Origin of the sequence: Variovorax brevis (assembly GCF_030317105.1) — a bacterium.
GTDB classification, from domain to species: domain Bacteria; phylum Pseudomonadota; class Gammaproteobacteria; order Burkholderiales; family Burkholderiaceae_C; genus Variovorax; species Variovorax brevis.
Map to the genome: position 1 here is coordinate 226,128 of NZ_JASZYG010000007.1, position 54,312 is coordinate 280,439.

At 66.0% G+C, this 54,312-nt stretch carries 58 protein-coding genes and 1 pseudogene (2 of these 59 running past the window's edge); 28 read left to right on the forward strand and 31 right to left on the reverse strand.

Going from position 1 to position 54,312, the window contains the following annotated elements; all coding sequences use genetic code 11:
• From QTI66_RS22880 to QTI66_RS22900, 5 genes are all read left to right on the forward strand, one after another.
• Positions 1-365 carry the 3' portion of an ABC transporter ATP-binding protein gene (locus QTI66_RS22880; RefSeq protein ID WP_286562230.1) on the forward strand. Its footprint begins 328 nt before the window's first position, so only the last 365 of its 693 coding nucleotides appear in the window; its start codon lies beyond the left edge, outside the window; it ends in the stop codon at positions 363-365.
• Between the two features lie 21 nt (positions 366-386).
• Positions 387-1,247 (forward strand): branched-chain amino acid ABC transporter permease, encoded by an 861-nt coding sequence (locus QTI66_RS22885; protein WP_286562231.1) that lies wholly within the window; start codon positions 387-389, stop codon positions 1,245-1,247.
• Between the two features lie 16 nt (positions 1,248-1,263).
• Positions 1,264-2,340, forward strand: coding sequence for a branched-chain amino acid ABC transporter permease (locus tag QTI66_RS22890; protein ID WP_286562233.1), 1,077 nt, complete (start codon positions 1,264-1,266; stop codon positions 2,338-2,340).
• Positions 2,324-3,199 carry an intradiol ring-cleavage dioxygenase gene (locus tag QTI66_RS22895; protein ID WP_286562234.1) on the forward strand — a complete coding sequence of 292 codons (876 nt, stop codon included), beginning with the start codon at positions 2,324-2,326 and terminating at the stop codon, positions 3,197-3,199. The genes QTI66_RS22890 and QTI66_RS22895 overlap by 17 nt, the downstream gene beginning before the upstream one ends.
• A gap of 130 nt (positions 3,200-3,329) precedes the next feature.
• Positions 3,330-4,109, forward strand: coding sequence for a hypothetical protein (locus QTI66_RS22900; protein ID WP_286562235.1), 780 nt, complete (start codon positions 3,330-3,332; stop codon positions 4,107-4,109).
• Between the two features lie 25 nt (positions 4,110-4,134).
• Here the strand turns inward: QTI66_RS22900 and QTI66_RS22905 are convergent, their stop codons facing one another.
• On the reverse strand, positions 4,135-5,856 hold the full coding sequence (locus tag QTI66_RS22905; RefSeq protein WP_286562236.1) for a serine hydrolase: 1,722 nt from the start codon (positions 5,854-5,856) through the stop codon (positions 4,135-4,137).
• A 60-nt stretch (positions 5,857-5,916) separates the two neighbouring features.
• Positions 5,917-6,846 (reverse strand): dihydrodipicolinate synthase family protein, encoded by a 930-nt coding sequence (locus tag QTI66_RS22910; RefSeq protein WP_286562237.1) that lies wholly within the window; start codon positions 6,844-6,846, stop codon positions 5,917-5,919.
• A gap of 186 nt (positions 6,847-7,032) precedes the next feature.
• Here QTI66_RS22910 and QTI66_RS22915 point away from each other — a divergent pair, with 186 nt between their 5' ends.
• From QTI66_RS22915 to QTI66_RS22925, 3 genes are read left to right on the forward strand one after another with little or no spacing between them, the layout of a single operon-like run.
• Complete coding sequence (locus QTI66_RS22915; protein WP_286562238.1) at positions 7,033-8,775, forward strand: IlvD/Edd family dehydratase; 1,743 nt, start codon at positions 7,033-7,035, stop codon at positions 8,773-8,775.
• A gap of 25 nt (positions 8,776-8,800) precedes the next feature.
• On the forward strand, positions 8,801-8,980 hold the full coding sequence (locus QTI66_RS22920; RefSeq protein ID WP_286562239.1) for a hypothetical protein: 180 nt from the start codon (positions 8,801-8,803) through the stop codon (positions 8,978-8,980).
• Between the two features lie 35 nt (positions 8,981-9,015).
• Positions 9,016-9,762: a FadR/GntR family transcriptional regulator gene (locus tag QTI66_RS22925; RefSeq protein ID WP_286562240.1), complete on the forward strand. Its 747-nt coding sequence runs from the start codon at positions 9,016-9,018 to the stop codon at positions 9,760-9,762.
• A 7-nt stretch (positions 9,763-9,769) separates the two neighbouring features.
• On the opposite strand, the gene QTI66_RS22930 is transcribed toward QTI66_RS22925, so the two are convergent.
• The 9 genes from QTI66_RS22930 to QTI66_RS22970 all read right to left on the reverse strand — a co-directional run bounded on the left by QTI66_RS22930 (position 9,770) and on the right by QTI66_RS22970 (position 18,719).
• Positions 9,770-10,660: an ABC transporter permease gene (locus QTI66_RS22930; RefSeq protein ID WP_286562242.1), complete on the reverse strand. Its 891-nt coding sequence runs from the start codon at positions 10,658-10,660 to the stop codon at positions 9,770-9,772.
• A complete protein-coding gene (locus tag QTI66_RS22935) occupies positions 10,660-11,601 on the reverse strand; it encodes an ABC transporter permease (protein WP_286562243.1) in 942 nt (313 codons plus the stop codon). The genes QTI66_RS22930 and QTI66_RS22935 overlap by 1 nt, the downstream gene beginning before the upstream one ends.
• 12 nt (positions 11,602-11,613) lie before the next feature.
• A complete protein-coding gene (locus tag QTI66_RS22940) occupies positions 11,614-13,128 on the reverse strand; it encodes an ABC transporter substrate-binding protein (protein WP_286562244.1) in 1,515 nt (504 codons plus the stop codon).
• A gap of 43 nt (positions 13,129-13,171) precedes the next feature.
• On the reverse strand, positions 13,172-14,257 hold the full coding sequence (locus tag QTI66_RS22945; RefSeq protein WP_286562245.1) for an ABC transporter ATP-binding protein: 1,086 nt from the start codon (positions 14,255-14,257) through the stop codon (positions 13,172-13,174).
• Positions 14,254-15,267 carry an ABC transporter ATP-binding protein gene (locus QTI66_RS22950; protein ID WP_286562247.1) on the reverse strand — a complete coding sequence of 338 codons (1,014 nt, stop codon included), beginning with the start codon at positions 15,265-15,267 and terminating at the stop codon, positions 14,254-14,256. Before QTI66_RS22950 ends, QTI66_RS22945 begins: the two co-directional genes overlap by 4 nt.
• Positions 15,264-15,983 carry a DUF1028 domain-containing protein gene (locus QTI66_RS22955; RefSeq protein WP_286562248.1) on the reverse strand — a complete coding sequence of 240 codons (720 nt, stop codon included), beginning with the start codon at positions 15,981-15,983 and terminating at the stop codon, positions 15,264-15,266. Before QTI66_RS22955 ends, QTI66_RS22950 begins: the two co-directional genes overlap by 4 nt.
• Positions 15,984-16,213: 230 nt before the next feature.
• Positions 16,214-16,402: a hypothetical protein gene (locus tag QTI66_RS22960; RefSeq protein WP_286562249.1), complete on the reverse strand. Its 189-nt coding sequence runs from the start codon at positions 16,400-16,402 to the stop codon at positions 16,214-16,216.
• A gap of 203 nt (positions 16,403-16,605) precedes the next feature.
• Positions 16,606-17,412 carry a 2-keto-4-pentenoate hydratase gene (locus QTI66_RS22965; RefSeq protein ID WP_286562251.1) on the reverse strand — a complete coding sequence of 269 codons (807 nt, stop codon included), beginning with the start codon at positions 17,410-17,412 and terminating at the stop codon, positions 16,606-16,608.
• Positions 17,413-17,486: 74 nt separating this feature from the next.
• Complete coding sequence (locus QTI66_RS22970; protein ID WP_286562252.1) at positions 17,487-18,719, reverse strand: CynX/NimT family MFS transporter; 1,233 nt, start codon at positions 18,717-18,719, stop codon at positions 17,487-17,489.
• Positions 18,720-18,825: 106 nt separating this feature from the next.
• Here QTI66_RS22970 and QTI66_RS22975 point away from each other — a divergent pair, with 106 nt between their 5' ends.
• Positions 18,826-19,428 carry a YdeI/OmpD-associated family protein gene (locus tag QTI66_RS22975; RefSeq protein WP_286562253.1) on the forward strand — a complete coding sequence of 201 codons (603 nt, stop codon included), beginning with the start codon at positions 18,826-18,828 and terminating at the stop codon, positions 19,426-19,428.
• Here QTI66_RS22975 and QTI66_RS22980 read toward each other — a convergent pair.
• The gene (locus tag QTI66_RS22980; protein ID WP_286562254.1) at positions 19,414-20,199 is read right to left on the reverse strand and encodes an IclR family transcriptional regulator; all 786 of its coding nucleotides are present in this window, start codon (positions 20,197-20,199) and stop codon (positions 19,414-19,416) included. The two genes, QTI66_RS22975 and QTI66_RS22980, sit on opposite strands and share 15 nt — an antisense overlap.
• Before the next feature lie 83 nt (positions 20,200-20,282).
• Between QTI66_RS22980 and QTI66_RS22985 the strand changes: the two genes are divergently transcribed.
• From QTI66_RS22985 to pcaF, 3 genes are read left to right on the forward strand one after another with little or no spacing between them, the layout of a single operon-like run.
• Positions 20,283-20,984, forward strand: coding sequence for a 3-oxoacid CoA-transferase subunit A (locus QTI66_RS22985; protein WP_286562255.1), 702 nt, complete (start codon positions 20,283-20,285; stop codon positions 20,982-20,984).
• Positions 20,984-21,625, forward strand: coding sequence for a 3-oxoacid CoA-transferase subunit B (locus QTI66_RS22990; RefSeq protein ID WP_286562487.1), 642 nt, complete (start codon positions 20,984-20,986; stop codon positions 21,623-21,625). Before QTI66_RS22985 ends, QTI66_RS22990 begins: the two co-directional genes overlap by 1 nt.
• A 34-nt stretch (positions 21,626-21,659) precedes the next feature.
• Positions 21,660-22,865 (forward strand): 3-oxoadipyl-CoA thiolase, encoded by a 1,206-nt coding sequence (gene pcaF / locus QTI66_RS22995; RefSeq protein WP_286562256.1) that lies wholly within the window; start codon positions 21,660-21,662, stop codon positions 22,863-22,865.
• A gap of 106 nt (positions 22,866-22,971) precedes the next feature.
• Here the strand turns inward: pcaF and QTI66_RS39595 are convergent, their stop codons facing one another.
• A complete protein-coding gene (locus tag QTI66_RS39595; protein WP_353506213.1) occupies positions 22,972-23,106 on the reverse strand; it encodes an amino acid permease C-terminal domain-containing protein in 135 nt (44 codons plus the stop codon).
• 54 nt (positions 23,107-23,160) lie between these two features.
• Positions 23,161-24,428: pseudogene (locus tag QTI66_RS39600) on the reverse strand (amino acid permease); the annotation flags it as partial.
• Positions 24,429-24,711: 283 nt separating this feature from the next.
• Here QTI66_RS39600 and QTI66_RS23010 point away from each other — a divergent pair.
• Positions 24,712-25,476: an SDR family NAD(P)-dependent oxidoreductase gene (locus tag QTI66_RS23010; protein ID WP_286562258.1), complete on the forward strand. Its 765-nt coding sequence runs from the start codon at positions 24,712-24,714 to the stop codon at positions 25,474-25,476.
• A gap of 3 nt (positions 25,477-25,479) precedes the next feature.
• Here the strand turns inward: QTI66_RS23010 and QTI66_RS23015 are convergent, their stop codons facing one another.
• The 12 genes from QTI66_RS23015 to QTI66_RS23070 all read right to left on the reverse strand — a co-directional run bounded on the left by QTI66_RS23015 (position 25,480) and on the right by QTI66_RS23070 (position 38,880).
• Entirely contained in the window at positions 25,480-26,115 is a 636-nt protein-coding gene (locus QTI66_RS23015; protein WP_286562259.1) for an SOS response-associated peptidase family protein, read from the reverse strand.
• An 81-nt stretch (positions 26,116-26,196) separates the two neighbouring features.
• On the reverse strand, positions 26,197-26,682 hold the full coding sequence (locus QTI66_RS23020) for a MarR family winged helix-turn-helix transcriptional regulator (protein WP_286562260.1): 486 nt from the start codon (positions 26,680-26,682) through the stop codon (positions 26,197-26,199).
• A 30-nt stretch (positions 26,683-26,712) separates the two neighbouring features.
• Complete coding sequence (locus QTI66_RS23025; protein WP_286562261.1) at positions 26,713-28,449, reverse strand: acyl-CoA dehydrogenase family protein; 1,737 nt, start codon at positions 28,447-28,449, stop codon at positions 26,713-26,715.
• Between the two features lie 2 nt (positions 28,450-28,451).
• Positions 28,452-30,191, reverse strand: a complete 1,740-nt coding sequence (locus QTI66_RS23030) for a tannase/feruloyl esterase family alpha/beta hydrolase (protein ID WP_286562263.1) — start codon at positions 30,189-30,191, stop codon at positions 28,452-28,454.
• Positions 30,192-30,223: 32 nt separating this feature from the next.
• Positions 30,224-30,958 carry an ABC transporter ATP-binding protein gene (locus QTI66_RS23035; protein WP_286562264.1) on the reverse strand — a complete coding sequence of 245 codons (735 nt, stop codon included), beginning with the start codon at positions 30,956-30,958 and terminating at the stop codon, positions 30,224-30,226.
• Positions 30,959-30,971: 13 nt separating this feature from the next.
• On the reverse strand, positions 30,972-32,783 hold the full coding sequence (locus tag QTI66_RS23040; protein WP_286562265.1) for a branched-chain amino acid ABC transporter ATP-binding protein/permease: 1,812 nt from the start codon (positions 32,781-32,783) through the stop codon (positions 30,972-30,974).
• Complete coding sequence (locus tag QTI66_RS23045; RefSeq protein WP_286562266.1) at positions 32,784-33,824, reverse strand: branched-chain amino acid ABC transporter permease; 1,041 nt, start codon at positions 33,822-33,824, stop codon at positions 32,784-32,786. It lies immediately after the preceding gene.
• 27 nt (positions 33,825-33,851) lie between these two features.
• Positions 33,852-34,988, reverse strand: a complete 1,137-nt coding sequence (locus QTI66_RS23050; RefSeq protein ID WP_286562267.1) for an ABC transporter substrate-binding protein — start codon at positions 34,986-34,988, stop codon at positions 33,852-33,854.
• Positions 34,989-35,032: 44 nt separating this feature from the next.
• On the reverse strand, positions 35,033-35,797 hold the full coding sequence (locus QTI66_RS23055; RefSeq protein ID WP_286562268.1) for an SDR family NAD(P)-dependent oxidoreductase: 765 nt from the start codon (positions 35,795-35,797) through the stop codon (positions 35,033-35,035).
• Between the two features lie 46 nt (positions 35,798-35,843).
• Positions 35,844-36,242 carry a nuclear transport factor 2 family protein gene (locus QTI66_RS23060; protein WP_286562269.1) on the reverse strand — a complete coding sequence of 133 codons (399 nt, stop codon included), beginning with the start codon at positions 36,240-36,242 and terminating at the stop codon, positions 35,844-35,846.
• Positions 36,239-38,110: a feruloyl-CoA synthase gene (locus QTI66_RS23065; RefSeq protein WP_286562270.1), complete on the reverse strand. Its 1,872-nt coding sequence runs from the start codon at positions 38,108-38,110 to the stop codon at positions 36,239-36,241. The genes QTI66_RS23060 and QTI66_RS23065 overlap by 4 nt, the downstream gene beginning before the upstream one ends.
• Complete coding sequence (locus QTI66_RS23070; RefSeq protein WP_286562271.1) at positions 38,107-38,880, reverse strand: crotonase/enoyl-CoA hydratase family protein; 774 nt, start codon at positions 38,878-38,880, stop codon at positions 38,107-38,109. Before QTI66_RS23070 ends, QTI66_RS23065 begins: the two co-directional genes overlap by 4 nt.
• A gap of 103 nt (positions 38,881-38,983) precedes the next feature.
• Here QTI66_RS23070 and QTI66_RS23075 point away from each other — a divergent pair, with 103 nt between their 5' ends.
• A complete protein-coding gene (locus QTI66_RS23075; protein ID WP_286562272.1) occupies positions 38,984-39,847 on the forward strand; it encodes an amidohydrolase family protein in 864 nt (287 codons plus the stop codon).
• Between the two features lie 62 nt (positions 39,848-39,909).
• Positions 39,910-40,266, forward strand: coding sequence for a DUF1161 domain-containing protein (locus QTI66_RS23080; RefSeq protein WP_286562274.1), 357 nt, complete (start codon positions 39,910-39,912; stop codon positions 40,264-40,266).
• A gap of 12 nt (positions 40,267-40,278) precedes the next feature.
• Here QTI66_RS23080 and kefC read toward each other — a convergent pair whose 3' ends face one another.
• Both kefC and kefF read right to left on the reverse strand, forming a co-directional pair.
• Complete coding sequence (kefC, locus tag QTI66_RS23085) at positions 40,279-42,123, reverse strand: glutathione-regulated potassium-efflux system protein KefC (RefSeq protein ID WP_286562275.1); 1,845 nt, start codon at positions 42,121-42,123, stop codon at positions 40,279-40,281.
• A gap of 2 nt (positions 42,124-42,125) precedes the next feature.
• A complete protein-coding gene (gene kefF / locus QTI66_RS23090) occupies positions 42,126-42,767 on the reverse strand; it encodes a glutathione-regulated potassium-efflux system oxidoreductase KefF (protein WP_286562276.1) in 642 nt (213 codons plus the stop codon).
• A gap of 153 nt (positions 42,768-42,920) precedes the next feature.
• Between kefF and QTI66_RS23095 the strand changes: the two genes are divergently transcribed.
• Together QTI66_RS23095 and QTI66_RS23100 are read left to right on the forward strand one after the other, a co-directional pair.
• Positions 42,921-43,541 (forward strand): ParA family protein, encoded by a 621-nt coding sequence (locus QTI66_RS23095; protein WP_286562277.1) that lies wholly within the window; start codon positions 42,921-42,923, stop codon positions 43,539-43,541.
• A gap of 68 nt (positions 43,542-43,609) precedes the next feature.
• Positions 43,610-44,077, forward strand: coding sequence for a MaoC family dehydratase (locus QTI66_RS23100; RefSeq protein ID WP_286562278.1), 468 nt, complete (start codon positions 43,610-43,612; stop codon positions 44,075-44,077).
• Here QTI66_RS23100 and trmL read toward each other — a convergent pair.
• Together trmL and QTI66_RS23110 are read right to left on the reverse strand one after the other, a co-directional pair.
• Positions 44,068-44,550, reverse strand: a complete 483-nt coding sequence (gene trmL, locus QTI66_RS23105; RefSeq protein ID WP_286562279.1) for a tRNA (uridine(34)/cytosine(34)/5-carboxymethylaminomethyluridine(34)-2'-O)-methyltransferase TrmL — start codon at positions 44,548-44,550, stop codon at positions 44,068-44,070. The two genes, QTI66_RS23100 and trmL, sit on opposite strands and share 10 nt — an antisense overlap.
• 24 nt (positions 44,551-44,574) lie before the next feature.
• Positions 44,575-45,294, reverse strand: coding sequence for a ComF family protein (locus tag QTI66_RS23110; RefSeq protein ID WP_286562280.1), 720 nt, complete (start codon positions 45,292-45,294; stop codon positions 44,575-44,577).
• 23 nt (positions 45,295-45,317) lie between these two features.
• Here QTI66_RS23110 and QTI66_RS23115 point away from each other — a divergent pair, with 23 nt between their 5' ends.
• The 8 genes from QTI66_RS23115 to QTI66_RS23150 all read left to right on the forward strand — a co-directional run bounded on the left by QTI66_RS23115 (position 45,318) and on the right by QTI66_RS23150 (position 51,674).
• Positions 45,318-46,238, forward strand: coding sequence for a class I SAM-dependent methyltransferase (locus QTI66_RS23115; protein ID WP_286562281.1), 921 nt, complete (start codon positions 45,318-45,320; stop codon positions 46,236-46,238).
• Positions 46,239-46,354: 116 nt separating this feature from the next.
• Complete coding sequence (locus tag QTI66_RS23120; RefSeq protein ID WP_286562282.1) at positions 46,355-46,831, forward strand: DUF2244 domain-containing protein; 477 nt, start codon at positions 46,355-46,357, stop codon at positions 46,829-46,831.
• A 70-nt stretch (positions 46,832-46,901) separates the two neighbouring features.
• Positions 46,902-48,071: a cytochrome c oxidase subunit II gene (gene coxB / locus QTI66_RS23125; RefSeq protein ID WP_286562283.1), complete on the forward strand. Its 1,170-nt coding sequence runs from the start codon at positions 46,902-46,904 to the stop codon at positions 48,069-48,071.
• A 41-nt stretch (positions 48,072-48,112) separates the two neighbouring features.
• On the forward strand, positions 48,113-49,744 hold the full coding sequence (gene ctaD, locus QTI66_RS23130) for a cytochrome c oxidase subunit I (RefSeq protein ID WP_286562284.1): 1,632 nt from the start codon (positions 48,113-48,115) through the stop codon (positions 49,742-49,744).
• A 14-nt stretch (positions 49,745-49,758) separates the two neighbouring features.
• A complete protein-coding gene (locus tag QTI66_RS23135) occupies positions 49,759-49,869 on the forward strand; it encodes a cytochrome oxidase small assembly protein (RefSeq protein WP_286562286.1) in 111 nt (36 codons plus the stop codon).
• A gap of 20 nt (positions 49,870-49,889) precedes the next feature.
• A complete protein-coding gene (locus tag QTI66_RS23140; protein ID WP_286562287.1) occupies positions 49,890-50,510 on the forward strand; it encodes a cytochrome c oxidase assembly protein in 621 nt (206 codons plus the stop codon).
• Entirely contained in the window at positions 50,510-50,731 is a 222-nt protein-coding gene (locus QTI66_RS23145) for a DUF2970 domain-containing protein (RefSeq protein ID WP_286562489.1), read from the forward strand. The genes QTI66_RS23140 and QTI66_RS23145 overlap by 1 nt, the downstream gene beginning before the upstream one ends.
• A gap of 61 nt (positions 50,732-50,792) precedes the next feature.
• Entirely contained in the window at positions 50,793-51,674 is an 882-nt protein-coding gene (locus tag QTI66_RS23150) for a cytochrome c oxidase subunit 3 (protein WP_286562288.1), read from the forward strand.
• A gap of 71 nt (positions 51,675-51,745) precedes the next feature.
• Here the strand turns inward: QTI66_RS23150 and QTI66_RS23155 are convergent, their stop codons facing one another.
• Positions 51,746-51,967, reverse strand: coding sequence for a twin transmembrane helix small protein (locus QTI66_RS23155; RefSeq protein WP_286562289.1), 222 nt, complete (start codon positions 51,965-51,967; stop codon positions 51,746-51,748).
• 54 nt (positions 51,968-52,021) lie between these two features.
• On the opposite strand from QTI66_RS23155, the gene QTI66_RS23160 reads away from it, so the two are divergent.
• The 3 genes in view from QTI66_RS23160 to QTI66_RS23170 are tightly spaced (at most 25 nt apart) and all read left to right on the forward strand, a layout consistent with a single transcriptional unit that may run on beyond the window.
• Entirely contained in the window at positions 52,022-52,843 is an 822-nt protein-coding gene (locus tag QTI66_RS23160; protein ID WP_286562290.1) for an SURF1 family protein, read from the forward strand.
• Positions 52,836-53,507, forward strand: coding sequence for a redox-active disulfide-containing membrane protein (locus tag QTI66_RS23165; RefSeq protein ID WP_286562291.1), 672 nt, complete (start codon positions 52,836-52,838; stop codon positions 53,505-53,507). The genes QTI66_RS23160 and QTI66_RS23165 overlap by 8 nt, the downstream gene beginning before the upstream one ends.
• Positions 53,508-53,532: 25 nt before the next feature.
• Positions 53,533-54,312: the 5' portion of a COX15/CtaA family protein gene (locus tag QTI66_RS23170; RefSeq protein ID WP_286562292.1), read on the forward strand. 429 nt of this gene lie beyond the right edge of the window; only the first 780 of its 1,209 coding nucleotides appear in the window; its start codon is at positions 53,533-53,535; its stop codon lies beyond the right edge, outside the window.

The following is a 54,312-nucleotide window of genomic DNA, read 5'->3' on the forward strand; positions in this document are numbered from 1 at the left end:
ACCTGCGCCGCATCTACCAGATGTTCCCCATCCTGCAGGAGAAGCGCCACAACCCGGGCACCTCGCTGTCGGGTGGCCAGCAGCAGATGGTGGCGCTGGGCCGTGCGCTCATGAGCAATCCCGAGGCGCTGCTGTGCGATGAACTCTCGCTGGGCCTGGCGCCCATCGTCATCAAGGAAATCTACGACGCGATGCCGACCATCACCGGCGAAGGCATGTCGGTGGTCATCGTCGAGCAGGACGTGACGCTGGCGCAGCGCGTGTCGCAGCGCCTGTACTGCCTGCAGGAAGGGCGCGTGTCGCTGCAGGGAACGTGCAATGCACTCTCGCGCGAGCAGATCTCGCGCGCTTACTTCGGCCTGTGATGCTGCAAGAGGAATGCTGACGTGATCGAAACCCTTCTCCAGGGCATCCTGCTGGGTGGCCTCTACACGCTCTTTGCACTCGGGCAGTCGCTGATGTTCGGCGTGATGCGCCTCACCAACACGGCGCAGGGCGACTTCATCGTGCTCGCGGCGTTTGCCGTCATCGCGGGGCTCGGCGTGTTCGGAAATTCGGCCTGGCTCGCGACGCTGGCCGTGCTGCCCATGGCCTTCGTCTTCGGATACGCCTTGCAGCGCTACGTGCTCAACGGCACGCTTGGCAAGGACCCGCTGCCTTCGCTCGTGGTGACCTTCGGGCTCGCCATCGTGATCCAGAACCTGCTGCTGGAACTGTTCTCCGCCGACCCGCGCTCCATCGACACGGGAGGCTTCAACACGCAGGGCATCGCGCTGGGCGAATCGATCTCCGTGGGCGTGTTGCCGCTGGTCATCCTCGCGGTAGCGGTGCTCGCGACGGGCTCGCTGCAATGGCTCTTCGGGCGCACGGCCCTGGGCCGCTCGTTCCGCGCGGTGTCGGACGACGTGGAGATCGCCGGCCTCATGGGCCTGAACGCACACAAGGTCTACGCGCTGGCCACGGCGATTGCCTTCGCGCTGATCGCGGTTGCCGGCGCCTTGCAGGGCATGCGCACGACGGTGTCGCCAGCGGACGGCCCGTTGCTGCTGCTCTTTGCCTTCGAGGCCGTGATCATCGGTGGCATGGGCTCCTTCTGGGGCACGCTGGCGGGCGCCATGATCCTGGGTATCACGCAGCAGATCGGCTTCCGGCTCGACCCCGGATGGGGCATCTGGTTCGGGCACATCGTGTTCCTGCTCGTGCTGGTGTTGCGGCCCCAAGGGCTCTTTCCCAAGATGCGCGGGTGAAACCATGGAGCAACTGATGCAAGCTGGAAAGTTCGAAGTGGTTCGCGGCACGGCGACCGGGCGCAGCGCACTCGTGGCCGCCGCGGCGATGGTGCTGGTCGCGGTCAGCCTGCCCTGGTGGGGCGAGTCGAGCTGGATGCGCGAGTTCGTGCAGATCGCCTGCTACTTCATCTTCGCGATGATGTGGAACCTGCTCGCCGGCTACGGCGGCATGGTGAGCATCGGGCAGCAGGCCTTCTTTGGTTTCGGCGGCTATGTGATGCTGATGCTGGGCAACTTCGCGGGCATCAATCCCTTCGTGGCGATCGTGCTGGGCGCGCTGGCGGCGGGGCTCATCGCGGTGCCGGTGTCCTTCGTCGCGTTTCGCCTGTCGGGCGGCTACTTCGCCATCGGCACCTGGGTCATCGCCGAAGTGTTCCGCTTGAGCTTTGCCAACGTGTCGGCCGTGGGCGGCGGATCGGGCACCACGCTCACGGCCCTGCGCGGCATCGACAAGGCCACGCGGGAAAGCGTCACCTACTGGATGGCACTCGCCTGCGTGGTGGCGGTGATCGCGCTGGTCTACCTTTTCTTGCGCGGCAAGCGGGGCCTGGCGCTGCTGGCCATCCGCGACAACGAGGTGGCGGCGGAGTCGCAAGGCATCGCCGTGCGTTCGACCAAGCTGGCGGTGTACGTGGTGGCGGCCTTCGGCGCCGGGCTGGCGGGTGCGCTCTATTTCGTTGGCAACCTGCGCATCAGTCCCGACGCGGCCTTCAGCGTGAACTGGACCGCGTTCGCCATCTTCATGGTGGTGATTGGCGGCATCGGCCGCATCGAGGGGCCGATTCTTGGCGCCGTCATCTTCTGGGCGCTCAACAAGTTCCTGAGCGACTATGGCACCTGGTACCTGCTCGGCCTGGGCATGCTGGCGATCGTGGTCACGCTCTTCTTCCGGCAAGGGTTGTGGGGCTACGCCCAGCAGCGCTGGGGCTGGTCGCTCTTTCCCACGCAGCGCCGGCTGGTGCTGCACGATGCGCCTGCCGCAAGGCGTGCCGCGCCATCGCCCCAACGTCTGACTGAACTGGATCTGCAAGCCAATGCAAAACATCAATGAACACACCATCACCGCGGCAGTGCTCGAGAGCATCGCGGGTTGCGAAGACGCACGCTTGCGGGACGTGATGTCCGCACTGGTGCGCCATCTGCACGACTTCGCGCGCGAGGTGAAGCTGACCGAGGCCGAGTGGATGCGCGGCATCGAATTCCTCACCGCCACTGGCCAGAAGTGCGACGACAAGCGGCAGGAGTTCATCCTGCTGTCGGACACGCTGGGCCTGTCGATGCTGACAGTGGCGCTCAACCATTCCAAGAGCGCGCAAGCCACCGAGGCCACGGTGTTCGGCCCCTTCCACGTGCCGGACGCTCCGCAGGTCGCCTTGGGCGCCGACATCTCCGGCGGTGCGGTTGGCGAGCCCTTGTACGTGCGCGCCACCTTGCGCGGCCGCGACGGCGAAGCGGTGGCCAACGCGCGCATCGACGTGTGGGAGGCCGATGCAGAAGGGCTCTACGACGTGCAGCGTGCCGGACTCGAGCATCCGCAAAACCGGGCGACCTTGCGCACCGACAGCGAAGGCGGCCTGCGCTTTCGCGCGGTGATGCCGGTGGCCTATCCGATTCCGGTCGATGGCCCGGTGGGCGAGATGCTGCGTGCGACCAAGCGCCATCCCTGGCGGCCGGCGCATGTGCATTTCATGATCGAGGCGCCGGGCTACGAGACGCTCATCACCCACGTGTTTCGCGACGGCGACGCATACCTCGACAGTGACGCTGTGTTCGGCGTGCGCAGCTCGCTCATCGGCGACTTCCAGTCGCACCCCGCGGGTGGCAAGGCGCCGGATGGCAGCGTGCAGGCGCAGCCTTTCCACACGCTGGACTTCGACTTCGTGCTGGAGCCGGCCGTGGCGCATCATTGAGGGGATGGTCGCTTCGGTCGAATTCATTCCAGGCAGGGCAGGGGAGCCAAGCCCCGAGGGCCAGCCTTCGTTTGCGCGCGCGGCCTTTGCTGGGCGTTTCGAGCCTTGGCGACCCGACTGGAACAGGCGTGTGCTGCTGTCGGAGGTGGTGCTTCGATCGGTATCGCTGCCGCTGGCCGATGCGGTGTATGCCGGGGCGGGACCCGGTTCCTTTGCAAACGGGGAGACGGTGCTGCTCTTCGAAGCGCCGGATGCCTTCCTGATCGTGCGGGCGGATTTTCACACGCGCCTGCTCTTCACCGAGCCACGAATCCTCGACCGACGCGTAGAACTGCCCGTCGTCGGCACCACCTCGCTGGCCGAGGTGCTGCAACACCACCGGCATCCCGCCGACCCGTTATGGGCTGCGGTCGGACTGCCCGGCGTGCCGTTGGCCATCGGCGTCAACGGCTCGGTGCGCACGCACGACAACGTGTGTGAACTGCTCGCCCGAAAGGGTGCGAACGCGCAGGGCGAGATGGCGTGGACCGTGGGGCCGCCGGTGTCGGCCGGTGCGAACTTCGAGCCCGACGCGCTGGACCTCGATCAGCTCACGCTTGGCGCCTTGGTCGATCACGCGATGCGTGTCGCCGCGGCGCGCGAACTGGCGCCTTGCCCATCCCCCGCATGGGTGCGGCGTGCAGCGTGGCTCGATCGGCGGCGTGGGCACAAGCCGGAGGTGAACTACACGGCGCTGATTTCGCCGTCGATGCTCGACGCACATGCGCGTGCCGTGAGCCAGACGCACGCCGGCTGCGTGGTCGCGCGTGGACACCTGCACGAAAACGGCACCCTCAAGGACAGCGCGGTCAACGAACTCGAACGATGGGGCTTGAACTTCCAGGCGTGGATGCTGTGGGAGCCTGCGTAGGTCTGCCCGCGCCTGATCGCGCGCGTCAGATCTTCGAAAGCGGAAACTCACCCGACGGCGTCTTCACCGTCACCCCCGTGACCCGTCCTTCATCCATCGTGAATGCGTAAATCACATTCGAGAAACTGGGCGAGCGAAACGCCAGGTCGCGATAGAGATTCAATGGCCGATCGATCGAGCCCGGCTCGACAAAGTACAACTGGCCCGCCTGCTTCTGCACCACCTTGCACTTGAAGCCGCTCGCAGTTTGATAGGTGCCGACCAACAATTGCGCCGTGGCAGCGTCAACGGTCGGCGCCCGCCGCCTGAACATCGCCTCGGCCTCGTCCAGCGTCACGGTCAGGCTCTCGATCGCGCCCTGCGGGTCCACGCTGAAGTTGACGGACCACTTGCCATGCACCTCATCGTCCGCCGTATCGAAGCGGTTGTAGTGAACGTGCGCCAGGGGCAGCACGGCGTCGCGAAAGGCCAGCGTCAATCCGGCGTCGCTTCGGCCGATCTTCAGCGCGGGGTAGACAGCGTGCTCGAAGCCGCCTTCATAAGCGTCGAGCGAGTGCGTGGGTCGCGTGCCGGGCACGTGGTCATGGGTCGCCTTGGTTCGCGCCACGGTCGCCGACTGCTTGGCCGTCTGCATGATGGGCAGGAAGCGCTCGCTCCACGGCGTTGTGTCGAGGCCAAGCAGCCGCTCGTGGAGGTTGTAAGTCAACAGGTCCGCCAGCACCGCGCAATGGTGGCCCGTGACGAAGGTGATGACGCCCGTCTTCTCATTGGGCAGATACGAAACCTGCGAGTAGAACCCGCCCAGCGAACCGCCATGAAAGGTCATGAGGTGGCCGCGATAGACAGACGTGTGCCGGCCCATGCCGTAGGTGGAATTCAACAGTTCCTTGAAGCCCCGCATCTCCAGCATGTGGTTGGGAATGGCCATGGACGGCGCGAGCGTCGCCTTGAGCACGGAAGCCGGAATGACCTGGCGATCGCCGAGCTTTCCGTCGCCCATCAAGCAGATCAGCCAGCGCGCCATGTCCTGCAAATTGGAGTTCAGGCCACCTGCCGGGCCGGCGCCGATCATGTGGCGATAGGGCGGCAGCTCGAACAGTTCGGTGTGGTCGCGCCGTTCGGTCCAGGGCACGGCAAAGTCGCTCTTGCTGCGCATCTGCTCCAGCGTGAACACGGTGTCGCGCATGCCCAGCGGGTCGAGCAGGCGCTGCTGCACGACTTGCTCCCAGCTCTGGCCGGTGAGCAGTTCAATGATGTGGCCCACGGCCGCATACATGACGTTGTTGTAGACAAAGTTTTGCCGCAGCGGGTCGCTGGGCGCCATGAATTTCAGTCGCTCGAACAACTCCTTGCGCGAGAGCTCCGAGCGGAACCACATGGAGTCGTGCCGGTTGATGCCGGTGCGATGCGCCAGCATGTCGCGCAGCGTGACGGTGCTGTTCAGCAGTTCGGTCGAGAAGCGGATGGAAGGCACGGCCTCGCGAATGGGCGTGTCCCACGCGAGCAAACCCTCTTCAACCAGAAAGCCTGCCGCCACCGCGGTGAACAGCTTGGTGTTGGAGGCGATCGGAAAAAGCGTCGACGGTGTGAACGGCAACCTGGCGCCGTAGTCCCTGAATCCGTAGCCTTTGGCGAAGACCAGTTCATCGTTCTGGACGACGCCGATGCCGATGCCCGGCGCGTTCCAGTCCGCGAGCGCCTTCTCCATGAAGGCGTCGAAACCTTCGAGCTTTTCCCCAGTGGTCATTGAGCACTCCTTTGCCCAAATCGTACCGGGGCCGGCGCCCACCCGTGGGGCGCCCTTGCTTCAACGCCCCCAGCGCAACACCAGCGGATCGAGCCGCTTCGCCGTGGCCAGCAGGCCTTCGCGCACCGCCGGGTTCATGGCGGGGAAAGGGTGCCGTGGCGCCTCGCAATCGATCACGCCGCCAGCCTTCATCAGCGCCTTCGCCGTCAGGATGCCGCCTTGCCGGTTCTCGTAGTTGATGAGCGGCAGCCACTGGTAGTACGCGGCCGCGGCTTCCTCGCGCTTGCCGGCTTGCCACGGATCCATGATCTTGCGGATGCCGTCGGGATAGCCGCCGCCCGTCATCGCGCCCGTGCAACCGGCCTCCAGATCCGGCAGCAAGGTGATGGCTTCCTCGCCGTCCCATGGCCCTTCGATGGCGTCGCCTCCGAGGCGGATCAGCTCGCGCAACTTCGACGCCGCACCGGCCGTCTCGATCTTGAAGTAGCGCACCTGCTTGATCTCCTTGGCCATGCGCGCGAGGAAGGGCGCCGTCAGCAGCGTGCCGGCCATCGGCGCGTCCTGGATCATGATGGGGATGTCGATGGCGTCCGACAACTGCGAGAAGAACTCGAAGATCTGCGCCTCTGACGCGCGCAGCGTGGCGCCGTGATAGGGCGGCATCACCATCACCATGGCCGCGCCCAGGTCCTGCGCGCGGCGGCTGCGTTCAGCGCAGATGCGGGTGCCGAAATGCGTGGTCGTCACGATCACCGGCACGCGGCCGGCCACGTGTTCAAGGATGGTCTTCGTCAGCGTCTCGCGCTCGTCGTCCGAGAGCAGGAACTGCTCCGAGAAATTGGCCAGGATGCACAGCCCGGTCGAGCCCGCATCAATCATGAAATCGACGCAGCGCCTCTGGCTGGCGAGGTCGAGTTCGCCCTGTTCGGTGAAGGTGGTCGGCACCACGGGGAATACGCCGCGATAGGGGGTGGCTTGGGTGGCAGTCATGTCGTCCTCATTGTTCTTTGGCGGATGAGAGGCGCAGCGTACGGCATCGCGCGCTGGCGGCGTGGGGCGATTATGTAGTCATACTTAAAGCGGCGAAATATGAGACGTTTAGGGGTTATCCCGAGGAAACGATCAAAATAAGTATGACTATATTTCGTCCCTCGCGAACCGCAGGAAACACCGCCCATGTCGAAGCCCCCCGTCAAACTCCGATCCGCCGAATGGTTCGGCACCGCCGACAAGAACGGCTTCATGTACCGGAGCTGGATGAAGAACCAGGGCATTCCGGACCATGAATTCCAGGGCAAGCCCGTCATCGGCATCTGCAACACCTGGTCGGAGCTGACGCCCTGCAACGCGCACTTTCGCAAGCTCGCCGAGCACGTGCGGCGCGGGATCATCGAAGCGGGTGGTTTCCCGGTGGAATTCCCGGTGTTCTCCAACGGCGAATCGAACCTGCGCCCCACGGCCATGTTCACGCGCAACCTTGCGAGCATCGACGTGGAAGAGTCGATCCGCGGCAATCCCATCGACGGCGTCGTGCTGCTGGTGGGTTGCGACAAGACCACGCCGGCGCTGCTGATGGGCGCGGCCAGCGTCGACGTGCCGGCCATTGCCGTCAGCGGCGGGCCGATGCTCAACGGCAAGCACCAGGGACGCGACATCGGCTCGGGCACGGTCGTGTGGCAGCTGTCGGAGCAGGTCAAGGCCGGCACCATCACGCTGCATGAATTCATGTCGGCCGAGGCGGGCATGTCGCGCTCGGCGGGCACCTGCAACACCATGGGCACCGCGTCCACGATGGCCTGCATGGCCGAGGCGCTGGGCGTCACGCTGCCGCACAACGCGGCCATTCCGGCGGTCGATTCGCGGCGCTATGTGCTCGCGCACATGAGCGGCATCCGCATCGTCGAGATGGTGCGCGAAGACCTGCGGCTTTCGAAGCTGCTGACGCGCGAGGCCTTCGAGAACGCGATCCGCACCAACGCGGCCATCGGTGGCTCGACCAACGCGGTGATCCACCTGAAGGCGATTGCCGGACGCATCGGCGTCAAGCTGGAGCTCGACGACTGGACGAGCATCGGCCAGGGCACGCCGACGCTGGTTGATTTGATGCCCTCGGGCCGCTTCCTGATGGAAGACTTCTACTACGCAGGCGGCTTGCCCGCGGTGCTGCGGCGCCTGGGCGAGGCGGGCCGGCTGCCGCACCGCGATGCGCTCACCGCCAACGGCAAGACGCTGTGGGACAACGTCAAGGACGCGCCCTCGTACAACCCGGAAGTCATCCGCGAATGGGACCAGCCGCTGGTGCCCGACGGCAGCATCCGCATCCTGCGCGGCAACCTCGCGCCGCGTGGCGCGGTGCTCAAGCCCTCGGCGGCCACGGCGTCGCTGCTGCGGCACCGCGGCCGCGCCGTGGTGTTCGAGAACCTGGACGACTACAAGGCGCGCATCGCCGATCCGGACCTGGATGTGACTGCCGACTCCATCCTCGTGCTCAAGAACTGCGGCCCGCGCGGCTACCCCGGCATGGCCGAGGTCGGCAACATGGGCCTGCCGCCCAAGCTGCTGGCGCAGGGCGTGACCGACATGGTGCGCATCTCCGACGCGCGCATGAGCGGCACCGCCTACGGCACCGTCGTGTTGCACGTCGCGCCCGAAGCGCGCGCTGGCGGCCCGCTGGCTGTGGTGCGCGAAGGCGACTGGATCGAACTCGACGCCGACAGCGGTCGCCTGCACCTGGACGTGAGCGATGAACAGATCGCCCATCGCCTCGAAGCCTGGGCCGCCGCGCAGAAGGCCGAGCCGGCGGACGGTTCGGGCTATCGCAAGCTGTATGTCGAACACGTCATGCAGGCCGACCAGGGCTGCGACTTCGACTTTCTTGTGGGCAGCCGCGGCGCGGGCGTGCCGCGTCATTCGCATTGATTCAGACGCAACACAGGGGACACCAGTGGGCAGCATCAACCCCATCGGCATCGATAGGCGCTACGGCAGTGTCGACATGATCAAGAACTCGGGCTCGCATCACCGCGTGACTCAAGCCGGGCTCGTGGAACGTGATCGTGGTGTCGAACGCCAAGGCATCGTGAATCTCCCGAGGCGCCGCCCGAGGGGGTTGAATATCCTGTGAGAATCGCACTGGCCTCCTCACAGGACCTCCTTCGCATGAAAGCGCCGCACCCCGACCCCGGCTACCACCAACCGCCCGACCGCAAGAGCATGCATGCCCGCATCGTGCGGGAGCTGGGCATGCGCATCGTCTCGGGCGAGTACAGGCCGGGCGACCGGTTGCCGCCGGAGGCTTCGCTCAGCGCCTGCTACGACGTCAGCCGGCCGGTGCTGCGCGAGGCCACGCGCGTGCTGGTCGCCAAGGGGCTGGTGGTGTCCAAGCAGCGCGCCGGCGCCATCGTGCGCCCGCGCAGCGAATGGCATCTGCTGGACCCCGACGTGTTGTACTGGGTGATCCAGTCCAAGCCGCAGCCGGAGTTCGTCGAAACGCTGCTCACGGTGCGGCGCATCTTCGAGCCCGCGATGGCGGCGCTCGCGGCGCGCACGGCCACGACAAACGATCTGCAACGCATCACCGAGGCCTATGCCGGGATGGAGGCCGCCAGAACGCCGGAAGAGCTCATGGAGCCCGACCTGGCTTTCCATCGGCGCATCGCGGAGGCCACGGGCAACGACCTGCTGGCCTACATCGGCAACATGCTGTCGCTGGCGCTGCGCGAATCCATCAAGCTCAGCAGCCAGGACCCCAACACGCATGCCCTGTCGCTGCCGCGGCACAAGGCCATCCTCACCGCGATCGTGAATCGCGACGCGCTGGCCGCGCGCCAGGCGACGCTGGTGCAACTGGAAGAAACGCGCGAAGACATCTCGCGCGTGCTGGGGTCGGGCGTCGACCTGATGTAGTGGCGTCTCAGCGCTGCCGCGGATCCAGCGCGTCGCGCAGCCCGTCACCGAGCAGGTTGAAGGACAACACCAGCACGAAGATCGACAGCCCCGGCCAGATGGCCATCCAGGGCGCGTTGTCGATGAAGTTCTTCGCCGTGTTGAGCATGCTGCCCCAGCTCGGCGCCGGCGGTTGCTGCCCGAGTCCGAGAAAGGACAGGCTGGCCTCGGCAATCACGGCCGCGGCAAAGGCGAGCGTGGCCTGCACGATGAGCGGCGCCGTCACGTTCGGCAGCACATGGCGCAGCGCGATGCGCAAGGGCGAATTGCCCACTGCGCGGGCGGCCTCGATGTAGTCTTCGACCTTCAGGTTCAACACCTGCGCCCGCGTGAGCCGCACGAAGATCGGCGTGGCCGAGATGCCTATGGCGACCATCGCATTCGACAGGCTCGGCCCGAGGAAGGCCGCGAGCGCAATCGCCAGGATGAGGAATGGGCAGGCCAGGAAGGCATCGGTGATGCGCGAGATCAGCGCATCCACGAAGCCGCCCAGAAAGCCTGCGGCCAGGCCGATGGGCACGCCCAGCATCAACGAGATCGAGACCGACACGACCCCCGCCATGAGCGAAGCGCGCGTGCCCCAGATGACCCGCGACAGCACGTCGCGGCCGATTTCGTCCGTGCCGAACCAGTGCTCCGCGCTGGGCGCCTTGCGGATGGCGCCCCAGCTGGTGGCGATGGGGTCCTGCGGCGAGACCCACGGCGCAAACACCGCGAGCGCCACGAAGATCAGCACGACCACCAGGCCCAGCAAGGCGCCACGCCGGCGCCGCAGTCTGCGCCAGGCGCGACGCCACGGTCCGGCTTGCGCAGGCTCCGCAGAAAGCACGGCCGGCAGGGGAGAAAGAATGCCAGCCATCAGTTGCGCAGCCGCGGGTTGACGGCGAAGTAGGCCAGGTCGGCCAGCAGGTTGAGCAGGATGTAGGCAGTGGCCGTGACCAGCACCACGCCTTGCACCACCATGTAGTCGCGGTTGAACACCGAATCGACGATGAGCTTGCCGAATCCCGGAATGGTGAACACCTGCTCGGTGAGCACCGCGCCCGAGAGCAGCGTGCCCAGTTCCAGCGCGCCGAGCGTGATGACGGGCGTCAACGCATTGCGCAGCGCATGCCGCAGCACGACGGTGCGCTCGTTCAGTCCCTTGGCTCGCGCGGTGCGCACGTAGTCCGCCGAAAGCACCTGCAGCATCGCGCTGCGCGTGTGCCGCATCAGCACGGCGGCAATGGCGTTGCCGAGCACGAAGGCCGGCATGATCATGGCGGCGAGGTTGGCGCCCAGGTCTTCGAATGGGCTCACATAGCCCGACGCGGGCAGCCAGCCCAGCTGCACCGAAAACAGCAGGATGAGCAGGATGCCGAGCCAGAAGTTCGGCGTCGAGATGCCCCACAGCGCGAAGACGTTGGCCGCGTAATCCCAGACCGTGCCGCGTCCCACCGCCGAGACCACGCCGGCCGGGATGCCGATGACCAGCGCAATCGCGAAGGCCAGCAGCGCGAGCTCCAGCGTGACGGGCAGCTTCTGCAGCACCAGGTCGAGCACCGGTTGCTGGGTGCGAACCGATTCGCCCAGGTCGCCGCGCAGCACGCCGCCGATCCAGTACGCATAGCGCACCGGCAGCGGCTCGTCCAGGTGCAGCTTGGTGTGCAGGTAGGCGATGACGGTGGGGTCCTGGTCCTCGCCGGCCAGCATCTTGGCCGGATCGCCAGGCAACAGTTGCTGCAGCCCGAAGATCAGCATCGAGACGAAAACGAGCGTCGGCACGATCGTCGCAATGCGCCTGGCGAGGTACTCGAACATGGCGAAAGTGGATCAGTTCGCCAGCTTCAGGCCGCTCACGCGCAGCAGGCCATCGGGCACGTTGCGCACGCCGTTCAGCTTGGGGCTGTAGGCCCACAGCCAGTTGCGGTGGTAGAGATAGATGATCGGGCGTTCCTTCAGCACCTTGCCGGCGATCTGCTCGTACACCTTCTTGCGGTCGGCCACCTCGCGCAGTTCACGTGACTGGGCGAGCAGCTTGTCGGTGTCGGCGTCGCAATAGCCGGCGTAGTTCAGCGGTTGCTTGCAGCCGTGGAAGCTGAAGGCGTTGCCGTCCGGGTCGGCGCGGCCGCTCCAAGCCAGGAGGTAGGCCTCGAAGTTGCCCTTGTCCGCCATGTCCAGCGAGGTCGCGAATTCGGCGGACAGGATCTTCACGTCGAAGCCGGCCTCGCGCGACATCGCCTGAACCACGAGGGCCAGTCGTTGCGCGTCTGAGGTCGTCGGTGTCACCAGCGTGAAGCTGGGGTTGGTCACGCCGGCTTCTTTCAGCAAGGCCTTGGCGCGGTTCACGTCGCGCTTGGGCAGCGGCACGTTCTTCGCGTAGTAGCTGTTGCCTGGCGCGACCCACTGGTTGCCCACCGTGGCTTCGCCGTCCATCACCACTTGCGCCAGGCCTTGGCGGTCCAACGAAAGCTCCAGCGCCTCGCGCACACGTGCATCGCGGCCCAGCGGCGTGTTCTTCGCCTGGTCGCTCTTGCCGACATTGATGGTCAGTCCCTGGTAGCCGATTTCGGTGATGCGCGAGATCTTGAGTTTCTTTTCCGACTCGATCTTCGCCATGTCGCTCGGCGCCACGCGCTCGATGAAGTCGAGCTGGCCCGAGCGCAGGTTGGCGAGCCGCACCGACGCATCGGGGATCGGCGTGTAGATCACCTTGTCGAAGTGGATCGCGTCCTTGTTCCAGTACTGCGCATAGCGCTCCAGGACGATCTTGTCCTGCGCCACGCGCTCGACGAACTTGAAGGGGCCGGAGCACACGGGCTTGGCGCCGAACTTGTCGCCCTCATCCTTCGCAGCCTTGGGCGAGACCATCATGCCGGCGCGGTCGGCCAGTTGCGCGAGCAGCGGCGAGAAGGGCGCCGAGAGGTTCAGGCGAACGGTCGACGCATCGACCACGTCCACGCTGGCCACGGGCGCCAGTTCGCCGCGGCGGTTGGAGCCGGGAATCGTCTTGTGCCGTTCGATGTTGAACTTGACGGCCGCCGCGTCGAACTTCTCGCCGTCGTGAAAAGTCACGCCCTGGCGCAGCTTCATCGTCAGCGCCTTGTTGTCGGCCGACCATTCCCAGGAGGTGGCGAGCTGCGGGACGATGTTGAGCTTCTCGTCGATGTCGAAGAGCTTGTCGCACAGGCCGGCGAACACCACGCGCCCGACGAAGCTGCGCGCCAGCGAGGGGTCGAGCACATCGGGGTCTTCGGCCAGTCCCACCCGCAGGGTTTGCGCCTGCGCAAGAAAGGGGGCCAGCGCCAGCAGCAGCACAGGCCGGCGGAAGAGGGCGTTCAGTTTCATGGCGTGAATCTCCGGGGATGGATGGAATGGGGTGGTGGGGGCGTCATCGCGCCGCCGCTGCGGCCAGTGATTCGACGGGACGCACGAAGGCCGATTGCAGGCGTTCGAGCCGCGCCCGCAGGGGTGAGGCAACTGTTGCGCCGCGGAGGGTCTTCGGCGGCGCGATCTCGCGCCAGAAGTGGCAGGCCACCGAACGCTCGCCATCGCTTTCCAGCACAAGGTCTTGTTCAGCGCATACCGGCCGCGCGTGCGGGCATCGCGTGTGGAAGTGACAACCGCCCGGCGGGTTCAGGGGACTGGGCACGTCGCCGGCCAGCAGCACGCGCTCGCGCCGAAGGCCGGGCTCGGGCAAGGGGATGGCCGACAGCAGGGCCTGCGTGTAGGGATGGCGCGGCGTGGCGAAGATCGCGTCCTTGTCGCCGACCTCGACGATGCGGCCGAGGTACATCACGGCGACGCGCGTCGCGATGTGCTTGACCACCGCGAGATCGTGCGCAATGAACATGTAGGCCACGCCGAACTCGCGCTGCAGGTCTTGCAGCAGGTTCACGACCTGCGCCTGCACCGAGACGTCGAGCGCTGACACTGCCTCGTCGCACACGATGAGCCGGGGTTCGCCCGCCAATGCCCGTGCGATGCCGATGCGCTGACGCTGGCCGCCCGAGAACTCGTGCGGATAGCGTTGCGCATGCGACGCAGACAGTCCCACGGTTTGCAGCAGTTCCGTCACGCGCTGGCGATGCCGGCCGGTGTGCAGGCCGTGCAGCATCAGCGGCTCGGCCAGTGTCTGCCCCACGGTCATGCGCGGATTGAGCGAGGCGTAGGGGTCCTGGAAAATCAGCTGCATCGCGCGGCGGCGCGCACGCAGCGCGCGGGCATCGAGCGTGCCCAGGTCCTGCCCTTCGAAGTGCACGTGGCCCGCGCTGGGTTCGATGAGCCGCAGCACCAACCGGCCCAGCGTGGACTTGCCGCAGCCCGACTCGCCCACGACGCCGAGCGTTTCGCCGGCGGCAATGTGCAGGTCGACGCCATCGACCGCGCGCACCGTGCCCTGCACGCGTCCGAACACGCCGCGGCGAACGGGGAAGTGCTTGGTCAGCCCTTGGGCCTGCAGCAGCATCTCGCTCATGCCGTGACCCCCTCGGTCATGTCGGCACACAGGGTCACCGGGTCCAGCGGCGCGCGCCAGCAGGCCGACTTGTGGCCCTTGCCCACCTCGCGCAAGGGCGGCGATTGCTCGAGGCATTGCGCCACCGCAAAAGGGCAACGCTGCGCAAAGCTGCATCCGGGCGGCGGCTTCAGCGGATTGGGCACCTGGCCTTCGATGGACGCGAGGCGCTTGCGCCTGGAATCGAGCCGCGGAATCGAGCCCAGCAGGCCGACCGTGTAGGGATGCTGCGGCGATTCGAACAGCGCGTGCACCGGCGCCTGCTCGACCACGCGGCCCGCATACATCACCACCACGTCGTCGGCCACCTCCGCGACCACACCCAGGTCGTGCGTGATGAGGATGATGGCGGCGCCGCTGTCGTCCTGCAGCGTGCGCATCAGTTCGAGGATCTGCGCCTGGATGGTCACGTCGAGGGCAGTCGTGGGTTCGTCCGCGATCAGCAGGCGCGGCTCGCAGGCCAGCGCCATCGCGATCATCGCGCGCTGCCGCATGCCGCCCGAGAGCTTGTGCGGATACTCGTGAAAGCGTTGCTCCGGCGCCGGGATGCGCACCTTCTCCAGCATGGCGATGGCGCGCACCTTCGCCTCGACGCGGCCCATGCGCCGATGCCGCAGCAGCCCCTCGACGATCTGCTCGCCGATGGTGAAGGCGGGGTTCAGCGACGACATCGGCTCCTGAAAGATCATGCCGATGCCGTTGCCGCGCAGGTCCTGCAACTCGCGCACGGGTGCGCCCACCAGCTCGCGTCCCTCGAAGCGGATGGAGCCGCCCGCGATGCGTCCGGGCGGCGAGGGCACCAGCCCCATGATCGACAGCGACGTCACGCTCTTGCCGCATCCCGATTCGCCCACGATGGCCAGCGTGCGGCCGGCATGGACGCAGAAGCTCACGCCATCGACCGCGGCGAATTCGCCGTCTTCCGTCTTGAAGTGCGTGCGCAGGTCGCGCACCTCCAGCAGTGCGGTCATGCGGCGTTCAAGCGCCGGGCTGCGTTGAAGCTTTCAATGCGCGATTCGATCGCTTCGCGGTCGATGAGTCCGGTGGGATCGTGCCGGCCGGCAAGGCAGGCGGTGAAGGGCTGGAAGCGCATCAGGCTCACGTCATGCAGACGCTGCAATTCGACAAAGGGCTCGGGGTGGTCGTCCACGCGCAGGTCGAGTTGCGGGTAGTCCTGGTCGCCGTGGATGCGAAGCGCGGCGGACTGCTTGCCGCGCTTGTCGCCGCCGGCGGCATCGCCTGCGGCCAGCGCGGCAAGCAGGCGCTCGGCCAGCGGGCGGCCCTTCGACGACAGCCAGGCTTGCGCGGTCGCCATGATCACTTGCGGCCCGGCGAGCATGTTGCCGGCCACGCTGAAATCCTCGCCGACTTCGTGGCCGCACCAGTCGACGCATTGCGCGCCGGTGTACGCCGCGGCCGCGCCGCGCGCAGGCAGCACGTGGACTTGCCGATGCGCGCGGCCTTCGTCCGCGTCGACCAGCGAGCGGACAACCGCGTCGGCGGGTTGGCCGGCGCTCAACAGCTCGAGGCCCGCGGCGCCATACAAGGGATTCATCAACGCTTGCGTCGCAAGAACGCCGCTGGCGCGGCGGCTGTGCACGCACAGCGCGCCGACGGCAAAGAAGCGGCTGGCTATTGCCACGCCGAGGTTTCCGTCATCGTCGCGCGCCAGGATCGACCATGTCATCGCATTCGAACTCACCCGTTGAAACTATGGTTCGCAGTGCAAGGGTTGTGCCAAAGCAATGCGCTTGCACAGGCAGGGTGCCACTGCAAGCCAGCCGGAGGCTATGCCATGCGGGTTGGTCGGCGCAAGGGATGTAAATACCGAGTCAAAAAGTGGAACGGCCCCGAAGGGCCGTCGCTGTGTGGCGCTGAGGCAATTGAACCGTGGCCGGCGCCGCGGCGGCTGTTGTCTCAGGCGACGTGCTGTTGCTTGCCGGACTTGTGGGCCGCCTTCTGAGTGGGCTTGGCAGTGGACTTGTGGGCCTTGCTGGTCTTTGTGGCTGCAGGCTTGGTGGAACTGTGGGCAGGCGCCTTGGCGAAGGACGAGCCGGCGGCCAGGGCGAAAGTTGCGGCGACGAGAGCGATGAGAGGACGTTTCATGTTGGCGTTTGATATTGAAGAGTGGTCCGAAGGAGGAGGTGCTTTGATCGAACGCCGGAATCGGCGCCGGTCATGACATTCAACGCGCCGTTTTCATTCGGGATGACACATTTCTTAGTACTATTTTCGGCGTTGAACCGAGGCGTTGCGCCATGGAATCTTGTTGCGCGTCACGCTCGCCGCGCAAGAGAATGCAGGCCCTCTCACCGCATCCTGACTTCCAGTGATTTCAAGGGCGCGTCGAACTTCGAGCGCCAGACCTCGCCGGGCTTGACCGGCCACGCGTCCGTCCAGGTGCCGGTGGTGACGAACTCCCCGGGCAGCAGCGAGGGCGCGCCGGGGCAAGCCTGCATCTCCTTCACGAAATGAAGCAGTGCGTGCAGGGGGCCATCCAGCACGTTGATGCCGGTGCCTTCATCCATCACGCGGTCGCCATGCAACAGTTGCACGTGCGTGGCGGCCAGCAGGGCGTCGAGTTCGGCGCCGCTCGCTGCGAACTCGCGCACGGGTGTCGTGCGGCCGACCAGCAGGCGGCCGTGCAAGGCGCCGTCGGCCACGGTGTCGGCCGCCACGAATTTCCAGTTGGCGCAATGCGAGTGGACGATCTCGAAGCCCGGCGCGAGCCAGTCGACGCAGGCGAAAAGCTGTTCCAGCGTGGGATCCTGAGGCGGGGTGGCCGCGATGCCGAACACGATCTCCGGCTCCAGGCGCGGTTGGCTGGTGCCGGTGAGGTCGATTTCGCCTTGCGCGTCGCCGCGCGTCACCGTCGTGTTCCACACCGGTCCCCAGATGGGCGCATAGACGCCGTAGCGTTCCCAGATGGTGCGGTTGGTGAAGCCGATCTTGTAGCCCAGCGGCTTCTCGCCGCGCTGGATGCGCAGCGTGCGCACCGCGAGCGCGTCCTGGTAGGCGGCACCCACGTCCGGCCAGCGCGTGCCTTCTGGCTCGGCGGGCCACAGCGTGCCCTCGTCGTAATGCTTCAGGAGCGTCTGCGGTGTGAGGAGCGTCATGGTCCGCAGTCTAGTGACGCGACAAGCGGATGAACAGGCCCTTGCGTCCTGTTGCCGTGTGCCGCGTTAGCGCGCTATCGAAGCGCGCGCGGCCGCACCAGCAAGCGTCGGCCGGCGCCCCAGCCACTCACCGCCATCGCCACCGCGAGCACGACCATCAGGATTGCCGAGGATTCGAAGCTGCCCGTCCATCCGCGAAGCAGGCCCGCCAGCAAGGGCCCGCTGGTCGCCAGCACATAGCCGCCGCCTTGCGCCATCGCCGAGAGTTGCGCCGTCACGTTCGCGTCGGGCGAGCGCATGACGATGAGGCTGAGCGCCAGCGCGAACGCGCCGCCCTGGCCGCAGCCGAGCAGCACCGCCCACACCCAGCGCCCACCCAGCGGCGCGAAGATGAAAGCCAGCATCGCCACCAGGATGATCGCCGCCATGCCCACGGCGAGCGCGCGCTGGTCGCGGCAGCGCGCGGCGATGGATGGCGTCACCAGGCAGGTCGCGAGCTGCACCAAGATCGACACGGCCACGACGTAGCCTGCCTCGGCGCCGTCGAGGCCGCGCTCGCGCAGCAAGGGCGCCAGCCAGCCGAGCACGATGTACGCCAAGGCCGATTGCAGCCCCATGAAGCAGGTGACTTGCCATGCCAGCGGGTCGCGCCAGAGGCTGCCGACACGCGCGTGCGCGTGGCTGGGCAGCGCGTGCGCGGCCAGCGCCTGAGGCGCCCACAGAAGAAGGACCACGGCCGCGGGGATGGCCCAGGCGGCGAGCGTCGTCGTCCATGAGCCGTGGAACACATTGCGCTCCAGCGGCACCGTGAACGCGGTCGACCCCGCTGCGCCGGCGCACACGGCGAGCGTGTAGAGGCCCGTCATCATCGCGGCCCGCGTCGGGAAGTCGCGCTTGACCAGGCCTGGCAACAGTACGTTGCCCACGGCGATGCCCGCACCCGCCAGCGCGGTCGAGGCAAAGAGCAGTGGCAGGCTGCCGGTGCCGCGCAACACGGTGCCGATGCAGATCAGCAGCAGCGCGCCAAAGAGCGTGCGTTCCGCGCCAAAGCGCCGCGCCAGTGCCGGCGCGGGCACGGCGAACACGCCCAGGCACAGCAAGGGCAAGGTGGTGAGCAGGCTCGCGACAGAAGGGCTCATGCCCGTGTCCCGCATCACTTCCGGCAGCAACACCGAAAGACTGCCGAACACAGGCCGCAGGTTGAACGCGATCAGGATGAGGCTCAGGCCCAGGAGAACTTGGCGCGCGAGGGTCGGGGAGGGGGACGCTGGCGCGGAAAGCGCGCGCGTGTTGGAGAACGAAGACATGGGCCGCCGACTCTATTCCTGTCGCGCGGCCGGCGCTGCCTCGCGCCGGAAAGCCCCCTAAACTCATCGAATGCCTTCGACTCGGCCCGCGGAAGAGAAAGCCGGTTTGCCGGTTCTTGCCTTTGCCAGCGCAAAGGATTTCGGGCGCTGGATTTCCAGGCAACCTGCGGCGTCGAAGGGCCTGTGGCTCAAGATCGCCAAGAAGGGTTGCAGCGAGAAAAGCGTGTCGCGCCAGGATGCCATCGCCACGGCGCTGTGCCACGGCTGGATCGACGGCCAGATCGACAAATACGACGAACACTGGTGGCTGACGCGCTTCACGCCGCGAACGCCGCGCAGCAAGTGGTCGCAGATCAACTGCAACACGGCCCTGCGGCTGATCGACGAGGGTCGGATGCTGCCCGCTGGCTTTGCGCAGGTAGAGGCAGCCAAGGCGGACGGGCGCTGGGATGCAGCCTACCCCGCGCAGAGCAAGGCTACCGTGCCGCCCGACCTGCAGGTTGCGCTCGACGCCAATCCCGTTGCGAAGCGCTTTTTCGCGAAGCTCGACGGCGCCAATCGCTTCGCCGTGCTCTATCGCGTGCAGGAACCAAAGCTGGCCGCCACCCGCGCGCGGCGCATCGAGAAATTCGTGGCGATGCTCGAGCGCGGCGAGACCGTCCACCCGCCCACGAAGAAGAGCCAGTCGCCTGACTCAAAGGAGCCGTGAAATCTCCTGCGCCGAGGCGAGCAGCGACGGCAGGATCGTGTCCTGCATCACCTTCGCGCTGGTGCGATTGGCCTGCCCGCTGATGTTGAGCGCGGCAATCGTGCGGCCCTGGCGATTCACGATCGGTGCGGCAATGGAGATCAGCCCTTCTTCCAGTTCCTGGTTGACCAGGCACCAGCCCTGGCGCCGCGCCTGCACGACCTTGGCAACAACAGCATCGACCTCCGTCAAGGTGTGCTTGGTGAAAGGCTCCAGCGTCGACGCGGCCAGCCTGGCGCGAAGCTGCGCGTCGTCCAGATCAGCCAGCAGCATGCGACCCAGGGAAGTGCACCAGGCCGGCAGGCGCGAACCGACGCCCAGCGTGATGCGCATGATCTTGTGTGTGGGCACGCGCAGCACGTAGACGATATCGGTTGCATCCAGCACCGCGGCGGAGCACGATTCCTGCACCTGCGCGACCAGCGTTTCCATGATGGGTTCGGCGCGGCTCCAGATGGGCATCGACGAGAGGTAGGCAAAGCCCAAATCGAGGATGCGCGGCGTGAGGCCGAACAGCTTGCCGTCGCTCTCCACATAGCCCAGCGTTTGCAGGGTGAGAAGAATGCGCCGCGCACCGGCGCGCGTGAGTCCGCTGGCGGCGGCCACTTCCGACAGCGTCTGGCGAGGCGCCTTCGCGCTGAAGGAGCGAATGACCTCCAGCCCCCGCGCGAAGGACTGCACGTAGCTGTCGCCCGGACGTGGTGTATCGGTTTGTGTCGCAGTGGTTGTCATGGCGTTTCGATTCCTCTAGAATTCATTATACGAACAAATGTTCTGTATGCGAACAAATTCCCAACCTCAGGAGACAGATCCAGATGATCGACAAGATCGCCAGCTCGGTCGCCGATGCCATGGCAGGCATCCAGGACGGTGCCACCGTCCTGATCGGCGGCTTCGGCACCGCCGGCATTCCCAATGAACTGATCGACGGCCTGATCGCGCAGGGCGCCAGGGACCTGACCGTCGTCAACAACAACGCCGGCAATGGCGACGTCGGACTGGCAGCGCTGCTCAAAGCGGGCCGCGTTCGCAAGATCATCTGCAGCTTTCCGCGGCAGGCGGACAGCTACGTGTTCGACGAGTTGTATCGCAGCGGCAAGCTGGAGCTGGAACTGGTGCCACAAGGCAACCTGGCCGAGCGCATTCGCGCAGCAGGCGCGGGCATCGGCGCCTTTTTCTGCCCGACGGGCTTCGGCACGCAACTCTCGGGCGACCGCGAAGTGCGCGAGATCAACGGCAAGAAGTACGTGCTCGAATTCCCGATCCACGGCGACGTGGCACTCATCAAGGCCGAGACGGGCGACCGCTGGGGCAACCTGCTCTATCGCAAGGCGGCGCGCAACTTCGGTCCGGTGATGGCGATGGCGTCGAAGAAGACCATTGCGACGGTTCACGAGATTGCCGAACTCGGCACGCTGGACCCCGAAGCCATCGTGACGCCCGGCATCTTCGTGCACAAGGTTGTGAAAATCGAACGCGTCGCCACGCAAGCCGGCGGCTTCAAGAAGGCAGCATGATGACTTACCAACGCCGCACCAAGGAACAACTCGCCAAGCGCGTCGCCCAGGACATCTTCGACGGGGCAGTCGTCAACCTCGGCATTGGCCAGCCGACGCTGGTCGCCAACCACCTGCCCGCGGGCCGCGAAGTCATCCTGCACAGCGAGAACGGCATCCTCGGCATGGGCGCCGCGCCCGCTGAAGGCCAAGAAGACTACGACCTCATCAACGCCGGCAAGCAGCCCGTCACGCTGTTGCCGGGCGGCGCCTACTTCCACCACGCCGACAGCTTCGCGATGATGCGCGGCGGTCATCTGGATATCTGTGTGCTGGGCGCCTTCCAGGTGTCGGCCACCGGCGACCTGGCCAACTGGCACACGGGCGAAAAGGACGCCATTCCCGCCGTCGGCGGTGCCATGGACCTGGCCATCGGCGCCAAGCAGACTTGGGTCATGATGGACCTGCTGACCAAGAAGGGCGAGAGCAAGCTGGTCGAATCGTGCACCTATCCGCTCACGGGCATCGGCTGCGTCAAGCGCGTGTATTCGGACATCGCCACGCTCGAATGCACCCCCAAGGGGCTGAAGCTCATCGACATGGTGGAAGGCCTGACGCACGCAGAATTGGAAAAGCTGGTCGGCCTGCCGATCGCTGCCTGAAAATCCGCATTCATCACGACGAAGAGACATTGACATGATCAACGAAGCCTTTATCTGCGACGCCATCCGCACCCCCTTCGGCCGCTACGGCGGCGCGCTGTCCAGTGTTCGCGCGGACGACCTCGGCGCAGTGCCGCTGCGGGCGCTCATGGAGCGCAACAAGAATGTCGATTGGCAAGCGGTGAGCGACGTGCTCTACGGCTGCGCCAACCAGGCCGGCGAAGACAACCGCAACGTGGCGCGCATGTCCTTGCTGCTGGCAGGCCTGCCGCAGGAATTGCCGGGCGGCACCATCAACCGACTGTGCGGTTCGGGCCTGGATGCGCTGGGCACCGCTGCTCGCGCCATCAAGGCCGGTGAGGCCGGGATGATGATCGCGGGCGGCGTGGAAAGCATGAGCCGCGCGCCCTTTGTCATGCCCAAGGCCGAAAGCGCCTTCAGCCGCGCCAACGCGGTGTATGACACGACCATCGGCTGGCGCTTCGTCAACAAGCTCATGAAAGCGCAATACGGCGTCGACTCGATGCCCGAGACGGCGGAGAACGTCGCGACCGACTACAAGATCGAGCGCGAAGCGCAAGACCGCATGGCGCTCGCGTCGCAACAGCGTGCCGTCGCGTCGCAGAAGTCCGGCTTCTTCGACGCCGAGATCGTGCCCGTGAGCGTGCCGCAGAAAAAGGGCGACGCGGTCATCGTCAACAAGGACGAGCATCCGCGCGAAACCAGCATGGAAGCGCTGGCCAAGCTCAAGGGCGTCGTTCGGCCTGACGGCACCGTCACGGCCGGCAATGCCAGCGGCGTGAATGACGGCGCCGTGGCGCTGCTGCTGGCGAGCGAAGCGATGGCGGCGAAGCAGGGCCTGACGCCGCGCGCGCGCATCGTCGGCATGGCCACGGCAGGTGTTCCTCCGCGCGTGATGGGCATCGGCCCGGCGCCAGCCACGCAAAAGGTGCTGGCGCTGACGGGCCTCAAGCTCGACCAGATCGACGTGATCGAACTCAACGAAGCCTTTGCAGCGCAGGGCCTCGCCGTGCTGCGCCTGCTCGGCCTGAAGGACGACGATGCGCGGGTCAACATCAACGGCGGCGCGATTGCGTTGGGCCATCCGCTGGGCGCCAGCGGCGCCCGCCTGGCCACGACGGCGGTGAACCAACTGCACAAGAGCGGTGGCCGCTACGCGCTTTGCACCATGTGCATTGGCGTGGGGCAGGGCATCGCGGTGATCCTCGAGCGCGTCTGAGTTTTTTCCCCGCTCCCTGAAACGACAAAAGCGCCTCGCGGCGCTTTTGTCGTTCCGGGTTGACGCTCACGCGCCTCCGTCCTGAAGGCGCGGCTGCGTCCGCCGATCAGCGCTTGCCCTGCCTGGCCAGCACCCTCGCGCGTTGCACCGAGTGGTGCTGGCCGTAGCCAAAGTAGATGGCCAGGCCGATGGCGAGCCACACGACCAGACGAAGCCAGGTGTCGCCCGGCAGCGCGCTCATCAGCACCAGGCAGAACAGGATGCCCAGCACCGGGATGAACGGCACGCCCGGAACGCGGAACGGACGGAAGGTGTTCTTTTCGCTCTTGCGCAGGTAGATCACCGCGCCGCACACCAGGATGAACGCGAACAGCGTGCCGATGCTCACCATTTCGCCAAGGATGTGGATCGGCACCAGGCCGGCCACGATGGCGCAGACGATGCCGATGAAGATCTGGCTCATGTGCGGCGTGCCGTGCTTGGGGTGCAGCGTCGAGAAGAACTTGGGCAGCAGGCCGTCATTGGCGATCGTGTAGAAGATGCGGCTCTGGCCGTACAGCAGCACCAGGATCACGGTGGTCAGGCCGGCGAGTGCACCGAACTTGATGAGCAGCGACAGCCAGGGCTTGCCGATGACGTCCACGCCCAGCGCGATCGGGTCCGGCACGTTCAGCTTGGCGAAGGGCACCAGGCCGGTGAGCACGGCAGCCACGGCCACGTAAAGCGCCGTGCAGATGATCAGCGATCCGAGAATGCCGATGGGCATGTCGCGTTGCGGATTCTTGGCTTCCTGCGCCGCGGTCGACACGGCGTCGAAGCCGATGAACGCGAAGAACACCACCGACGAGCCGCGCAGCACGCCGCTCCAGCCGAAGTGACCGAACTCGCCCGTGTTCTCGGGGATGAGCGGCGACCAGTTGTCCTGGTTGATGTAGCCAAAGCCGAAGCCACCACGACGATGAGCTTCACAGCCACCATCAAGTTGTTCAGGCTGGCCGATTCCTTGGTGCCGCGGATCAGCAGGAATGTCAGCGCCATGATGATGAGCGCCGCCGGCAGGTTGAACAATGCTGTGATCGTCGAGCCATCCTTCAAGGTGACGGTGCCCGGCGAATGCATGAGCGCGGGCGGCAAGTGAATGCCGAACTGCCCCAGCAGGCTGCCGAGGTAGCCCGACCAGCCGACCGCCACCGTGGCCGCTCCCATGGCGTATTCGAGCACCAGGTCCCAGCCGATGATCCAGGCGGCGAGTTCGCCCAGGGTGGCGTAGGTGTAGGTGTAGGAACTTCCGCTGACGGGAATCAGCGCCGCCAGTTCGGCGTAGCAAAGACCCACGAAGGCGCAGGCGAACCCGGCCAGGATGAAGGACAACATGATGCCGGGCCCTGCGTACTGCGCGGCCGCGGTGCCGGTCAGGACGAAAATGCCGGCGCCGATGATGGCCCCCACTCCGATTGCTGTGATGCTGAAAGCGCCGAGCGATTTGGGCAGCGTGTGGCTGCCCTCCCCGCCCGCAACGATGTCGGCCACGCTTTTGCGCGCCGTGTATTGGCTTTGTGCCATCCCTGTCTCCCTGTTTATTTGAAGTACTGAAAGCGGGCTATCCCGCCTGCAGGCGCGCGACGTTATCACGCGTCTGCGCCCTTCCAATGCCAAGATTTGCGCAGGACACAATGCCTCAAGACTTCGTCGCGCGGGAGCATCGAAAGCTTCGCCAAGGCCGGGCTCGACGTTGACAATGAGCCGACTTGATTTCCGGTCTGGACCGTCTTGAAGGGGGATGGTGACCAGCCGTCAAAATGCTCTCCCAACCCTCAAATGCCATTCACGCCATTCACGAATTCACATGACCGCATCGCACCTTGTCATCCTCACCGGCGCCTCGCGTGGCATGGGCCGCGCCATGGCCGAGCAACTGTTGCGTCGCACGGACCACGCGCTCGTCTGCATTTCGCGGCACAGCGATCCGTCGCTGGCGGCGAGCACGCCGCCGTCCGGCACCACGATCGACCAGTGGCAACAAGACCTGTCGGATGCGGCATCGGCCGCGGCGCGCCTCGGGTCCTGGCTGGAGGCCGCGCAGGAAGGGCGCTACGCCAGCGCCACGCTCATCAACAACGCGGGCGTCATCGCGCGGCCGGCGCCGCTGTCGGATGCGAGTGCGGACGACCTGCTGCGCGCGCTTCGTGTGGGGCTCGAAGCGCCGCTGCTGCTGAGCAGCGCCTTCCTGAAGGCCACGCGTTTGTGGGGCGTGCCGCGCAAGGTGCTCAACATCTCATCAGGCCTTGGCCGCAGTGCCATGGCCAGCCAGTCGCCGTATTGCGCGGCCAAGGCGGGCATGGATCACTTCTCGCGCGCGGTGGCGCTGGAAGAGGCGCAACTGCCGGGCGGCGCGCGCATCGTGTCGCTGGCGCCGGGTGTCATCGACACCGACATGCAGGCGCAACTGCGTGGCGGCGATCCAGCCAGCTTTCCGGATCGCGGACGTTTCGAGCGCTTGAAGTCCGAGGGTCTATTGGATTCGCCGGAGACTGCGGCGAAAAAGGTGCTGGCCTGGCTGGACCGGGAGGATTTCGGCAGCAAGCCGGTGGCCGACGTGCGCGAAGCCTGAATTTCAGCGCTCGTGTGCGGGCTCGGCCTCGCTGCTGACGAGTTCGGTGTCTTCGAAGGGCCGCAGGAAGGCCGAGGTTTCCTCCACCGGGCAATTGAGCCAGTCGTCCAGCCACGCGTCATGCAGCAGGGCCACCATGCGCCGCTCGGGCGCATCGTCCTGATCGGCATGGACCGTGAGGATGGCGAAGCTCTCCACGCACTGGCCTTGCGGCGAGCGCCATCCATTCCACAAGCCCGCCATGGCCAGCGCCTTGCCGTCGGCGCGTGAATGGCGAATCACGGCTCCCGTGGCGGAATCGGTCTCGAAGATGGCTTCAGCCAGCACGACGCAACGGTGGCCGCGTTTCCACGGCTGGTAGAAGTTGCGTTCCTCGAACGCGGTTTCCGCCTGCGCTTCGAACAAGGGGTCTTCGCCGTCCTTCGAGAACAAGGGGATCAAGCCCCATCGCCCGGTGCTCGCCTCGTACTGCGACAAGCTGCCGCTGCTGCCGGGGTGGTCCGCGCGAGGACGTCGAACGAAAGTTCCTGTTTGCCGTGGCCAGATCGACGCCGGCGTTGGCAAGAGGGGCACGGAATCGATACCAAAGCGCGAGACGTATTCGTCCCGATCGCGCACGCCTTGATAGTGATGAATCATCTGCCCACTGTAGGAAACCCGGCTTTGATTCGTCAATCAGCCATTGGTATGCAGATCGGCCAGGGTCTGTGCACTAATTGGCTAAAGATATAGTTTTTGAAGAAGGCGAATTAATGTTTCCCGTTCGCGTGCAGTGAGTTTGGCGCTGGCGTCCATCTCGAGTTGTGTCACCGCCTGCTCGGCTTCGCGCGTCAGCTTTTCGCCCGCGGGCGTCAGGTGCAGGCCGACGGCGCGACCATCGCGTGGATGGGCGCGGCGCTCGATGAGGCCGCGGCTGTCCAGCGCGGCAATGAGGCTCACGAGGTTGGGCGGAAGAATGTCGAGCGTGGCGCACAGCTGGCGCGACGTGGCGCCGGGGTTGTGGGCCAGCAGGCACAGCACCGAGAAGTCGACCTGCTTCAGGCCGTAGGGCGCCATGCGCTCTGCAAAGATGCCGCTGATCACGGACCATCCGCGCCGGGCGTTGTAGCCGACCAGCGTTTCAAGAAAGCCGTTGTCCAGTGCCTCGCCTTTGCCGCCACTTGCGGGGGGCGTGCTGGCGTTGGTTGATTTTTTGGATTCACGCATGCTGCAAGCTCGTTGCGGTTCGAAGACCTTTCACTCCGGGGCTTGGGACTTCGCATTCGCGGCCTCTTCGCAGGCGCGCTTGATCATTCCCAGCCGCATGTCGAATTCTGGCAAAACCCAACGCCGAAATGCCTCAGACGGCGCACGCCAGCGTGCATCGCCTGCCGGCGCCACGGTGTCGATGCGGGCCCATGCCCACGCGAGCAGTACCAGCATGACGACACGCAGGTAGTCGTCCGCCACTTCATGCGCCAGCGCGGGACTGGCGTGCGTGGCCATGGCGATCGATGTGCTCAGGTAGCGCAACTGCGCCATGCGGCGCTGCACGTCGGCATCGACGTCGCGTGACGCGTCGAGTTCGTCGCGCAGCTCGAGGAGGGTGGCGGCGAAGGCGGCGCCGGCGTCGGGCAGCACCTTTCGCACGAGCAGGTCGATGGCCTGGATCTCGTTGGTGCCCTCGTAGATCATGGCGATGCGCGCATCCCGCAGCACCTGCTCGATGCCCCATTCGCGCACATAGCCGTGTCCGCCGAAGACCTGCAGGCAGTCGCTGGCGCCGGCAAAGCCCTGCTGGCTGCAGGCGGACTTGAGCACCGGAGTGATGAAGCTGCACCAGCGCTGCGCGCGCTCGCGTGTCTTTGCATCGCCGCTGTGTTTCGCGACATCGAGCATCAATGCGGTGCGGTAGGCGACCAGGCGTGCGCCGTCGATCCACGCGCGTTGCGTGTCGAGGATGCGGCGGATGGCGGGGTGCTCCACGATCAGGTCGGCCGCGTCGTTCTTGCTACGCGATGCCGGCGGCACGGGCGCGCGCATCTGGCGGCGCTCGTGCGCGTAGGCATGTGCTTTTTGCCATGCCGCATCGAGCAGGCCGATGCCTTGCAGGCCGACGAGCAGGCGCGCCGCGTTCATCATCACGAACATCGCGTTGAGGCCGCGACCGGGCTCGCCGATGAGCCAGCCGGTGGCCGCGTCGAAGCGCATGACGCAGGTGGGGCTGGCGTGAATGCCCATCTTTTCCTCGATGCGCTCGCACTGCGCGCCGTTGCGCGTGCCATCGGCCAGGAACTTGGGCACGAGCACGAGCGACAGCCCCTTGGGGCCCGCCGGCGCATCGGGCTGGCGCGCCAGGACGAGGTGGACGATGTTGTCCGTCAGGTCGTGCTCGCCACCGGAGATGAAGATCTTTTCGCCCGATACGCGCAAGCTCCCGTCGGGCTGCGGCACCGCGCGCGTTCGCACCTGGCCCAGGTCGCTGCCTGCGTGCGCTTCGGTCAGGCACATGGTTGCGAGCCACTCGCCGGTGGCGAGCTTGCCGAGGTAGCGTTCGCGCAGCGCGTCGCTTCCGTGGTGCTTGATGCATTCGTACGCGCCGTGCAGCAATGCGGGCGCCATGGTGAAGCCATGGTTCGCGGCGCTGAGCCATTCGTAGAACACGCACTGGAGCACGGCGGGCAGGCCTTGTCCGCCATCTTCGGGCGGCGCTGCCAGCGCCGGCCAACCGGCCCGCACGAAAGCCCCGTAGGCTTCGCGAAAGCCCGGTGGCATGCGCACCGCCCCGGATTCGAAGCGGGCGCCGCTTTCATCGCCGATGCGGTTGAGCGGCGCGATGACTTCGCCAATGAATCTGCCGGCTTCATCCAGCACTTGCGTCATCAGCGCGTCGTCGACTTCCGCGAAGGGCGCGAGCCCGCGAAGCGTCGGCGTGGCGGACAGGACGTCGTGCAGCAGAAAGTGGACGTCCTCGGGGCGCGGCTGGTAGTCCATCGTCAGGAGCCTTTGGCGGTCTTGCAGGCAAAGCTGCCGGCCTTCTCGGCGTCGCCGCCTCCATAGACGGCCACGCGCGGATAGGGGCACAGGGGGCGGGTGCGGTCGGCGGCCCAGTTGGCCGGCACTTCAGCGTTCGCCACCTTGGCGCCGGCGCCGCGGCTTTGGGCGACGACCGATTCCGGGGCCTTGCCCGCTTCGACCCAATCGACGAGCGCACTGAGCATGTCGAATTGGTCGGTGGCCGGGCCGCCCGAGCAGTGGTTCATGCCCGGCACCGGAAAGTAGCGCGCGAAGGCGTCGGCCTGTCCGCCGTTGGCGGCCTGGAGTCCTTCGTACCACGCGGCCGTGTCGTCGGAAGAGAAGACCGGATCACTGGTGCCGTGATAGACCATCATCTTGGCGCCACGGTCGCGCAGTGCTTCGAGCCTGGTGGGGTTGGGCGGCGTCATGAAGGACATCGCGGATTCCGAATACACGCCGCTGGTGGCGAAGATGCGGGGCGCATCCTTGTCGAGATCGAAGCCCAGTGCGTACGCCAGGCCACCGGGCCGATCGGCCAGCGGAGGCGAGGAGAACACGAAGGCGCTGGCTGCCGGGTCGAGCGTCTGCGCGTTGATGAACTTCCATTGGCGCCAGTTGGCACCGTTGATGCCGGCGTCGAAGGGGAAGGTGCTGTAGAGCGCGGCGCCGCTGCTGTTGCGCGGGCCTGCAAAGAGCCTGGACAACGCGGTCTTCTGCGCAGCACTCAAGCAACTGCCGTCGCGTGCGCCCGTGCAGGTCGGCACCGCGGTGGCGAGGTCAAAGCGCGCCTGGCATGACTTGACGTCGGACACGATGCCGTCGGCCAATCCGTCCAGTGCATCGCATTTCGCGAGCACCCCGTCTGCGAGCAACTTGAGTTCAGCCGACGTGAAGGCGCTTTGCACGTCGGGCAGCCCGGCCGGTGTCTTTGTTGTCGCGACCGTGGCCAGTTGCTGCACGCCGTACATTTCGCCGATGGCCGCCTTCGGCAGGTTGAAGCCAGGGTCGCCCACGATGATGCCGTCGTACTGCTGCGGCAGACGCGCGGCAGTCACCATGGCGTGGCGGCCACCGTTGGAGCAGCCGCCGAAATAGGAGCGATCGGGGCCGCGGCCATAGGCCTTGGCGATGAGGTTTTTCGCCATCGGCGTGAGTTGCGCAACAGCGTTGTAGCCGTAGTCCAGGCGCGCTTGCGGGTCGACGCCGAAGCGCGGGTTCTGCGCGCCGGTGTGGCCTGCGTCGGAGCTGATCACGGCAAAGCCCATCTCCAGCGCACTGCTTCTTGGCGCGCCACCGCCAACGCCGCCGACGGCCGGCACGACCGCGCCGTCGAGGCCACCATTGGCCTGGTAGAAGAAACGCCCGTTCCATTGCACCGGCAAGCGCATCTCGAAGCCGATGGCGTAGGTGGCCCCGTCGACCGGACTCACGCGTTCGTTCACCTTGCCCTGCACCAGGCAGTGCGCCGGCGCCGCCATGGCAAGCGTGCCGACCGTGATGGTGCCGGCCGGCTCTGCGCTCAGCTTGGTGTAGACCGTGCCGGGCAGGGCTGCGCGCGCCGCGAGATCGGTGCATGCCTGAAGCGTGCCGGGCTTCGCGGCGGCAAGGCGTGGAAGCTCTGCGGCCGAACGGCCCATGCTGCCGCAGGCGGCAAGGGTAGCCGCGGCGGCAGCCGTCAGCATCAAGGCGGGCAGGGCGCCGCGGAAGGGCAATCTCATCGTGTCTCCTGGCCAGTCAAAAGATGCTTCGCTCAGGCGGCGGCGCGTGCGGCGCCGAGGTAGGTGTCGATCACGCGCGAATCGCCTGCGAGCTGCCTGGCTTCGCCCTGCAGGCTCACGCTGCCCATCTCCAGCACGTAGCCGTGATCGGCCACTTCCAGTGCAGCGCGCGCGTTCTGCTCCACGAGCAGGATGGTGACGCCGGTGGCGCGCAAGGCGCTCACGGTGCGGAAGATCTCCTGCACCACCAGCGGCGCCAAGCCGAGACTGGGTTCGTCGAGCATGAGGAGCGATGGGCGCGACATCAGCGCGCGGCCGACTGCCAGCATTTGCCGCTCGCCACCCGACAAGGTGCCGGCCTGTTGCACGCGGCGCTCCTTCAGGCGCGGAAAAAGCGCATACACCGCGTCGAGCTGCTCGCGCCACTTCGGGTTGCGCAGTCGCACCTGGCGGAAGGCGCCCAGCACGAGGTTGTCTTCCACCGGCATGGTGCCGAAGAGCTCGCGCTTTTCGGGAACGAGCGAAATGCCGAGCATCACGCGTTCCTCCAGCGAGAGACCGCCGATCGGCTTGCCCCGGTATTCGATGGCCCCCTTGGACGGCAGCACGCCCATCAGCGCGTTGAGAAGGGTCGACTTGCCTGCGCCGTTGGGCCCGATGACGGTGATCACGCTGCCCTCGGCCGCTTCGAGATCGATGCCATGCAGCACCTCGGCGCGGCCGTAGCCGGCGTGCAGGTCGCGGATCCGGAGGAGGGGAGTGGTCATGCTGGGTGCGCTCTCAATGTTCGGTGCCCAGGTACGCGGCGCGCACCTTGTCGCTTCGTTGCACCTCAGCTGGCGTGCCTTCCATGAGGTGCGTGCCGAACTCCATCACCACGATGTGGTCGCAGACGTCCATCACCAGTCCCATGTCGTGTTCCACCAGCAGGATGCTCATGCCTTCGCCGCGCAGGCTGCGCAGCACATCGGCAAGCGCCTGCTTTTCCTTGTGGCGCAAGCCGGCGGCCGGTTCGTCCAGCAGCAGCAAGGCCGGATCGGCGCAGAGCGCACGGGCGATTTCCAGCAGTCGCTGTTGTCCCATGGCGAGATTGCCGGCCTGTTCGTGCAGCAACTCGCCCATGCCGACGCGCACCAGTTGGCGTTCGGCTTCGCGAAACAACTGGCGCTCTTCCGCACGGTCGATGCGCGCCATGGCCGACAGCGCACCCTTGCGCCCGCGAAGATGCGCGCCCAGCGCCGCGTTCTCCAGCACCGTCATGTCCGGCACGAGCTTGACGTGCTGGAAGGTGCGCGACATGCCGCGCTCAGCGATGTGCCGCGATGCCATGCCGTCAACCCGGTCGCCCCGAAAGCGCACGGCGCCACCCGACAGCGTGAGCACGCCGGTGATGAGGTTGAAGGTGGTCGACTTGCCAGCACCGTTCGGGCCGATGAGCCCCACGATCTGCCCGGCGCGCGTCTGGAAGCTGATGTCGTTCACCGCCACCAGTCCGCCGAAGGTCTTGCGAACCGCCTGCACGTCGAGCACCACCTCGCCGGCCGCGGGCTTGGCGCGCGTGGGCAAGGGTGCTGACGCGTGCCAGTCGACGGCGCGCTGCGAACGCGGCAGGCGCCTGTCGATGAAGGACCACAGGCCGTCCGGCAGGTACTTGAGCACCAGCACGATCATGATGCCGAAGACGATCACTTCGTAGCTGCCGCTGGTGCCGATCAGCTTGGGAAGCAGCACTTGCAGCTGGTCTTCCAGGATCTTGACGATGCCCGATCCGGCCACAGCACCCCACACATGCGCCGCACCGCCGAGCACCGCCATGAACAGGTATTCGATGCCCATCTTGAGGCCGAAGGGCGAAGGGTTGACCGTGCGCTGGAAGTGCGCAAACAGCCAGCCCGAGACGGAAGCCAGCATGGCCGCCAGCACGAAGATGCCGACCTTGTGGCGAAGCGTGTTCACGCCCATGGCCTCGGCCATGAGCTTGCCGCCTGCCAGTGCGCGAATGGCGCGGCCGCTGCGCGAATCCAGCAGCCGGATCACCGCAAACGAAGCAGCGAGCACGAAGGTCCACACCAGGCCGTAGAACACGCGCCGCTGTCCGATTTCAAAGCCGAAGATCGACAGGCCCTTGACGCCCAGGATGCCGTCGTACTTGCCCAGCGCGTCGAGGTTGCCCATCAGGTAGTAGAGCGAGAGCGCCCACGCAATGGTTGCCAGCGGCAGGTAGTGGCCCGACATGCGCAGCGTGATGGTGCCGATCACTGCCGCGCTCACGCCCGTGATGGCCAACCCGATGAAGAGCGTGAGCCACGGCGAGAGCCCCGTGTTCACCGTGAGGTAGGCCGTCGTGTACGCGCCAATGCCCACGAACGCCGCCTGCCCAAAGGAGGTAAGCCCCGCCACGCCGGTGAGCAGCACGAGGCCGAGCACCGGCAATGCATACAGGCCGATGTAGTTGAGCTGGATGATCCAGAAGTCCGGGACCGGCAGCAGTGGCAGTGCGATCAGCACTGCGATGAGGGCGAGCGGCCCCCACTTGCGTACGGTGCTGCCGTTGGATGCTGCGGGCACGGGAGCCGAAACGATGGCGCTCATTCAATGCTCCTCGTCCGAATGGCCGCTGGCGAGCGAGCGCCACAACAGCACCGGCAGGATGATGGTGAACACGATCACTTCCTTGAACGCGCTCGCCCAGAACGAGCCGAAGGCCTCGATGACGCCAACCGACAGCGCACCGATGAGCGCACCCGGATAGCTCGCCAACCCGGCAATCACACCCGCCACGAAGCCCTTGAGCCCGATGAGGAAGCCTGAGTCATAGAAGATCGTGGTGGTCGGCCCGATCAGCAGACCAGACAGTGCGCCGATCAAAGCCGCCAATCCGAAGGTGAGCTGACCCGCGTTCTGCGTCGAGATGCCCACGAGCCTCGCTCCGAGCCGGTTGACCGCCGTTGCGCGCAGTGCCTTGCCATACAAGGTGCGCTCGAAGAAGAGCCACAGCATCACGATGAGTGCCGCCGACATGCCGAAGATGATCAGCGCCTGCCCGCTGATGTTGAGCGGCCCGAACGGAATCCGCACGTCCCAGAAGGGAGCGTTGCGAAACCCTTCAGCGCCGAAGAAGAGCAGACCGAGACCGGTCATCGCAAAGTGCACGCCCACCGACACGATGAGCAGCACCAGCGTGCTGGCACCCGCCAGCGATTGATAGGCCACGCGGTACACGAGTGGGCCGAAGGCGCTCACGATGCACACCGTCAACAAGGCCTGCACCGCCACCGGAAAGGCGCGCGGCGCCGCCCAGGCCGACACGGCCGCGATGACGGCGGGCACGATGAACATGCGCAGCGCCGCTTTCGCGCCGGCCACGACGCTTTCGCGATGGCGCCAGATGGTGACGAACTCCATCAACGCCGCGACGCCCGCCAGGATCAACAGCAGCCACACGGTCCCCGGCACCTTGCCCGTCTGGAAGATCGCCAGCGTGAGCGCGCCGTACGCCACGAACTCGCCCTGCGGAATGAAGATGACGCGCGTCACCGTGAACACCAGCACGATGCACATGCCGAGCAGTGCGTAGATCGCGCCGTTGGTGAGGCCGTCCAGCATCAGGATGCTGGCGATCGAGAAGTCCATGACAGGGCGGTCTCGTGGAGATGGGGCTTACTGGATTACCTTGAATTCGCCGTTCACCACTTGCATCATCACGCCGGTTTCGTTGGTGTAGCCCCAGTGGTCTTGCGCCGTCCAGTCGAGCACGCCATGCGCGAGCACGGTGCGGCCCATCGTTTCGAAGGCGTCGCGCAACGCGGCGCGGAACTCCGGCGTGCCCGGTTGCGCCTTCTTGAGCGCGATCGGCACGGCCTTTTCGAGCACCGTGAGCGCGTCCGTGCCGTGGCCGGCGAACTGGTTGCGCGAACCCGGGCCGTAGGCCTTCTCGTAGCCTTCGACGAATGCCAGGGCCGACTTCTTGGACGGGTTGCTGTCCGGCAGCTGCGTGCCGAGCATGGCGGGGCCGGACACGACGAAGGCGCCATCGGCGTCCTTGCCGGCGGTGCGCATCAGGTCAGGCGTCGCAGCCGCATGCGTTTGATAGACCTTGCCCTTGTAGCCGCGTTCCATGATGGCTTTTTGCGGCATGCCTGCGCCGCTGCCCGATGCCACGATCAGGATCGCGTCCGGGTTGGCCGAGGTCAGCTTGAGCGCCTGCGCCGTCACGCTGGTGTCGGCGCGCGCAAAGCGCTCGACACCGACGATCTTCATGCCGTTCTTCGCCGCCTCTTCGTTCATGGCCTTGAGCCACAGCTCGCCATAGGCATCGGTGTAGCCGAGGAAGCCGATCGTCTTCACGCCTTGCTTCTTCATTTGCCCCGCCACGGCATAGGCCATCACGCCATTGGATTGCGGCAGGCGGAAGAACCACTTGTCCTTGCCCGGCGGAAGGCCTGCCGGAGAGGTCGAGAGTTGCGGCGTTTGCGCTTCGGCCGTCACGTCGGCCATCGGAATGGCCACGGGCGTTGCAGAAGATCCCACGATGACGTCGACCTTGTCGTCGGTGACCAGGCGTTGCGTGGCCTTGACCCCGGCGGTCGGGTCGCTGGCGTCGTCCAGCACGATGAGCTTGACGTTCTGCCCGGCGATGGTCTTGGGCCAGATCATGATGGCGTTCTTGACCGGGATGCCCAGGCCCGAGGCGGGGCCCGTCAGCGGCTGCACGACGCCGACGGTGAGGTCGGCATGGGCAGCCGCCATCAGCGCGAACGAGAACAGGGTCGCAAGAATCGTCTTCTGGAACTTCATCACTTGTCTCCTCGGAATTGTTGGAAAGGCACGGGGGAAAGGCTTCAGCGCGGCGCCATGCGCAGTGCGCCGTCGAGTCGGATCACTTCGCCGTTGAGGTGGCCGTTGGTCACGATGTGGCAGGCCAGTTCGGCAAACTCCGAAGGCTTGCCCAAACGCGGCGGGAAGGGAATGGACGCGGCAAGCGATTGCTGGATCGGCTCGGGCAACTCCATCAAGAGCGGCGTGGCGAACAGGCCCGGCGCGATGGTGCACACGCGAATGCCGTGCTGCGCCAGATCGCGTGCCATTGGCAGCGTCATGCCGACCAGGCCGCCCTTGGATGCGCTGTAGGCCTGCTGGCCGACCTGTCCGTCCATGGCGGCGATCGATGCGGTGAACATCATCACGCCGCGCTCACCGCCTTCGTTGGGTTCGAGCTTGGCGCAAGCCGCGGCAAAGAGCCGGCTCGCGTTGTAGGCGCCGATCAGGTTCACGGTGACGACACGCACGAAGTCTTCCAGCGGCGCCGGTGTGCCGTCCTTGGCGACGACGCGCTTGGCCGAGCCGATGCCGGCGATGTTCATCAGGATGCGCGCGGTGCCGTGCGCGGCCGTCGCCTTGTCGAGCGCGGCGCTCAGGCTGTCGGTGTTGGTGATGTCGCACGGGCAGGCGATGCCGCCGATTTCTGCCGCGACCTTTTCCGCCAGTTCGGCATTGCGGTCGAGCACCGCGACCTTCGCGCCCAGGCGCGCCAGTTCGCGTGCGGTGGCTTCGCCGAGGCCCGATGCGCCGCCGGTGACGAGGGCGGCTTGTCCTTCGATCTTCATATGCTGTCTCCGTGAATCGTCGGGATGCTGTTGGGGTTGCTGTTGCTCAGGCGTACTTGTCGCCCACTTCTTCGCGCAGGGGGTGCGTGTCGTAGACGATGGTCATGCTGGCGATGCGATCGCTGCCGGGCCTGAACTCGAACACGTCCACGCAGGTGAAGGTCACGACCTTGCCATCTTTCAAGGTCCAGTCGTAGCGGAAATACGCGGCCACCCGCTCGATGCCGCCACCGGGCTCCACGCTTTCGAACAGGTCGATGGGCGTGATCACACTTTGCGATGAGGCACCAGCCAGCCGCGGAAAGAATTCGCTCGCCACCATCGAGCCGAGGAAGGGCGACTTGACGATGCCGTCAGGCTCGAACGTGGCGACGAGACCGGGCACGTCGGTGTCGTGCAGGCATTTCAGGTAGTGACGGATGGTCTTGATCCTGTCGATGCTCATGGCTGTCCCTGCGTGCGCGGTTGAAGGGTGAAGGGCAGTGTTCCCGCGTGCAGCGCATCGACCATTTCGGCGCGGTGCTTGAGCACGGCGCGCTGGTTGATGGAGCCCTTGTCGGTGACTTCGCCCTTGTCGATGGATGGCGGTGTGTGCATCAGGTGCGCGCGCGCAATGCGGCTGGCGCTGCCCGTCGCGGATGCCGCGAGTTCGTCGAGCACTTTCTGGAAGTGCGCTTGCACGGCATCGCTTTCGAGCACGCTTTGCAGCGGTGCATCCGCCGGCAATCCTGCGAGCCTGCGAACGGCTTGCGTCGGAAAGATCAGCGCGCCCACTTCCTTCAGGTTGATGCCGGTGAGCACCGCGTCCTGCACATAGGGCGCGCCGGCTGCGATGACCTTGGCGCGCAGCGGGCCGACGCTCACGAAGGTGCCGGTCGCCAGCTTGAAGTCTTCCGCAATGCGTCCGTCGAAGCGCAGGCCGCGATGGATGTCCTTCGGGTCGATCCACGCCACGGCGTCGCCGGTGCAAAAAAAGCCTTCCTCGTCGAAGGCCTCGGCGGTGGCTTCCGGTGCGCGCCAGTAGCCTGGCGTGACGTTCGGGCCGCGATAGCGCACCTCCGTCTTGCCATCGACATCGACCAGCTTGATCTGCAAGCCGGGCGTGGGCAGCCCGAGGTCGCCCGAGGTCACCTGCGGGCTCGAAATGTAGAGCGCGAAAGGGCCCGACTCGGTCATGCCCAGGCCTGTGCCCATGACGATGCGTTCGCCGATCTCGGCCTCCTGCGTGCGATGCAGGCTGTCCCACACCGGCTGCGGCAGGGCGGCGCCCGCGTAGAAGAACATCTTCACGCGCGACAGCAGGGTCTTGCGCAGCAGCGCGTCGGTTTCCATCGCGTTGGCAATGGCTTCGAAACCCGTCGGCACGTTGAAGTAAGCCGTCGGCGCGATCTCGCGCAGGTTCCGCAGCGTTTCGCCGATGCCGGCGGGCGTGGGCTTTCCGTCGTCGATGTACAGCGTGCCGCCGTTATTCAGCACGATGCCGACGTTGTGGTTGCCGCCAAAGGTGTGGTTCCACGGCAGCCAGTCGACCAGCACCGGCGGTTCGTCCGTGAGCGCGGGAATCGACTGGCGCAACTGTTGCTGGTTGGCGCACCACATGCGATGCGTGTTCATCACGGCCTTGGGCAGCTTGGTCGAGCCCGAGGTGAAGAGAAACTTGGTGATCGTGTCCGGGCCGGTGGCCCGCATTGCGGCATCGACGGCGGGCGTGGGTTCGGTGTCCAGCAATTGCGACAAGGGTGTGGTGCGGCGGCCTTCGATGGCGCCTTCCGCGAGCACCACTTCGATGTCGGCGGGAACGGCCTGCGCAATCGCACGGCCATAGCGCGCCGCATCGCTGGCCATCACCAGTCCGGGCGTGAGCGTGGACAGCACGTGGCGCAGTTTCTCGTAGTCCTGGCTCACGGTCGAATAGGGCGGCGAGACCGAGCAATGCGGCACGCCCGCGTAGAGACAGCCGAGCACCATCAGCGCATGCTCGATGCTGTTCTCGCTGAGGATGGCGACGGGCCTTTCGGCGTTCAGGCCGCGGTCGAGCAGTGCCTGCCCGATGCGCCGCGCCTGCTCGAGCGCCTGCGCGTAGCTCACGCGCAGCCAGTCGCCGGTGCTGCCGTCGGTCAGTCGTTCACGGCGCGCAACGAGCGTGCGTTCGGGCGCGACCTGCGCCCAGTGCACCAGCCGGTCGGTGATGCGCTCGCCAAAGGGTTCGAGCGGCATTTCCGCTTCCAGGTAGCGAACACCCGGCGCGCCGTCGCGCAACACGCCGCGCGTCACGCCAAAGACCAGCGGCCGGTAGCGCGCGGGCTGGGTCATTCCTTGCTCACCTTGGCCGCGCGGCCTTCCAGGAAGTCACGCAGGCGTTCCTTGGCTTGCGGAGCGCTTTGCGCAATGCCGGCCACGAGCGATTCGGTGAAATAGCCTTGGTCGGCCGACTGCTCCGCGATGCGCGGCAGGGCGTGCATCAGCGCGTAGTTGGTCATGGGCGCGTTTTGCGCCACGCGCTTGGCCAGTTCGATCGCCTTGTCGAAGGCCGTGCCCTCGGCAACGAGGTATTGCGCGAAGCCCAGTCGCTCGCCTTCCTCGGCGCCGTACACGCGGCCGGTGAGCATCATGTCGGTCATGCGCGGCACGCCGATCAGCTTGGGAATGCGCACCGAGCCGCCGCCGCCCACGAAGATGCCACGCGAGCCTTCCGGCAGCGCGTAGAAGGTGGTCGAGTCGGCCACGCGGATGTGGCAGGCGCTTGCCAGTTCCAGTCCGCCGCCCACCACCGCACCGTGCAGCGCGGCGATCACCGGCACCGGGCCGTATTGCACCCGCTCCAGCGCCGCGTGCCACATGCGCGAATGGTGCAGGCCCTCGACCGAATCGCGCTCCTGAAGCTCCGAAAGATCGAGGCCCGAGCAGAAGTGCGGACCCTCGCCGTCGATGACGGCGGCGCGCACGTTCGTGGGCAGGTTGTCGAAGGTGTCGCGAAGCGCGAGGATGAGCGCATCGGACAGTGCGTTGCGCTTGCCGCCCCGCATGAGGCGCACGACGGCGATGTCGTCGTGCAATTCCAGGTGGAGGTCAGGGTGGGTCATGATTGATTCCGCGGTGTGAATCGATTATGGTTATGAAAAATAACCAATTCAAGCTCGGATCGAGCCTTCGGCCCTAGTACATACCCGAACACGGAGACGCAGCATGGACATTGCCAATCTGATCGCCATTGACACCCACACCCACGCCGAGGTGAGCTGCTGGAATCCCTTCGACAACTACGGCGAGGAATACGACCGCGCGGCGGACAAGTATTTCCGCTCGAGCCGGCGGCCCTCCATTCAGGAAAGCATCGACTACTACCGCGAACGCAAGATCGGCTTCGTGATGTTCGGCGTCGATGCCGAGGCCAACATGGGCCGGCGCCGCATTCCCAACGAGGAGATTGCCGAGGCCGCGCAGAAGAACCCGGACGTGATGATTGCCTTTGCCAGCATCGATCCGCACAAGGGAAAGATGGGCGCGCGCGAGGCGCGGCGGCTGATCGAGGAATACGGCGTGAAGGGCTTCAAGTTCCACCCCACCGTGCAGGCCTATCACCCTTATGACCGCATGGCCTGGCCCATCTACGAAGTGATCGCGGAGTTCAATTTGCCGGCGGTTTTTCACACCGGACACAGCGGCATCGGATCGGGCATGCGCTGCGGCGGCGGCCTGCGGCTGGAGTACAGCAACCCCATGCACCTTGACGACGTGGCGATCGACTTTCCGGACATGCAGATCATCATGGCGCACCCCAGTTTCCCGTGGCAGGATGAGGCGCTGTCGGTGGCCACGCACAAGCCCAACGTGTGGATCGACCTGTCGGGCTGGAGCCCCAAGTACTTTCCGAAACAACTGGTGCAGTACGCCAATACGCTGCTGAAAGACCGCATCCTCTTTGGCAGCGACTATCCGCTCATCACGCCCGACCGCTGGATGAAGGACTTCGAGGAGGCCGGCTTCAAGCCCGAGGTGATGCCCGGCATCCTCAAGGGCAATGCGGTCAGGCTTTTGAAACTGGGCTGAAACCCGTTGAAACACGATGAGGCGCTAGACTGACTCCCCGAATTTCGACGCCGGCGGCTCTTATGAAACTGACGCTTGTTTCCCTTGCCTTACTGCTGTTGGCTGGTTCGGCGAGCGCTGCCTCCTCGTGCGAAACATTGCAGTCCGAGATCGACGCGAAGATCCGGAGCTCTGGCGTGACCCGATTCACCCTGAGCACGGTCGACGCCAACGCGAGCGTTGGAGGCAAGGTGGTCGGCACCTGCGAGATGGGGGCCAAGAAGATCATGTATGTCGCATCGGGAGAACCGACGCCTGCCGCCAGTGGCGCTCCGGCACGCGCAGCCTCGCCTGCGCCGCCGCCACGTCCGAAGAAGGGTGCCGTGGTGACCGAATGCCGCGACGGCACGGTGCTGATCAACGCGGATTGCAAGAACTGATCGGCGCGCGGATTACGGCGCGCGTTCGTCCTCTCGCGTTCCCCATTCGCCGCGCGAGCGCTTGCGGCGTTCCTCGCGCTCCTTGGCCATCTGCTCTTCCATCTGCTGGCGGCCCGCCTTGGCGGCACTGATGAGTTGCGCGCGATCCTTGTAGAGCGGGTGCGATTCCTCGGCGAACTTGATGTTGAGCTGGCGGAATCGCATCGCGCTTTCGCGGGCCTCGTGCGGCGGCCAGCCCAGGATCTCCAGCACTTGCCGCGCGCTGCGCAGCGATGACTCGAACACCTCGCGTTCGGCCAGGTGCACGTCGCGGTCGCGCAGCTGATACCAGTGGTTGAGGTTGCGCGCCCGCGCCACGATCTTCGTTTCCGGGAAATGCTCTCGCGCGAGGTCGACGATGGCCAGCGATTGCTCCACGGTGTCGACCGCCACCACGAGCACCCTGGCCGTGGCGGCGCCGGCGGTGCGCAGCAGGTCCAGCCGTGTCGCGTCGCCGTAGAACACCCGAAAGCCGAACTGGCGCAGGCCCTCGACCGTGTCGGGGTCATGGTCGAGCACTGTCACCTGCAGGCCCTGCGCGCTCATCATGCGGCCGATGATCTGGCCGTAGCGACCGAAGCCGCAGATCACGACGTTGGCGTTCTGCTGCTCCGAGATCTCTTCCAGTGTGGTGGCGTCGCGTGCGTAATACTTCGGCAGCACCCACTTGTCGAGCGCGACCAGGAGCAGCGGCGAGAGCAGCATCGACAGCGCGACGGCGCCGATCAGGAAGGAGGCCACCTCCGGCGGCATCGCCCGCCCATTGGCGGCCTGGAACACGACGAAGGCAAATTCGCCGCCCTGCGCGAGCAGCAGCGTGAAGATCGGCCTTTCCTGCACGGGCAGGCCCATCAGCTTCGCAAGCCCATAGATGGCCAGGGATTTCACCAGCATGAAGCCGACCACGACCACGGCCATCCAGCCCGGATGCGCCAGCAGCACGCCGAAGTCGATGCTCATGCCGACCGCGATGAAGAACAGGCCCAGCAGCAGGCCCTTGAAGGGCTCGATGTCGGTTTCCAGCTCGCGCCGGTATTCGCTTTCCGCGAGCAGCACCCCGGCCAGGAAGGCACCCAGCGCCATCGACAGGCCAACGAACTGCATGAGCGCGGCAATCGCGACCACCAGCAGCAGCGATGCTGCCGTAAAGATTTCAGGCGTGTTCGAGCGTGCGATCCATCGCAGCACCGGCCGCAAGAGCAGCCGCCCGCCGAGGATGATGCCGCCGATGACGGCAACGATCTTCAGGCCCTCGATCGCGCGATCCAGGCCGCTCAGGGTGTGTGCCGCATCGCCGCTGGTGGCCAGCAGCGGCAGCAGTGCCAGGATCGGAATGGCAGCGACGTCCTGGAACAAAAGGATGGAAAAGCCCGCCTGTCCGCTCGCGGTCGGCAGCAGGTTGCGTTCGCCGAAGACCTGCAGCGCGATGGCGGTCGACGACAGGGCCAACCCCAGCGCGGCGACCAGCGACACGCGCCAGTCGAGGCCAGCCGCCATGCCCGCCGCGAACAGCAGCGCCGCGCAGCCCAGCACCTGCGCCGAACCCCAGCCGAAGATCGGACGCCGCAGGCTCCACAGCCGCTTGGGTTCCAGCTCCAGACCGACCAGGAAGAGCATCAGCACCACGCCGAACTCGGCAAAGTGCAGGATGTCTTCCACGTTGCTCACCAGCCCGAGTCCCCAGGGACCGATCGCGATGCCGGCGGCCAGGTAGCCGATGATGGCCCCCAGCCCGAGCGCTTTTGACAATGGCACCACCAGCACGGCAGCACCCAGGTAGATCAGGGAGTTCGTCAGCCAGACCGGCGCGTGACCCATGTTCAGGCTTCCTGCGCAGCTTCGACGGGGCGGTCCGTTTCCGGCACGATGCAGCGCGGGCAGGGCTCGATCTCGTCCATTTCGGGCCAGTTCGGGTAGGTGGCCAGGCGCTCGACAAAGACATCGACATGGGCGGCAATGTCCCTGGCCGATGCGCTGCGTGCGCCGTGCAGGATCATCGGCGGCAGGAAGCGCATGCCGCAAAGGGCTGCAGTCTGCTCGTAGGGCGGCAGGAAGGCGTCGAAAAAGTAGCGGTTGTAGCTTTGCGGGTGATAGCTCGATTCCGGCCCGCCGGTGGTCGCGGCCAGCCAGAAGTCCTTGCCCAGCAGCGCGGTGCCCTCGGTGCCATAGGCCCAGTCGTAGGTGAGTACCTCGTCGAGCCACAGCTTTTGCAGCGGCGGCATCGAATACCACTGGATCGGATGCATCAGCACGAGCATGTCCGCCCGCGCCAGCCGCTGCTGCTCCGCCTCGACGTCAATCGAAAAGTCCGGGTAGCTCGAATAGAGGTCGTTCAGGTCCACGTTCACCACGGTTTGGGCTGCGTCCAGCAACCGGCGGTTGACCCGCGAATCGCGCCAGTGGGGATGCGCTGCGACAAGATAAATGCGGGGCGCATCGGGCGTGGGGTTGGGCGTGGACATGGGCGCGAACATAACGCACTCGGCAATTTCCCGCGCGCACGCCAGGCGGGAATGCGTCGACACTGGCGACCCGGCGGGCTGTCACGCGGTGAGTGCGTGCAATCTGTAACAATTCGCCAGTCCAATCTTCCAAGCAAAACAAAGGAGCCCGTCATGCCGGTGGTCCTGGTCGCCAATCCCAAGGGGGGCGTCGGAAAGTCGACGCTCGCCACCAACATTGCGGGTTACTTTGCCAGTCGCGGCCACGCGGTGATGCTGGGCGACGTGGACCGGCAGCAGTCCGCCAAGCTCTGGCTGGACCTGCGCCCGCCGGCGGCCCGGAAGATTTCGACCTGGGACGCCGTGGAAGACAACAGCGTGGTGCGACCGCCGCGCGGCACGACCCATGCCGTGCTCGATACGCCCGCGGGGCTGCACGGCTGGCGCTTCAAGGACGTACTGGCGCTGGCCGACAAGGTCATCGTGCCGCTGCAGCCCAGCATCTTCGACATCTATGCGACACGCGATTTCCTGGACAGGCTCCTGGCGCAGCGCAATGCCGCCAAGACGCAGATCGGCCTGGTGCCCATGCGGGTGGACGCGCGCACGCTGGCGGCAGACCGTTTGCACGAATTCATCGCCGGCCTGAGCGTGCCGGTGATCGGCGAAGTGCGCGACACGCAGATCTATGTGCAGTTGGCCGCGCGCGGGCTCACGCTGTTCGACATCTCGCCGGGGCGGGTGCAGCGCGATCTGGCGCAATGGGCACCGATCTGCGAGTGGCTGGACGCCTGAGCTGACGCGACGCCGCACATGCGGCGATGTCGCTTGCCCGACACGCGCCTGACGGCGGCCCGGCTAGAGTGCCCCGCATGAAAAAGACCTTCCAAACCCTTCAGGATCTGGCTGCCTGCGTCGGCCAGGAAGTCGCCGTCAGCGACTGGATCGAGATCACCCAGCAACAGGTGAACCAGTTTGCCGAGGCCACCGGCGACCACCAGTGGATTCACGTGGACGTGGAGCGGGCCAAGGCTGGTCCGTTCGGCGCGCCCATCGCGCATGGGTTCCTGACCCTGTCGCTGCTGCCGCGCTTTTTCGGGAACGCGGTAGAGGTTGTCGAATCGCGGATGGGCGTGAACTATGGGCTCAACCGGGTGCGCTTCATGGCGCCCGTTCCGGTGGGCAGCCGGGTGCGTGCGCGCATGAAGCTGCTGTCGAGCGACGCGATCGACAACAACGGCCAGCAAATGGTGTGGGAAGTGGCCATCGAACTGGAAGGCGCGACCAAGCCGGCCTGCGTGGCCGAATCGGTGGTTCGGCGCTATCCCTGAGCGTCCGCGGCGCCGGCGAAGCCGCACTGGCGCCACGCTTCGAAGACAGTCACCGCCACCGCGTTCGACAGATTCAAGCTGCGCTGGCCGGCGCGCATCGGCAGGCGCAGCCGCTGCGCCGGGCCGAAGCTGTCCCGCAGTTCAGGCGCCAAGCCGCGCGTTTCCGAGCCGAAGATCAACCAGTCGCCCGCATGGAAGCTGACCTCATGGACGGGCCGGCTGCCGCGGGTGGTCAGGGCGAACATCCGGTCCTCTGGGGGATGCTCGGCGTCGATCAGCGCCTGCCAACTGGCGTGGCGACGCACTTCGGCGTATTCGTGATAGTCCAGCCCCGCCCGGCGCAGAAGCCGGTCGTCCATGGAGAAACCCAGCGGCTCGACCAGGTGCAGCGTGCACCCCGTGTTGGCCGCCAGGCGAATGACATTGCCCGTGTTGGGCGGGATTTCGGGTTCGACCAGGACGATGTGAAACATCCCGCGATTGTCGCGGTCTGGGACTTATGACTCCGGCGGATCGGTGCGGGCGAACACGATCGCCGCGATGTGCGTCGCGCCCGCCTCGCGCAGCACCCGGGCGGCGGCGAACAGGGATGCGCCGCTGGTCATGACGTCATCGACCAGCACTACCCTTTCTCCGCGAATCGCCCCGGCACGCATCGGGTCCAGCGCGAAGGCCCCGGCGAGATTCGTCAGGCGTTCGGCGCGGCTCAGGCCACTTTGCGCGGGGGTGTCGCGTGTGCGCAGCAACAAGGAAGCGTCCGTCTTGTCGGACGCCAGGCGCCTGGCCAGTTCCAGCGCCTGGTTGAAGCCGCGTTCGCGCAGGCGGCGTGGGCCCAAGGGCATGGGCAGCACGCGTTGCGCCGCATCGAGCGCCGGTTCCGCCCACGGTGCGCTGCGCATCAGGGTGGAAAACGGCTTCGCCCAGCCCGCCTCGCCGCGAAACTTGAACCGGGCCACGCGCTCCGGCCACGGCCAGACATAGCTGCAGCTGGCGACGCAGGCGTCCAGCGGCGGTGGGCCGGTCGTGCATTCGCCACAGCGCTCGGCCCCTTCCGGCACGGGCAGCGCACAGGTGCGGCAGCGCGAGACCGGCGGCGCAAAGCGCGCCACACAGGCGTCGCACACCGGCCGCGAGGGCCAGCTGCGGCAGATTGCGCACTGGCTGGCGAGGCGATCGCGCCAATGCGGGAAAAGCAGGGCTGTCCGTGCGGCGAGCATCGCCTCAATATACTTGCCGGCCCATGCTGAACGAGTCCACACGGCGTCCGCCGACCATCGATGCCGTTGCCGCCGCACGTCTTGCGCGTTCCGCACCCGGGGAGGGCTCGCCCTGGCTGCACGAGGAAATCGGTCGGCGGATGGAAGAGCGCCTGCAATGGATCAAGGCGCAGCCACGGACCTGGGCCGACTGGGCGCCCCTGCATGGCGGCCTGGAGGCCCATGCCCGCGTCGCCCGCCGCTACCGCGACGCCCGCGCTTTCGTCGTCGAGCCCGAAGCCGCTCTTCGGCCCCGGACCGAGCAGGCTTTGACCATGCCTTGGTGGAACGCCCGCCGCTGGGGCTCCGCCGCCACGCGCTTCGGTGGCCCTGCGCTCCCGGAAGAAGGCGTCGACCTGCTGTGGGCCAACATGTCACTGCATTCGTCGGCCGACCCGCAGGGCCTCATCGAGCAGTGGCACCGCATGGTGGCGACGGACGGTTTTCTGATGTTTTCCTGCCTCGGTCCCGACACCCTGCGTGAGCTGCGTTCCGTCTATGCAGCCCGGGGCTGGGGCCCCGCCGGACACGAAGTCACTGACATGCATGACTGGGGCGACATGCTGGTGGGGGCGGGTTTCGCCGAGCCGGTCATGGACATGGAGCATGTGGTGCTCAGCTGGAGCACGCCCGACGCGCTGATCGCCGAATTGCGCCAACTGGGCCGAAACCTGCATCCTGCCCGATTCTCGGCCCTGCGCGGCCGGTCTTGGCGCGACGCCTTGCGTACTGCGCTGGCCGCGACGCCGGCGGCCAGCGAGACGGATGGGCGCATTTCGATGACCTTCGAGATCATTTATGGCCACGCCTTCAAACCCGCGCCCCGGGTGTCCCTTTCCGCCGAAAGCGCGGTGTCCCTGCGCGACATGCGCACCATGCTGCAGCGCGGACGCCCCAACCCGTGACGGAGTGCGCGAATCCACCGGCTACAATTCTTCGTTGCGCGAATTTTGTCCGTGTTCAAGGCCCGAGTGACGACAGTTTTGAAGGCCGCCAACGCACCGATCAACTGAGCTCGCCCGTGCCGAATTCCGTGTTTCGTTTTGCCACCGTCTCAGGCCAGAACATCCACTGGTTCCTGAAGAGAAACTGCTCGGTCACGCCGGGCCAGTTGGGCTGGCTCTACGCATCGCTGTGTCTGGTGTCGCTGGGAATCGGTGCAGGCTTCTGGGTGCACGGGGCACCGCTTGTGCTGCCGTTTGCATGGGTTGAGATCACGGCGGTCGGGATTGCCTTTCTGCTGTACGCCAGGCATGCGACGGACGGCGAGAAGATCGCCCTGGAGGAGGGGCGGCTGATCGTCGAGCTGGAGAACGGCGGGCACTATGAGCGCACGGAGTTTTTGCCGCACCAGGTGCGGATCGAGCCTCAGGCCAGCGATCGCTCGCTGATCGAGGTCTCGGGTCAGGGTCGAAAAGTGAAGGTGGGCCGCTATGTGCGGCCCGAGCTTCGTGCGGCGCTGGCGCGGGAGATCCGCATGGCGTTGCGTGGTGCCTAGTGCGCCATGTGGCTGCCGCAAGCCGACGGAACGGCCGATGGGTTAACTGGAAAATGAAGAAGTGAACACGATGAAGAGCAATTGGTACAAGCTGGCAAACCTGCTGCTGGCGACCGGCGCGGCGTTCAGTGGCGCTGCGCACGCAGTCAACGACCTTGCCGGCGGCCCGACCGTGCGTCAGTTGAACCTGCCCGTCGGCGTGACCAAGATCGCGCAGGAGCAGTACTTCCTGCACAACGCGATGATGATCCTGTGCACGGTCATCTTCGTTGCCGTGTTCGCGGTCATGTTCTATTCGATCTGGAAGCACCGCAAGTCGGTGGGCCACAAGGCGGCCAACTTCCACGAATCGGTGGTGGTCGAAGTGGTCTGGACCATCGTTCCCTTCATCATCGTGATCCTCATGGCGCTGCCCGCCACCAAGGTGCTGGTCGCCCAGAAGGACACGACCAACGCCGACCTCACCATCAAGGCCACCGGCTACCAGTGGAAGTGGGGCTACGACTACATCAAGGGCGAGGGCGAGGGCCTGGGCTTCATCTCCACGCTGCTGCCCGAGCACCGCGCCTTCTCCAACGCCGGCGCCAAGGGCGCAGTGCCCGACAACTATCTCTTCGCGGTCGACAACCCGCTGGTGGTGCCGGTCGATCGCAAGGTGCGCATCATCACCACGGCGCAGGACGTGATCCATGCCTTCGCGGTGCCGCAGTTCGGCATCAAGCAGGACGCGGTTCCCGGCTTCGTGCGCGACACCTGGTTCCGTGCCGAAAAAGTGGGCGACTACTACGGCGAGTGCCAGGAACTGTGCGGCAAGGAACACGCCTACATGCCCATCCACGTGAAGGTCGTCACCGCTGCCGACTACACCGCCTGGGTCGACGGCAAGCGCAAGGAGGCCGCCGCCAAGCAGGACGATCCCAACAAGGTGTGGGCGCTGCCCGACATGCTGGCGCGTGGGGAAAAGGTCTACGCCGCCAACTGCGCGGCCTGCCACCAGCCCAACGGCAAGGGCGCCGGCCCGATCAAGCCGCTGGACGGCTCGGCCATCGTGCTGGACGCCGATCACAACAAGCAACTGCACGTCGTGCTCAACGGCGCCGGCAACGGTGCCATGCCTGCGTGGAAGGCCTTGAACGACACCGACATCGCGGCAGTCGTCACCTTCACGAAGAACAGTTGGTCGAACAAGACGGGTCAACTGATCCAGCCGGCTGAAGTGCTGGCGCAGCGCGGCAAGTAAGCCAGACGCCCCACGACGAAGAAATTGCAAGGAAGATCGACATGAGTGCAGTCCTCGACAACCACGGGCACGCCGGCCACGCGCACGACGACCATCACGACCACCACGCCCCCACGGGCTGGCGTCGCTGGGTCTTCGCGACCAACCACAAGGACATCGGCACGCTGTACCTGCTGTTCAGCTTCACCATGCTGATGGTGGGCGGCATCCTGGCGCTGCTCATTCGCGCCGAGCTGTTCCAGCCCGGCCTGCAGCTGGTGAACCCCGAACTGTTCAACCAGTTCACCACCATGCACGGCCTGATCATGGTGTTCGGTGCCATCATGCCGGCCTTCGTGGGCTTCGCGAACTGGATGATCCCGCTGCAGATCGGCGCATCCGACATGGCCTTTGCGCGCATGAACAACCTCAGCTTCTGGCTGCTGATTCCTGCGGCGCTGATGCTGGTCGGCTCGTTCTTCATGCCCGGCGGCGCACCGGCAGCCGGCTGGACGCTCTACGCACCGCTCACGCTGCAGATGGGCCCCTCGATGGACGCCGGCATCTTCGCGATGCACATCATGGGCGCCTCGTCCATCATGGGCTCGATCAACATCATCGTGACCATCCTCAACATGCGCGCCCCCGGCATGACGCTGATGAAGATGCCGATGTTCTGCTGGACCTGGCTCATCACCGCCTACCTGCTGATCGCCGTGATGCCCGTCCTGGCCGGTGCCATCACCATGACGCTGACGGATCGCCACTTCGGCACCAGCTTCTTCAACCCCGCCGGCGGCGGCGACCCGGTGATGTACCAGCACATCTTCTGGTTCTTCGGCCATCCCGAGGTCTACATCATGATCTTGCCGGCCTTCGGCATCGTGAGCCAGATCGTGCCGGCCTTCTCGCGCAAGCGCCTGTTCGGCTATGCCTCGATGGTGTACGCCACCTCGTCGATCGCCATCCTGTCCTTCATCGTGTGGGCGCACCACATGTTCACCACCGGCATGCCGGTGACGGGCCAGCTCTTCTTCATGTACGCGACGATGCTGATCGCGGTGCCGACGGCCGTGAAGATCTTCAACTGGATCGCCACCATGTGGCAGGGCTCGATGACCTTCGAGACCCCGATGCTGTTCGCCGTGGGCTTCATCTTCGTGTTCACCATGGGCGGCTTCACCGGCCTGATCCTGGCGGTGGCACCCATCGACATCCAGCTGCAAGATACCTATTACGTCGTGGCCCATTTCCACTACGTGCTGGTGGCCGGCTCGCTGTACGCGATGTTCGCCGGTTACTACTACTGGGCGCCCAAGTGGACGGGCGTGATGTACAACGAAACGCGCGGCAAGGTGCACTTCTGGTGGTCGCTGATCTCTTTCAACGTCACCTTCTTCCCGATGCACTTCCTGGGCCTGGCGGGCATGCCGCGTCGCTATGCCGACTACCCGATGCAGTTCGCCGACTTCAATGCCGTGGCGTCCGTGGGCGCGTTTGCCTTCGGCCTGGCGCAGGTTTACTTCTTCCTGTTCATCGTGGTGCCCAACATGATGGGCAAGGGTGAAAAGGCTTCGCAGAAGCCGTGGGAAGGTGCTGAAGGCCTCGAATGGGAAGTGCCGTCGCCGGCACCGTTCCACACTTTCGAGACGCCGCCCAGGCTCGACCCGACCGCAACCCGCGTCATCGGCTGAAATTTGTGCACACCATGACGCCTGAGCAAAAGAAGAACAATCGACGCATGGGGCTCGCGCTGGCCACCATCGCGCTGGTGTTCTTCGTCGGTTTTGTGGTGCGCATGGTGGTGCTGCGCGGCTGACCGGCGGCATTCAAAGCAGCATGGGCATCGCTCAACGCACCCGACGCAACAACGCCCGCATGCTCGGCAAGCTTGCCGTCGTGGCGGCAGGCATGTTCGCCTTCGGCTATGCGCTGGTGCCCATGTACCGCGCCATCTGCGAATTCACCGGCATCAACATCCTCGCGCTCTCGGAGCTCGAAGTGCCCGGTGGCGCCAAGGGTGGCAGGGACGTGCGCGTGAACAACACGCAGGTCGACACCAGCCGCACCATCACGGTCGAATTCGACTCCAACGTGCGTGGGCTGTGGGACTTCAAGCCCGCGCAGCGCTCGATGCAGGTGCACCCGGGCGAACTCAACACGGTCGTGTACGAGTTCCAGAACGTGCAGAACCGCCGCATGGCCGCGCAGGCCATCCCGAGCTATGCGCCGCAACAGGCGGCACCGTACTTCAACAAGCTGGAATGCTTCTGCTTCAACCAGTACACGCTCGATCCGGGCGAAAAGAAGCAGTGGCCGGTCGCCTTCGTGATCGACCCCAAGCTGTCGAAGGACGTCAAGACCATCACCCTGTCGTACACCTTCTTCGAGGTGGGCTCAGGCACGCCGCCGGCACCGACGGCGGGTGCGGCCCAGCTTCCGGCGGAGCCGCGCTCGTGATGGCCGCACCGGACACACAACAAGAGACGCCGGCCGGGGGCTCGCTGTGGCGAACCGTCAAGGCCGTCGGATGGGGATTCTTCGGGGTGCGCAAGGACAGCGCCTTTCGGGAAGACATCGCAAAGCTCTCGCCTTTGCACATCGTCGGCGTCGGCCTGGTGGCCGTCGTCCTGCTGGTGGTCGGCCTGATTGCGCTGGTGAAATTCGTCGTTGCGCCCTAGAAGATCACCGTCCGTCGCAGAGAATACAAAAGTAGATTGAGAGAGAAAGCCAGGAGCTGATATGAGTTCAACCACCCACGGCACTACGCCCTACTATTTCGTGCCGGCCCCCTCGGCCTATCCGGTCCTGTCAGCGACCGGATTGCTGCTTGTGATCTTTGGCGCCGCGCAATGGATCAATGGCCATGACTGGGGCAAGTGGTCGCTGTTGATCGGCATGGTCTTCTGGCTCTCCACGCTCTTCGTCTGGTTCCGCACGGCGGCCCGTGAGAGCGAAAGCGGCCAGTACGGTCACAAGGTCGACCTGTCCTACCGCTGGAGCATGAGCTGGTTCATCTTCTCGGAAGTCATGTTCTTCGGCGCCTTCTTCACGGCTTTGTGGTGGGCGCGCACGCACTCGCTGCCGGCCCTGGGCAGCCTGGACAACGCGCTGCTCTGGCCCGACTTCAAGGCTGTCTGGCCCACCATGGCGGCCGGCGCGACCGCTTCGCCCGCCAACATCGTCGAGCCGTTCACGACGGTGGGACCGTTCTGGCTGCCGACCATCAACACGGCGCTGCTGCTGAGCTCGGGCGTGACGATCACCATCGCCCACCACGCGCTGCGCGCCAATCACCGTGCGCAAACGATCCGCTTCATGTGGCTCACCGTGCTGCTCGGCTTCACTTTCCTGTGCGTGCAGGGCTACGAGTACTACCACCTTTACACCGAGTTGAACCTCAAACTCAGCTCAGGCACCTACGGCTCGACCTTCTTCATGCTGACCGGCTTTCACGGCTTGCACGTGTTCATCGGCATGTTGATGCTGTTCTTCATCACCATGCGCCTGCGCGCGGGGCATTTCACGGCAGAGCGGCACTTTGGTTTCGAAGGCGCGGCCTGGTACTGGCACTTTGTCGACGTGGTGTGGCTGGGCCTGTACATGCTGGTCTACTGGCTTTGAAGCAACACGACGGCACAACAAAAAAGCGCCGCAAGGCGCTTTTTTCATGGATGGAACCGCAACGGCCCGAGCTATTTGCCGACCGGAAGGCCCCCTGGCTGGATGTAGCCGAGTTTCCAGGCTACCAGCATGCACAGGAACAAAATCACCGACAAGCCAATCCGAACCGTCAGCGCGCGCGCCATGCCTCCACTTTTGGCGCGGCCGTCGCGACCGTCCTTCAGCATGAAGAAAAGGGCCCAGCCCAAACTGGCCAGAATGCCCACGAACACCAGGGCAACGATGTATTTCATGACACCAATTATCGACCTGCCGCGTCGTCCCGTCCTGTGAGCGCCGAATCCACCATGGCTGCCGTTCCGCTTGCCCGGCGAGGACACCGCTGGATCTACGCGGTCGCTGCGTTCGCGCTGGTGGCCACCGGCGTATCGCTGGGGCGCTGGCAGCTCGACCGGGCAGCGCAGAAAGAAGCGCTGCAGGCCGAAATCGAGGCGCAGGGCAAGTTGCCTGCGCTCGACCAGGCGGCCTTCCTGGCGCTGCAAAAGCCAACGGAAGCATTGCACCGACCGGTGCGCCTTCGCGGCCTCTGGCTGGCGCCCCAGACGGTTTACCTCGACAACCGGCAAATGCACGGCGTGCCGGGCTTCTATGTGCTGACGCCGTTCGCGCTCGAGGGCAGCAACCAGACCGTCATGATCCAGCGCGGCTGGGTGCAGCGCAATTTCACCGATCGCACGCACCTGAAGCCTGTCGAGACGCCGACGGGCCTGGTCGAAGTGCAGGGGGTGGTGGCCACGCCGCCCGCGCACCTGCTGGACTTGGGCAAGGCCGATGCGCCCATGCCCGCGGCATCCGCACCGGATGCGCCCGCCGCCACGAAGACCTCCGCACTCGCTGCCGCGGGGTCTTCGGCCATCCGGCAAAATCTCGATCTTGAAGCGTTCCGCGCCGAAACGCGTTTGCCGCTGCGCACGGACGTCACCTTGCAGGAAACAGGCGCCGCTTCGCAGGGTCTGCAGCGCGACTGGCCGGCGCCGGCGCTGGGTGTCGAAAGGCACTACGGGTACGCATTTCAATGGTTTGGCCTCGCGGCCCTCGTCGCAATTCTCTATGTCTGGTTCCAATTCATTGCCCCCCTCCGCCGTGCAGGCCGCGCGCGCAATGGCTGACGAGCCCCTGGGCCTGACGGTGCATTCGATGCCGTCGCCGCAGTCGCTCGATGCTGGCGACGTGCAACGCACGAAGGTCGGCCGCTGGAAGATGCTGCTGGTCATGCTGATGTGCGCGGCGCCGGTCATCGCCTCCTATTTCACCTATTACGTGATCCAGCCCCAAGGGCGCAGCGCGTACGGCGAACTGATCGACCCGCAGCGCCCCTTGCCGGCCCTGACTGCAACGGCACGTGACGGAGCGTCCGTCGACATGCGCTCGCTCAAGGGCCAATGGCTGCTCGTGGTGGTGGCCAATGCCGCTTGCGACGCACGCTGCGAGCAATTGCTCTACTTGCAGCGCCAGTTGCGCGAAACCCTCGGCCGCGAGAAAGACCGCGTGGATCGCGTCTGGTTCGTGAGCGACAGCACGCCCGTCCCCGAACGCCTCGACAACGGCCTGCGAGGCGCCACGGTGCTGCGCGTCCCCACCGCGCAGTTGGCGCAATGGCTCCCTGCAGCGTCCGGACACCCCATCGACGACCACATGTACGTCGTCGATCCGATGGGCAACCTGATGATGCGTTTTCCCGCGGGCATGGACGCGGCGGGCGCCGCCAAGGCCAAGCGCGACGTCGAGCGCCTGCTGCGCGCCTCCGCTTCGTGGGACGAGGCAGGCCGCTGACCGTGCACCCGCTCTGGCCATCAAGATGAACGAGCAGCCCCTGTACGACCTTGCACCCATCTTCTGGATGATGGGCGCGGGGGTGCTGATCGCGCTGGGCCCGCTTGTCTGGATCTGGCGCCGCCATGCCGGTGGCGGTGCAGCGCGGCGCCTGCAGGCGCTGACGGTGCTCACGCTCTTCCTGACTTTCGACCTGACGCTGTTCGGCGCCTTCACGCGCCTGACGGATTCCGGGCTGGGCTGTCCCGATTGGCCTGGCTGCTACGGCAACGCCAGCCCATTGGGCGCGCGCCACGAGATCGCGATGGCACAGGCGGCGCAGCCGACCGGACCAGTGACGCACGGCAAGGCCTGGGTCGAGATGGTGCACCGCTACCTGGCGACGGGTGTGGGCTTCCTGATCGTGACACTGGCGGTCGCCACCTGGATCGTGCGCCGCCGGCAGCGCATGTCACCGCCGCCAGCGCAGGGCGGTCGTGCCTCGCTCAGCGCCTGGTGGCCGGCAGCGACGCTGGTGTGGGTTTGCCTGCAGGGGGCGTTCGGGGCGCTGACGGTGACCTGGAAACTCTATCCAGCCATCGTGACCCTGCATTTGATGGGTGCCATCGTCCTGCTTGTCTTGCTGTGTGTTCAGGCGCTTCTCTACAGCCAGGCGGCCGGATCACGGCAACCGGTGGCCTTGCCTTCATCCCTGCGCACCCTGTTGTGGTGGACGGCGGCCGTGTTGGCGCTGCAGATCGCGCTCGGTGGCTGGGTCAGCACGAACTATGCGGTGCTCGCTTGTACGCAGTTCCCGACCTGCCAG

Excerpts from the sequence above, each read along its gene's own strand:
- QTI66_RS23020 (WP_286562260.1), bottom strand. The coding sequence starts at position 26,682 with ATGCGTGAATCCAAAAAATCAACCAACGCCAGCACGCCCCCCGCAAGT.
- QTI66_RS23040 (WP_286562265.1), bottom strand. The coding sequence starts at position 32,783 with ATGAGCGCCATCGTTTCGGCTCCCGTGCCCGCAGCATCCAACGGCAGC.
- QTI66_RS22915 (WP_286562238.1), top strand. The coding sequence starts at position 7,033 with ATGTCGAAGCCCCCCGTCAAACTCCGATCCGCCGAATGGTTCGGCACC.
- QTI66_RS23050 (WP_286562267.1), bottom strand. The coding sequence starts at position 34,988 with ATGAAGTTCCAGAAGACGATTCTTGCGACCCTGTTCTCGTTCGCGCTG.
- QTI66_RS22940 (WP_286562244.1), bottom strand. The coding sequence starts at position 13,128 with ATGAAACTGAACGCCCTCTTCCGCCGGCCTGTGCTGCTGCTGGCGCTG.
- QTI66_RS22895 (WP_286562234.1), top strand. The coding sequence starts at position 2,324 with ATGCAAAACATCAATGAACACACCATCACCGCGGCAGTGCTCGAGAGC.
- QTI66_RS23155 (WP_286562289.1), bottom strand. The coding sequence starts at position 51,967 with ATGAAATACATCGTTGCCCTGGTGTTCGTGGGCATTCTGGCCAGTTTG.
- QTI66_RS23045 (WP_286562266.1), bottom strand. The coding sequence starts at position 33,824 with ATGGACTTCTCGATCGCCAGCATCCTGATGCTGGACGGCCTCACCAAC.
- QTI66_RS23010 (WP_286562258.1), top strand. The coding sequence starts at position 24,712 with ATGACCGCATCGCACCTTGTCATCCTCACCGGCGCCTCGCGTGGCATG.
- QTI66_RS22955 (WP_286562248.1), bottom strand. The coding sequence starts at position 15,983 with ATGACATGGTCGATCCTGGCGCGCGACGATGACGGAAACCTCGGCGTG.
- ctaD (WP_286562284.1), top strand. The coding sequence starts at position 48,113 with ATGAGTGCAGTCCTCGACAACCACGGGCACGCCGGCCACGCGCACGAC.
- QTI66_RS23055 (WP_286562268.1), bottom strand. The coding sequence starts at position 35,797 with ATGAAGATCGAAGGACAAGCCGCCCTCGTCACCGGCGGCGCATCGGGC.
- QTI66_RS23110 (WP_286562280.1), bottom strand. The coding sequence starts at position 45,294 with ATGCTCGCCGCACGGACAGCCCTGCTTTTCCCGCATTGGCGCGATCGC.
- QTI66_RS23070 (WP_286562271.1), bottom strand. The coding sequence starts at position 38,880 with ATGACCCACCCTGACCTCCACCTGGAATTGCACGACGACATCGCCGTC.
- QTI66_RS23145 (WP_286562489.1), top strand. The coding sequence starts at position 50,510 with ATGGCCGCACCGGACACACAACAAGAGACGCCGGCCGGGGGCTCGCTG.
- QTI66_RS22970 (WP_286562252.1), bottom strand. The coding sequence starts at position 18,719 with ATGTCTTCGTTCTCCAACACGCGCGCGCTTTCCGCGCCAGCGTCCCCC.
- QTI66_RS22905 (WP_286562236.1), bottom strand. The coding sequence starts at position 5,856 with ATGACCACTGGGGAAAAGCTCGAAGGTTTCGACGCCTTCATGGAGAAG.
- QTI66_RS23135 (WP_286562286.1), top strand. The coding sequence starts at position 49,759 with ATGACGCCTGAGCAAAAGAAGAACAATCGACGCATGGGGCTCGCGCTG.
- QTI66_RS22925 (WP_286562240.1), top strand. The coding sequence starts at position 9,016 with ATGAAAGCGCCGCACCCCGACCCCGGCTACCACCAACCGCCCGACCGC.
- QTI66_RS23140 (WP_286562287.1), top strand. The coding sequence starts at position 49,890 with ATGGGCATCGCTCAACGCACCCGACGCAACAACGCCCGCATGCTCGGC.
- QTI66_RS22910 (WP_286562237.1), bottom strand. The coding sequence starts at position 6,846 with ATGACTGCCACCCAAGCCACCCCCTATCGCGGCGTATTCCCCGTGGTG.
- QTI66_RS23150 (WP_286562288.1), top strand. The coding sequence starts at position 50,793 with ATGAGTTCAACCACCCACGGCACTACGCCCTACTATTTCGTGCCGGCC.
- QTI66_RS23060 (WP_286562269.1), bottom strand. The coding sequence starts at position 36,242 with ATGAGCATCGACAGGATCAAGACCATCCGTCACTACCTGAAATGCCTG.
- QTI66_RS22935 (WP_286562243.1), bottom strand. The coding sequence starts at position 11,601 with ATGTTCGAGTACCTCGCCAGGCGCATTGCGACGATCGTGCCGACGCTC.
- QTI66_RS39595 (WP_353506213.1), bottom strand. The coding sequence starts at position 23,106 with ATGAGCGCGCTGCCGGGCGACACCTGGCTTCGTCTGGTCGTGTGGCTC.
- kefF (WP_286562276.1), bottom strand. The coding sequence starts at position 42,767 with ATGTCCACGCCCAACCCCACGCCCGATGCGCCCCGCATTTATCTTGTC.
- QTI66_RS23080 (WP_286562274.1), top strand. The coding sequence starts at position 39,910 with ATGAAACTGACGCTTGTTTCCCTTGCCTTACTGCTGTTGGCTGGTTCG.
- QTI66_RS23075 (WP_286562272.1), top strand. The coding sequence starts at position 38,984 with ATGGACATTGCCAATCTGATCGCCATTGACACCCACACCCACGCCGAG.
- QTI66_RS22950 (WP_286562247.1), bottom strand. The coding sequence starts at position 15,267 with ATGACCGCACTGCTGGAGGTGCGCGACCTGCGCACGCACTTCAAGACG.
- trmL (WP_286562279.1), bottom strand. The coding sequence starts at position 44,550 with ATGTTTCACATCGTCCTGGTCGAACCCGAAATCCCGCCCAACACGGGC.
- QTI66_RS23160 (WP_286562290.1), top strand. The coding sequence starts at position 52,022 with ATGGCTGCCGTTCCGCTTGCCCGGCGAGGACACCGCTGGATCTACGCG.
- QTI66_RS23165 (WP_286562291.1), top strand. The coding sequence starts at position 52,836 with ATGGCTGACGAGCCCCTGGGCCTGACGGTGCATTCGATGCCGTCGCCG.
- QTI66_RS23030 (WP_286562263.1), bottom strand. The coding sequence starts at position 30,191 with ATGAGATTGCCCTTCCGCGGCGCCCTGCCCGCCTTGATGCTGACGGCT.
- QTI66_RS23015 (WP_286562259.1), bottom strand. The coding sequence starts at position 26,115 with ATGATTCATCACTATCAAGGCGTGCGCGATCGGGACGAATACGTCTCG.
- QTI66_RS22985 (WP_286562255.1), top strand. The coding sequence starts at position 20,283 with ATGATCGACAAGATCGCCAGCTCGGTCGCCGATGCCATGGCAGGCATC.
- QTI66_RS22960 (WP_286562249.1), bottom strand. The coding sequence starts at position 16,402 with ATGAAACGTCCTCTCATCGCTCTCGTCGCCGCAACTTTCGCCCTGGCC.
- QTI66_RS23115 (WP_286562281.1), top strand. The coding sequence starts at position 45,318 with ATGCTGAACGAGTCCACACGGCGTCCGCCGACCATCGATGCCGTTGCC.
- QTI66_RS22930 (WP_286562242.1), bottom strand. The coding sequence starts at position 10,660 with ATGGCTGGCATTCTTTCTCCCCTGCCGGCCGTGCTTTCTGCGGAGCCT.
- QTI66_RS22980 (WP_286562254.1), bottom strand. The coding sequence starts at position 20,199 with ATGACAACCACTGCGACACAAACCGATACACCACGTCCGGGCGACAGC.
- QTI66_RS22965 (WP_286562251.1), bottom strand. The coding sequence starts at position 17,412 with ATGACGCTCCTCACACCGCAGACGCTCCTGAAGCATTACGACGAGGGC.
- QTI66_RS22945 (WP_286562245.1), bottom strand. The coding sequence starts at position 14,257 with ATGAGCGAGATGCTGCTGCAGGCCCAAGGGCTGACCAAGCACTTCCCC.
- coxB (WP_286562283.1), top strand. The coding sequence starts at position 46,902 with ATGAAGAGCAATTGGTACAAGCTGGCAAACCTGCTGCTGGCGACCGGC.
- QTI66_RS23095 (WP_286562277.1), top strand. The coding sequence starts at position 42,921 with ATGCCGGTGGTCCTGGTCGCCAATCCCAAGGGGGGCGTCGGAAAGTCG.
- QTI66_RS22990 (WP_286562487.1), top strand. The coding sequence starts at position 20,984 with ATGACTTACCAACGCCGCACCAAGGAACAACTCGCCAAGCGCGTCGCC.
- QTI66_RS23025 (WP_286562261.1), bottom strand. The coding sequence starts at position 28,449 with ATGGACTACCAGCCGCGCCCCGAGGACGTCCACTTTCTGCTGCACGAC.
- QTI66_RS22890 (WP_286562233.1), top strand. The coding sequence starts at position 1,264 with ATGCAAGCTGGAAAGTTCGAAGTGGTTCGCGGCACGGCGACCGGGCGC.
- pcaF (WP_286562256.1), top strand. The coding sequence starts at position 21,660 with ATGATCAACGAAGCCTTTATCTGCGACGCCATCCGCACCCCCTTCGGC.
- QTI66_RS23035 (WP_286562264.1), bottom strand. The coding sequence starts at position 30,958 with ATGACCACTCCCCTCCTCCGGATCCGCGACCTGCACGCCGGCTACGGC.
- QTI66_RS23065 (WP_286562270.1), bottom strand. The coding sequence starts at position 38,110 with ATGACCCAGCCCGCGCGCTACCGGCCGCTGGTCTTTGGCGTGACGCGC.
- kefC (WP_286562275.1), bottom strand. The coding sequence starts at position 42,123 with ATGGGTCACGCGCCGGTCTGGCTGACGAACTCCCTGATCTACCTGGGT.